Annotated in this window: 46 protein-coding genes, 2 tRNA genes and 3 pseudogenes; 31 read left to right on the plus strand and 20 right to left on the minus strand. The window is 66.8% G+C overall.

Annotated elements, in window-relative coordinates; genetic code table 11:
• Nucleotides 1-2,190 (minus strand): pyruvate dehydrogenase (acetyl-transferring), homodimeric type (gene aceE, locus U5N23_RS13005; RefSeq protein WP_322593235.1); only part of this gene is annotated, 2,190 nt, incomplete at its 3' end.
• 238 nt (nt 2,191-2,428) lie between these two features.
• Between aceE and U5N23_RS13010 the strand changes: the two genes are divergently transcribed.
• The 5 genes from U5N23_RS13010 to U5N23_RS13030 all read left to right on the plus strand — a co-directional run bounded on the left by U5N23_RS13010 (nt 2,429) and on the right by U5N23_RS13030 (nt 9,440).
• The gene (locus U5N23_RS13010; protein WP_322593236.1) at nt 2,429-4,990 is read left to right on the plus strand and encodes a PAS domain S-box protein; all 2,562 of its coding nucleotides are present in this window, start codon (nt 2,429-2,431) and stop codon (nt 4,988-4,990) included.
• Nucleotides 4,987-5,613: a response regulator transcription factor gene (locus tag U5N23_RS13015; protein ID WP_007848524.1), complete on the plus strand. Its 627-nt coding sequence runs from the start codon at nt 4,987-4,989 to the stop codon at nt 5,611-5,613. The genes U5N23_RS13010 and U5N23_RS13015 overlap by 4 nt, the downstream gene beginning before the upstream one ends.
• Before the next feature lie 188 nt (nt 5,614-5,801).
• A complete protein-coding gene (folD, locus tag U5N23_RS13020) occupies nt 5,802-6,656 on the plus strand; it encodes a bifunctional methylenetetrahydrofolate dehydrogenase/methenyltetrahydrofolate cyclohydrolase FolD (RefSeq protein ID WP_322593237.1) in 855 nt (284 codons plus the stop codon).
• A 41-nt stretch (nt 6,657-6,697) separates the two neighbouring features.
• Entirely contained in the window at nt 6,698-8,743 is a 2,046-nt protein-coding gene (locus tag U5N23_RS13025) for a M3 family metallopeptidase (RefSeq protein ID WP_322593238.1), read from the plus strand.
• A 37-nt stretch (nt 8,744-8,780) separates the two neighbouring features.
• Entirely contained in the window at nt 8,781-9,440 is a 660-nt protein-coding gene (locus U5N23_RS13030) for a glutaredoxin family protein (protein WP_322593239.1), read from the plus strand.
• Nucleotides 9,441-9,516: 76 nt separating this feature from the next.
• Here the strand turns inward: U5N23_RS13030 and rpiA are convergent, their stop codons facing one another.
• Nucleotides 9,517-10,206 (minus strand): ribose-5-phosphate isomerase RpiA, encoded by a 690-nt coding sequence (rpiA, locus tag U5N23_RS13035; protein ID WP_322593240.1) that lies wholly within the window; start codon nt 10,204-10,206, stop codon nt 9,517-9,519.
• A 47-nt stretch (nt 10,207-10,253) separates the two neighbouring features.
• Here rpiA and U5N23_RS13040 point away from each other — a divergent pair, with 47 nt between their 5' ends.
• Both U5N23_RS13040 and U5N23_RS13045 read left to right on the plus strand, forming a co-directional pair.
• Nucleotides 10,254-11,309: a quinone-dependent dihydroorotate dehydrogenase gene (locus tag U5N23_RS13040; RefSeq protein WP_322593241.1), complete on the plus strand. Its 1,056-nt coding sequence runs from the start codon at nt 10,254-10,256 to the stop codon at nt 11,307-11,309.
• A gap of 190 nt (nt 11,310-11,499) precedes the next feature.
• Nucleotides 11,500-12,150, plus strand: a complete 651-nt coding sequence (locus tag U5N23_RS13045; protein WP_322593242.1) for a response regulator transcription factor — start codon at nt 11,500-11,502, stop codon at nt 12,148-12,150.
• Between the two features lie 79 nt (nt 12,151-12,229).
• Here the strand turns inward: U5N23_RS13045 and U5N23_RS13050 are convergent, their stop codons facing one another.
• Nucleotides 12,230-14,008, minus strand: coding sequence for a hybrid sensor histidine kinase/response regulator (locus U5N23_RS13050; RefSeq protein WP_322593243.1), 1,779 nt, complete (start codon nt 14,006-14,008; stop codon nt 12,230-12,232).
• 97 nt (nt 14,009-14,105) lie between these two features.
• Between U5N23_RS13050 and U5N23_RS13055 the strand changes: the two genes are divergently transcribed.
• Nucleotides 14,106-19,697, plus strand: coding sequence for an alkaline phosphatase D family protein (locus U5N23_RS13055; protein WP_322593244.1), 5,592 nt, complete (start codon nt 14,106-14,108; stop codon nt 19,695-19,697).
• Between the two features lie 68 nt (nt 19,698-19,765).
• Here the strand turns inward: U5N23_RS13055 and U5N23_RS13060 are convergent, their stop codons facing one another.
• The 6 genes and pseudogenes from U5N23_RS13060 to U5N23_RS13085 all read right to left on the minus strand — a co-directional run bounded on the left by U5N23_RS13060 (nt 19,766) and on the right by U5N23_RS13085 (nt 22,406).
• A complete protein-coding gene (locus U5N23_RS13060; RefSeq protein WP_322593245.1) occupies nt 19,766-20,104 on the minus strand; it encodes a hypothetical protein in 339 nt (112 codons plus the stop codon).
• Nucleotides 20,104-20,499 (minus strand): phage holin family protein, encoded by a 396-nt coding sequence (locus tag U5N23_RS13065; protein WP_322593246.1) that lies wholly within the window; start codon nt 20,497-20,499, stop codon nt 20,104-20,106. The genes U5N23_RS13060 and U5N23_RS13065 overlap by 1 nt, the downstream gene beginning before the upstream one ends.
• A gap of 65 nt (nt 20,500-20,564) precedes the next feature.
• Nucleotides 20,565-20,870, minus strand: coding sequence for a DUF883 family protein (locus U5N23_RS13070; protein ID WP_322593247.1), 306 nt, complete (start codon nt 20,868-20,870; stop codon nt 20,565-20,567).
• A gap of 158 nt (nt 20,871-21,028) precedes the next feature.
• Nucleotides 21,029-21,223 (minus strand): annotated as a pseudogene (locus U5N23_RS13075) (FAD-dependent oxidoreductase); the annotation flags it as partial.
• A gap of 5 nt (nt 21,224-21,228) precedes the next feature.
• Nucleotides 21,229-21,363 (minus strand): annotated as a pseudogene (locus U5N23_RS13080) (FAD-dependent oxidoreductase); the annotation flags it as partial.
• Nucleotides 21,360-22,406, minus strand: a complete 1,047-nt coding sequence (locus tag U5N23_RS13085) for a histone deacetylase family protein (RefSeq protein ID WP_322593249.1) — start codon at nt 22,404-22,406, stop codon at nt 21,360-21,362. The gene U5N23_RS13085 and the pseudogene U5N23_RS13080, both read right to left, overlap by 4 nt.
• A gap of 340 nt (nt 22,407-22,746) precedes the next feature.
• On the opposite strand from U5N23_RS13085, the gene atzF reads away from it, so the two are divergent.
• The 22 genes and pseudogenes from atzF (at nt 22,747) to U5N23_RS13195 (ending at nt 46,555) form a co-directional block, all read left to right on the plus strand.
• Nucleotides 22,747-24,489 (plus strand): allophanate hydrolase, encoded by a 1,743-nt coding sequence (gene atzF / locus U5N23_RS13090; RefSeq protein WP_322593250.1) that lies wholly within the window; start codon nt 22,747-22,749, stop codon nt 24,487-24,489.
• Between the two features lie 51 nt (nt 24,490-24,540).
• Nucleotides 24,541-25,560, plus strand: coding sequence for an ABC transporter substrate-binding protein (locus tag U5N23_RS13095; RefSeq protein ID WP_322593251.1), 1,020 nt, complete (start codon nt 24,541-24,543; stop codon nt 25,558-25,560).
• 11 nt (nt 25,561-25,571) lie between these two features.
• Nucleotides 25,572-26,402 (plus strand): ABC transporter permease, encoded by an 831-nt coding sequence (locus U5N23_RS13100; protein WP_322593252.1) that lies wholly within the window; start codon nt 25,572-25,574, stop codon nt 26,400-26,402.
• Nucleotides 26,399-27,220: an ABC transporter ATP-binding protein gene (locus U5N23_RS13105; protein WP_322593253.1), complete on the plus strand. Its 822-nt coding sequence runs from the start codon at nt 26,399-26,401 to the stop codon at nt 27,218-27,220. The genes U5N23_RS13100 and U5N23_RS13105 overlap by 4 nt, the downstream gene beginning before the upstream one ends.
• The gene (locus U5N23_RS13110) at nt 27,217-27,426 is read left to right on the plus strand and encodes a DUF4089 domain-containing protein (RefSeq protein WP_322593254.1); all 210 of its coding nucleotides are present in this window, start codon (nt 27,217-27,219) and stop codon (nt 27,424-27,426) included. Before U5N23_RS13105 ends, U5N23_RS13110 begins: the two co-directional genes overlap by 4 nt.
• A complete protein-coding gene (locus U5N23_RS13115) occupies nt 27,423-28,841 on the plus strand; it encodes an AtzE family amidohydrolase (protein WP_322593255.1) in 1,419 nt (472 codons plus the stop codon). The genes U5N23_RS13110 and U5N23_RS13115 overlap by 4 nt, the downstream gene beginning before the upstream one ends.
• Before the next feature lie 13 nt (nt 28,842-28,854).
• Nucleotides 28,855-29,235: an oxalurate catabolism protein HpxZ gene (hpxZ, locus tag U5N23_RS13120; protein WP_322593256.1), complete on the plus strand. Its 381-nt coding sequence runs from the start codon at nt 28,855-28,857 to the stop codon at nt 29,233-29,235.
• A gap of 66 nt (nt 29,236-29,301) precedes the next feature.
• On the plus strand, nt 29,302-30,423 hold the full coding sequence (locus U5N23_RS13125) for a BMP family ABC transporter substrate-binding protein (RefSeq protein ID WP_322593257.1): 1,122 nt from the start codon (nt 29,302-29,304) through the stop codon (nt 30,421-30,423).
• Nucleotides 30,424-30,436: 13 nt separating this feature from the next.
• On the plus strand, nt 30,437-31,525 hold the full coding sequence (locus U5N23_RS13130) for an ABC transporter permease (protein ID WP_322593258.1): 1,089 nt from the start codon (nt 30,437-30,439) through the stop codon (nt 31,523-31,525).
• Entirely contained in the window at nt 31,522-32,442 is a 921-nt protein-coding gene (locus tag U5N23_RS13135) for an ABC transporter permease (RefSeq protein WP_322593259.1), read from the plus strand. The genes U5N23_RS13130 and U5N23_RS13135 overlap by 4 nt, the downstream gene beginning before the upstream one ends.
• A 21-nt stretch (nt 32,443-32,463) precedes the next feature.
• A complete protein-coding gene (locus U5N23_RS13140; RefSeq protein ID WP_322593260.1) occupies nt 32,464-33,165 on the plus strand; it encodes an isochorismatase family cysteine hydrolase in 702 nt (233 codons plus the stop codon).
• 17 nt (nt 33,166-33,182) lie between these two features.
• Nucleotides 33,183-34,793 carry an ABC transporter ATP-binding protein gene (locus U5N23_RS13145; protein ID WP_322593261.1) on the plus strand — a complete coding sequence of 537 codons (1,611 nt, stop codon included), beginning with the start codon at nt 33,183-33,185 and terminating at the stop codon, nt 34,791-34,793.
• On the plus strand, nt 34,790-35,476 hold the full coding sequence (locus U5N23_RS13150) for a cysteine hydrolase (protein WP_322593262.1): 687 nt from the start codon (nt 34,790-34,792) through the stop codon (nt 35,474-35,476). The genes U5N23_RS13145 and U5N23_RS13150 overlap by 4 nt, the downstream gene beginning before the upstream one ends.
• A 16-nt stretch (nt 35,477-35,492) precedes the next feature.
• Nucleotides 35,493-36,236: a GntR family transcriptional regulator gene (locus U5N23_RS13155; protein WP_322593263.1), complete on the plus strand. Its 744-nt coding sequence runs from the start codon at nt 35,493-35,495 to the stop codon at nt 36,234-36,236.
• An 8-nt stretch (nt 36,237-36,244) separates the two neighbouring features.
• Nucleotides 36,245-36,409 (plus strand): annotated as a pseudogene (locus U5N23_RS13160) (IS5/IS1182 family transposase); the annotation flags it as partial.
• 182 nt (nt 36,410-36,591) lie between these two features.
• A complete protein-coding gene (locus U5N23_RS13165) occupies nt 36,592-37,797 on the plus strand; it encodes a DKNYY domain-containing protein (protein WP_322593264.1) in 1,206 nt (401 codons plus the stop codon).
• 44 nt (nt 37,798-37,841) lie between these two features.
• Nucleotides 37,842-38,876 carry a hypothetical protein gene (locus U5N23_RS13170; protein WP_322593265.1) on the plus strand — a complete coding sequence of 345 codons (1,035 nt, stop codon included), beginning with the start codon at nt 37,842-37,844 and terminating at the stop codon, nt 38,874-38,876.
• Between the two features lie 36 nt (nt 38,877-38,912).
• Nucleotides 38,913-39,575 carry a hypothetical protein gene (locus U5N23_RS13175; protein WP_322593266.1) on the plus strand — a complete coding sequence of 221 codons (663 nt, stop codon included), beginning with the start codon at nt 38,913-38,915 and terminating at the stop codon, nt 39,573-39,575.
• 4 nt (nt 39,576-39,579) lie between these two features.
• On the plus strand, nt 39,580-40,170 hold the full coding sequence (locus tag U5N23_RS13180; RefSeq protein ID WP_322593267.1) for a hypothetical protein: 591 nt from the start codon (nt 39,580-39,582) through the stop codon (nt 40,168-40,170).
• 66 nt (nt 40,171-40,236) lie between these two features.
• Nucleotides 40,237-42,615 carry a WG repeat-containing protein gene (locus U5N23_RS13185; RefSeq protein WP_322593268.1) on the plus strand — a complete coding sequence of 793 codons (2,379 nt, stop codon included), beginning with the start codon at nt 40,237-40,239 and terminating at the stop codon, nt 42,613-42,615.
• Nucleotides 42,616-42,647: 32 nt separating this feature from the next.
• A complete protein-coding gene (locus U5N23_RS13190) occupies nt 42,648-45,533 on the plus strand; it encodes a WG repeat-containing protein (RefSeq protein ID WP_322593269.1) in 2,886 nt (961 codons plus the stop codon).
• A gap of 113 nt (nt 45,534-45,646) precedes the next feature.
• The gene (locus U5N23_RS13195; protein ID WP_322593270.1) at nt 45,647-46,555 is read left to right on the plus strand and encodes a hypothetical protein; all 909 of its coding nucleotides are present in this window, start codon (nt 45,647-45,649) and stop codon (nt 46,553-46,555) included.
• A 221-nt stretch (nt 46,556-46,776) separates the two neighbouring features.
• Here U5N23_RS13195 and U5N23_RS13200 read toward each other — a convergent pair.
• From U5N23_RS13200 to uvrB, 11 genes are all read right to left on the minus strand, one after another.
• Nucleotides 46,777-46,851, minus strand: a tRNA-Val gene (locus tag U5N23_RS13200).
• A 54-nt stretch (nt 46,852-46,905) separates the two neighbouring features.
• Nucleotides 46,906-46,980 (minus strand) — tRNA-Val (locus tag U5N23_RS13205).
• A gap of 38 nt (nt 46,981-47,018) precedes the next feature.
• Complete coding sequence (dnaQ, locus tag U5N23_RS13210) at nt 47,019-47,732, minus strand: DNA polymerase III subunit epsilon (RefSeq protein WP_322593271.1); 714 nt, start codon at nt 47,730-47,732, stop codon at nt 47,019-47,021.
• A 1-nt stretch (nt 47,733) separates the two neighbouring features.
• Entirely contained in the window at nt 47,734-48,072 is a 339-nt protein-coding gene (gene fdx / locus U5N23_RS13215; RefSeq protein WP_057203111.1) for an ISC system 2Fe-2S type ferredoxin, read from the minus strand.
• A gap of 37 nt (nt 48,073-48,109) precedes the next feature.
• A complete protein-coding gene (gene hscA / locus U5N23_RS13220) occupies nt 48,110-49,978 on the minus strand; it encodes a Fe-S protein assembly chaperone HscA (RefSeq protein ID WP_322593272.1) in 1,869 nt (622 codons plus the stop codon).
• A gap of 82 nt (nt 49,979-50,060) precedes the next feature.
• The gene (gene hscB / locus U5N23_RS13225; protein ID WP_322593273.1) at nt 50,061-50,579 is read right to left on the minus strand and encodes a Fe-S protein assembly co-chaperone HscB; all 519 of its coding nucleotides are present in this window, start codon (nt 50,577-50,579) and stop codon (nt 50,061-50,063) included.
• 97 nt (nt 50,580-50,676) lie between these two features.
• Entirely contained in the window at nt 50,677-51,000 is a 324-nt protein-coding gene (iscA, locus tag U5N23_RS13230) for an iron-sulfur cluster assembly protein IscA (RefSeq protein ID WP_057203114.1), read from the minus strand.
• Between the two features lie 6 nt (nt 51,001-51,006).
• A complete protein-coding gene (gene iscU / locus U5N23_RS13235) occupies nt 51,007-51,405 on the minus strand; it encodes a Fe-S cluster assembly scaffold IscU (RefSeq protein WP_322593274.1) in 399 nt (132 codons plus the stop codon).
• A gap of 41 nt (nt 51,406-51,446) precedes the next feature.
• Complete coding sequence (locus tag U5N23_RS13240; RefSeq protein ID WP_322593275.1) at nt 51,447-52,661, minus strand: IscS subfamily cysteine desulfurase; 1,215 nt, start codon at nt 52,659-52,661, stop codon at nt 51,447-51,449.
• A gap of 116 nt (nt 52,662-52,777) precedes the next feature.
• Nucleotides 52,778-53,314: a Fe-S cluster assembly transcriptional regulator IscR gene (gene iscR / locus U5N23_RS13245; RefSeq protein ID WP_007851285.1), complete on the minus strand. Its 537-nt coding sequence runs from the start codon at nt 53,312-53,314 to the stop codon at nt 52,778-52,780.
• Nucleotides 53,315-53,606: 292 nt separating this feature from the next.
• Nucleotides 53,607-55,697: an excinuclease ABC subunit UvrB gene (uvrB, locus tag U5N23_RS13250; protein ID WP_322593276.1), complete on the minus strand. Its 2,091-nt coding sequence runs from the start codon at nt 55,695-55,697 to the stop codon at nt 53,607-53,609.
• 105 nt (nt 55,698-55,802) lie between these two features.
• Here uvrB and U5N23_RS13255 point away from each other — a divergent pair.
• Nucleotides 55,803-56,977: amino acid aminotransferase (locus U5N23_RS13255; protein ID WP_322593277.1), on the plus strand; the 1,175-nt coding region annotated here is incomplete at its 3' end.

A 56,977-nucleotide genomic window follows, 5' to 3' on the forward strand; every position in this document is an offset into this window, starting at 1 on the left:
CTTGCACAGGTACATGCCCTTGAGGATCTGCTCTTCCGTGCCGGGCTGCAGGCCGGGCATGGGGTAGTTCTCGTTGAGCAGCGTGATGTAGTAGAAGACGTTTTCCTGGCGCTCGACCATGCGCTTCAAGCCGTGGTGCATGATCACGCCGACTTCGTGGGCGAAGGTCGGGTCGTAGCTCACGCAGTTGGGGATGGTGCCGGCCAGGATGTGGCTGTGGCCGTCTTCGTGCTGCAGGCCTTCGCCGTTGAGCGTGGTGCGGCCCGAGGTGCCGCCCAAGAGGAAGCCGCGGGCCTGCATGTCGCCCGCCGCCCAGGCCAGGTCGCCGATGCGCTGGAAGCCGAACATCGAGTAGTACACGTAGAACGGGATCATGATCCGGTTGTTCGTGCTGTAGCTGGTGGCGGCAGCGATCCAGCTGGCCATGCCGCCGGCTTCGTTGATGCCTTCCTGCAGGATCTGGCCGGCCTTGTCTTCGCGGTAGTACATCACCTGGTCGCGGTCGACCGGGGTGTAGAGCTGGCCCTTGGGGTTGTAGATGCCGATCTGGCGGAACAGGCCTTCCATGCCGAAGGTGCGGGCCTCGTCCACCAGGATGGGCACCACACGCGGGCCCAGGGCCTGGTCGCGCAGCAACTGCGTGATGAAGCGCACGTAGGCCTGGGTGGTGGAGATCTCGCGGCCTTCGGCCGTGGGTTCGAGCACCGCCTTGAAGGTGTCGAGCGAGGGCACGGTGAAGCTCTCTTCGGCCTTGGGCAGGCGCTTGGGCAGGTAGCCGCCCAGGGCCTTGCGGCGCTCCTGAAGGTACTGCATTTCCGGCGTGTCGTCGGCCGGCTTGTAGTACGGGATGTCGGCCAGCTGGCTGTCCGGGATCGGGATGCTGAAGCGGTCGCGGATGTACTTGATGTCCTCGTCCGAGAGCTTCTTGGTCTGGTGCACGGTGTTCTTGCCTTCACCGGCCTTGCCCATGCCATAGCCCTTGACGGTCTTGACCAGCAGCACGGTGGGCTGGTTCTTGTGCGCGTTGGCGGCATGGAAGGCGGCGTACACCTTGGCGGGCTCGTGGCCACCGCGGCGCAGCTCGAAGATCTCCTCGTCGGTCATGTGCTCGACGAGCTTGAGCGTCTCGGGGTAGCGGCCGAAGAAGTTCTTGCGCACGAAGGCACCATCGTTGGCCTTCATGGCCTGGTAGTCGCCGTCCAGCGTCTCCATCATCAGCTGCTTGAGCTTGCCGGTCTTGTCGCGCGCCAGCAGGGTGTCCCAGCCATTGCCCCACAAGAGCTTGATGACGTTCCAGCCGCTGCCGCGGAACTCGCTTTCGAGCTCCTGCACGATCTTGCCGTTGCCGCGCACCGGGCCGTCCAGGCGCTGCAGGTTGCAGTTGATCACGAAGACCAGGTTGTCGAGGTTTTCACGCGCAGCCAGGCCGATGGCGCCCAGCGATTCGGGTTCGTCCATCTCACCGTCGCCGCAGAACACCCAGACCTTGCGGTTTTCGGTGTTGGCAATGCCACGGGCGTGCAGGTACTTGAGGAAGCGCGCCTGGTAGATGGCCATCAGCGGGCCCAGACCCATGGACACCGTGGGGAACTGCCAGAACTCGGGCATCAGCTTGGGGTGCGGGTAGCTGGAGAGGCCCTTGCCGTCCACTTCCTGGCGGAAGCTGTCGAGCTGCTCTTCGGTCAGCCGGCCTTCAAGGTAGGCGCGGGCGTAGATGCCGGGCGAGCTGTGGCCCTGGATGTACAGCAGGTCGCCACCGTGGTTTTCGCTGGCGGCATGCCAGAAATGGTTGAAGCCGGCGCCGAACATACTGGCCACCGATGCGAACGAGCCGATGTGGCCGCCCAGGTCGCCGCCGTCGGCGGGGTTCAGGCGGTTGGCGCGCACGACCATGGCCATGGCGTTCCAGCGCATGTAGGCGCGCAGGCGCTTTTCAATGGCGATGTTGCCGGGGCAGTGGGCTTCCTGGTCGGCCTCGATGGTGTTCACGTAGCCGGTGTTGGCCGAGAACGGCATGTCGATGCTGCTCTGGCGCGCGTGCTCCAGAAGCTGCTCCAGCAGGAAATGGGCGCGCTCGGGGCCCTCCTTGTCGATCACGGCGGACAGCGCATCCATCCATTCACGGGTTTCCTGCTGATCGACGTCGGTACCGAGGCCGAAACCGGCCTCTTGATCGGGCTGAGCTGACATGCTTTGTCTCCTGTAGGTGTGGCAGCAATTTAGAACACTGCCCCTAGTTTCGCACAACTTTTCTTGAATTTCAAATGGTGCCCATTGATATCATATTATGAGAATTTGCTGCGAACGCACAAGAACGAGCGTTCGCAAACGGCCACGGCCTGCCTGCAAAACCCGCCGCAAGGGATCGTGGACAGGTTTGTCCCTGCTGTCCGTTACCAGGTGTGCGCCTCCTCTACACTTGAGGGGCATGCACCCCACCGACCCAGCTCCCCCCACCACGGTTTCGCCCATTGCGGCCCCTGCGCGCTGGTGGCGCAAGTGGTGGCGCAGCCTCTCGCCCACCCGGCAGGACCGGTTTGCTGCGCTGGCGCCGTTGGCGGCCGTGCTGATGTTCCTGGCGGCCATCGTGGCGGCCTTCTGGTACCTGCGCGCCGAAGAGGCCGAGCGCGAGCAGGAAGCCCTGCGCCGCGATGTGGAATACGCCCAGCAGCGCGTGCGCCTGCGCCTGCTGGAGCGCCAGGAGCAGCTCATGCGCATTGCGCGCGACCTGTCCAACCAGGAGCTCGAACGCTCCGAGTTCGTGAGCCGGGCCGAGACCCTGATCAGCCAGTACCCCGAGCTGCAGGCCATCACCTGGATCGACGAGCGCCGCCGCATCCGCGCCAGCCACGCCGCGCCCACCCTGGCCAGCAGCGAGCTGCGCATCGCTGGCGAGGTGCTCAAGGCCGGCGACACGGCCGACACCTATGGCCTGGCGCGCGACCTGCAGCAGCCCGTGTACGCCCAGCCGGCCGCCACGGCGGGCGACATCACGCCCCTCTTGCAGCTGCAGGTGCCGCTGAACAACCAGGGCAAGTTCAGTGGCGTGGTGCTGGGCGAATACTCCATCGACAGCCTGCTGCGCTACGGCACGCCCACCGAGGTGCTGGCGCGCTACGCCGTGACCCTGCTCGACAGCAAGAACCAGGTGCTGGCAGGTACGCCCCTGGGCCCGCGCAACCCGGCCACCCAGCTGCTGCCCTGGAGCCCGCGCGCCAACGAGTACGAGGTGCCCGTCTCCCCCGTGGGCAACGGGCTGGTGCTGCGCGCCCAGGCCTACCGCACCTCGCTGGGCGTGGTGGGCAGCGGCCTGTTCTGGCTGGTTGGCACGCTCAGCGCCATGACGGCCTGGATGCTGATCGCCACCTGGCGCCACACGCGCCGGCGCATGCAGGCCCAGCAGGCCCTGGTGGCCGAGACCAATTTCCGCCGGGCGATGGAGAACTCCATCCTCACCGGCATGCGCGCGCTCGACATGGAAGGCCGCATCACCTACGTGAACGCCGCCTTCTGCCAGATGACGGGCTGGAGCGAGGCCGAGCTGGTGGGCCTGAAGGCCCCCTTCCCCTACTGGCCCGACTCGGACCACGAGGCCCTGCACGCCAAGCTGCGCGACGAGCTCAGCGGCAAGACCATCGTCGGCGGCTTCCAGGTGCGCGTGCGGCGCAAGAGCGGCACGCTGTTCGATGCACGCCTGTACGTGTCGCCGCTGATCGATGCCCATGGCCACCAGACCGGCTGGATGACGTCGATGACCGACATCACCGAGCCCAACCGGGTGCGCGAGCAGCTCTCGGCGTCGCACGAGCGCTTCACCATCGTGCTCGAATCGCTCGATGCCTCGGTGTCCGTGGCGCCGCTGGGCAGCGAGGAGTTGCTGTTCGCCAACAAGCTGTACCGCCAGTGGTTCGGCTCGCAGACCGGCGGCCACCTGCAACTGGTGGCCCAGGCCGGCGTGGTGCCCGTGGCGGGCAGCACGCCATCGGGCGTGGACGACGAGGACGGGCTGATGGGCCTGCCCACCGACACCCTGACCAGCGCGCGCACCGAAAACGCCGAGATCTTCCTGCCCGACCTGGGCAAGTGGCTGGAGGTGCGCTCGCGCTACCTGAACTGGGTGGACGGGCGCCTGGCGCAGATGGTGATCGCCACCGACATCACGCCGCGCCGCCAGGCCGAGGAACAGGCCTCGCGCCAGGCCGAGCGCGCCCAGTCCGTGAGCCGCCTGATCACCATGGGCGAGATGGCATCCAGCGTGGCGCACGAGCTGAACCAGCCGCTCACGGCCATCAACAACTATTGCAGCGGCATGGTCTCGCGCATCCAGAGCGGCCAGCTCACCGAGGAAGCCCTGCTCACGGCCCTGCAGAAGACCGCCCACCAGGCGCAGCGCGCCGGGCAGATCATCCAGCGCATCCGCTCCTTCGTGAAGAAGAGCGAGCCCAACCGCGCCCTGGCCGATGTGCATTCGATGGTGACCGAGGCCGTGGAGCTGGCCGACATCGAGCTGCGCCGCCACCATGTGCGCCTGACGCTGTACATCGCCGCGCGCCTGCCGCCCGTGATGGCCGACACCATCCTGATCGAGCAGGTGCTGGTGAACCTGATGAAGAACGGCGCCGAGGCCATCCAGCAGGCCAACCGCCCCACGGCCGGCCGCAGCGTGGAACTGCGCGTGGTGCCCAAGACCATCGAGGACCGCGGCGTGGTCGAGTTTTCGGTGCTGGACACGGGCAAGGGCCTGGCGCCCGAAGTGCTCGAACGCCTGTTCGAAGCCTTCTTCTCCACCAAGCAGGAAGGCATGGGCATGGGCCTCAATCTGTGCCGCAGCATCGTCGAGTCGCACCAGGGCCGGATGCATGCAGAGAACATCTACAATGGTTCCGAGGTCACGGGCTGCAGGTTCTCCTTCTGGTTGCCGCTTGCCAAGCCTGCCGATGACACTACAAATTCTGTAGCAAACGCACATACTCCAAGGACAATTGCATGAGCTTGATTCCGAAAAAAGGCACCGTATACGTCGTGGATGATGACGAAGCGGTCCGAGACTCCCTGCAGTGGCTGCTGGAAGGCAAGGACTACCGGGTGCGCTGCTTTGATTCGGCCGAGACCTTTCTGTCGCGCTACGACCCGCGCGAAGTGGCCTGCCTGATCGTGGACATCCGCATGGGCGGCATGACCGGCCTGGAGCTGCAGGACCGCCTGATCGAGCGCAAATCGCCGCTGCCCATCGTGTTCATCACCGGCCACGGCGACGTGCCCATGGCCGTGAACACCATGAAGAAGGGTGCGCTCGATTTCATCCAGAAGCCCTTCGACGAGGAAGAGCTGGTCGGCCTGGTCGAGCGCATGCTGGACCATGCCCGCGAGGCGTTTGCCGGCTACCAGCAGGCCGCCAGCCGCGATGCCCTGCTCTCCAAGCTCACCAGCCGCGAGGCGCAGGTGCTCGAGCGCATCGTCGCCGGCCGCCTGAACAAGCAGATCGCCGACGACCTGGGCATCAGCATCAAGACGGTGGAGGCACACCGCGCCAACATCATGGAAAAGCTCAACGCCAATACCGTGGCCGACCTGCTCAAGATCGCCCTCGGCCAAAATGCCCCCAAGGGCTGACACGGATTTGCCTGCAAGCGGCTAACGTCGTTGGTGAGCCTTGCCGTGCCATAGCACTGTCTGCGGCTCCCCGCCTAGTTATCCGCTTGCATGCAAATCCGTAGAAGACATTGTTCCAACAGGCCAACAGAGCCTGGCACTTAGACCCCATCAGAGCGCCTGTTGCTCTTTTTGACCGTATTCCAGCCATGACAGCCCACATCATCGACGGCACCGCCCTCTCCCGCCAACTGCGCAGCGAAGTCGCCCAGCGCGCCGCTGCCCTCACCGCGCGCGGCCACCAGCCCGGCCTGGCCGTGATCCTGGTGGGCGAAGACCCGGCCTCGGCCGTCTATGTGCGCAACAAGGTCAAGGCCTGCGAGGACAGCGGCGTGCGCTCGGTCTTCGAGAAGTACGAGGCCACGCTGAGCGAGGCCGAGCTGATGGCGCGCATCGCCGCGCTGAATGCCGACCCAAGCGTTCACGGCATCCTGGTGCAAATGCCCCTGCCCAAGCACATCGACCCGCACAAGGTGATCGAGGCGATTTCCACCGCCAAGGATGTGGATGGCTATTCGGTGCTGTCGGCCGGCGAGCTGATGGCGGGGCTGGAGGGCTTTCGCCCCTGCACGCCCTACGGCAGCATGAAGCTGATCGAATCCACCGGCCAGTCGCTCAAGGGCAAGCATGCCGTGGTGATCGGGCGCAGCAACACCGTGGGCAAGCCCATGGCCCTGCTGCTGCTGCAGGCCAACGCCACCGTGACCGTGACGCACAGCGGCACGCCCGACCTGGGTTACCACACGCGCCAGGCCGATGTGGTGGTGGCGGCCGTGGGCCGCGCCAACACGCTCACGGCCGACATGGTCAAGCCGGGTGCCATCGTGATCGACGTGGGCATCAACCGCAACGCCGAAGGCAAGCTCTGCGGCGACGTGGACTTCGAGGGTGTCAAGGAAGTGGCTGGCTGGATCACCCCCGTGCCTGGCGGGGTTGGCCCGATGACCATTACCATGCTGCTGGTGAACACCATCGAGGCAGCCGAGCGCACGGCTGCCCGTTGACAAACCCTTGAACCTACGCCCCGAGGCGCCATCTACACCGCATGAGCAACGCCCTTCTCGAATTCTCCGGCCTTCCCCAGTTTGACCGCATCACGCCCGAGGACGTCGCGCCTGCGGTCGACGTGCTGCTCGAGCGTGCCAACGTGGCGCTGGAGACGGTGACCGCCCCCGACTTTCCCGCCCGCTGGGACGCCATCGCCCAGGTGCTGGACGTGGCCACCGAGCAACTGGGCACGGCCTGGGGCGCGGTGAGCCACCTCAACAGCGTGGCCGACACGCCCGAGCTGCGTGCCGCCTACAACGCCGCCCTGCCCCGCGTGACCGAATTCTGGACCCGCCTGGGTGCCGACGAGCGCCTTTACGCCAAGTACAAGGCCATCGACCCCGCCACGCTGAGCGCCGAGCAGCGCCAGGCGCACAAGAATGCCGTGCGCAACTTCGTGTTGAGCGGCGCGGAACTGGTCGGCACCGCCAAGGAGCGCTTTGCCCAGATCCAGGAGCGCCAGGCCGAGCTGAGCCAGAAGTTCAGCGAGAACGCGCTGGACGCGACCGACGCCTTTGCCTATTACGCCACCGACGCCGAGGTCGATGGCATCCCTGCCGACGTGCTGCAGGCCGCGCGCGATGCCGCCCAGGCCGAGGGCAAGGACGGCTACAAGCTCACGCTCAAGATGCCGTGCTACCTGCCGGTGATGCAGTTCGCCCACCAGAGCGCCCTGCGCGAGAAGATCTACCGCGCCTATGTGACCCGTGCCTCCGACCAGGCCGAAGGCGATGCCCGCAAGTACGACAACACCGCGCTGATCAGCGAGATCCTGGCACTGCGCAAGGAAGAAGCGCAACTGCTGGGCTACGCCAACTTCGGCGAAGTCTCGGTGGTGGCCAAGATGGCCGATTCGCCTGCCGAAGTGGTCGCCTTCCTGCGCGACCTGGCGCACCGCGCCCGGCCTTATGCCGAGAAGGACGTGGCCGACCTGCGTGCCTTTGCCTCGACCAGCCTCGGGCTGACCGCACCCCAGGCCTGGGACTGGCCCTACGTGGCCGAGAAGCTCAAGGAAGCGCGCTACGCCTTCAGCGAGCAGGAGGTCAAGCAATACTTCACGGCGCCCAAGGTGCTGGCCGGCCTGTTCAAGATCATCGAAACGCTGTTCGAGGTGGCGATCCGCCGCGACAGCGCGCCGGTGTGGCACCCGGCCGTGGAGTTCTACCGCATCGAGCGCGGCGACACGCTGGTTGGCCAGTTCTACCTGGACCAGCCGGCGCGCACCGGCAAGCGCGGCGGCGCCTGGATGGACGACGTGCGCACCCGCTGGCTGCGCCCCGACACCGGCGTGCTGCAGACCCCGGTGGCGCACCTGGTGTGCAATTTCGCCAGCGGCGTGGACGGCAAGCCGCCCCTGCTCACGCACGACGACGTGATCACCCTGTTCCACGAGTTCGGCCACGGCCTGCACCACATGCTGACCCAGGTGAACGAGCGCGACGTCTCGGGCATCGGCGGCGTGGAGTGGGATGCGGTGGAGCTGCCCAGCCAGTTCATGGAGAACTTCTGCTGGGAGTGGGACGTGCTCAAGCACATGACGGCCCATGTGGACACGGGCGAGCCGCTGCCGCGCGCGCTGTTCGACAAGATGATCGCCGCGAAGAATTTCCAGAGCGGCATGCAGACGCTGCGCCAGATCGAGTTCTCGCTGTTCGACATGCTGCTGCACACCGAGCACGACCCGGCCCGGGACATCATGCCCCTGCTGGACCAGGTGCGTGCCGAAGTGGCCGTGCTGCAGCCGCCGGCGTTCAGCCGCACCGCGCACACCTTCAGCCACATCTTCGCGGGCGGTTATGCTGCGGGCTACTACAGCTACAAGTGGGCCGAGGTGCTGAGCGCCGACGCCTATGCCGCTTTTGAAGAAACGGTGGGCAGCGATGGCGAGCCGAGCGCCGAGACCGGCCGCCGCTACCGCGAGGCCATTCTGGAGGCCGGCGGCAGCCGCCCGGCGATGGAGTCGTTCAAGGCCTTTCGGGGCCGCGAGCCACGCCTGGACGCCTTGATGCGCCACCAGGGCATGGCCGAGCCGGCCACGGCCTGAGTTTCCCCACAACACACGGATTCCGAGGAGTAAGACGATGCGCAAGAACCTGCTGTCCCTGCCGATGCTGGCCCCGGTGCTGGTCCTGCTTGCCTGCGCGGGAGCCCAGGCGCAAACGGTGTACCGCATCGTCGGGCCCGATGGCAAGGTCACCTTCTCGGACCGCGCACCCGACAATGCGAGCAAGGCCACGGCCACCACCACCAACCCCGCGACGGGTGCCGTGGGGAGCACGAGCGGCCTGCCGCTGGAACTGTCGCGGATCGCCCAGCGTTTTCCCGTGACGCTGTACACCGGCAGCGATTGCGCGCCCTGCCTCAGTGCACGCAGCCTGCTGGTGAACCGCGGTGTGCCCTTCACCGAGCGCACCGTGAGCACCAACGAGGACCTTGAGGCACTGCGCAAGCTCAGCGGAGACACCTCGCTGCCCTACGGCACCATCGGTGGCCAGCGCATGGTCGGCTTCCAGGACACCGAATGGACGCAGTACCTGGATGTCGCCGGCTATCCCAAGACATCGCAATTGTCGGCCAGCTACCGACGCCCTGCACCCACGCCACTGACGGCCGCCGCCCCTGCGGCAGCCCCTGCAGCCGCCGCCTCGGAGTCGCCTGCTGCTACGGCATCGCCACGCGCACGCCCGGCGCCGTCCACCGAGGGTCCGTCGCCCACCAACCCCCAAGGCATCCGGTTCTGAGCAGCCACACTCCGATATGACAATGGGCCGCAACTGCGGCCCATTTTGTATGCGGCGCCCACAGCGCCGCACTTGCTCAATAACTCAGCGTCTTCACACCCTGCGCAGTGCCCAGCAGGCACACCGACGCCTTCTGGTGCGCGAACACGCCCACCGTGACCACGCCAGGCCACTGGTTGACGTCGGACTCGAAAGCCAGCGGGTCGGTGATGGTCAGACCGGTGACGTCCAGGATGTGCTGGCCGTTGTCGGTCACCAGGGGCTGGCCGTCCTTTTGGCGGACAGAGGCCGTGCCACCCAGTGCGGCAAAGCGGCGTGCAATGTTCTGCGCCGCCATCGGGATCACCTCCACCGGCAGCGGGAAATTGCCCAGTGCAGGCACCAGCTTGGATTCGTCGGCAATGCAGACGAAACGCCCGGCCAGTGCGGCCACGATCTTCTCGCGCGTGAGCGCTGCGCCGCCGCCCTTGACCATGTGGCCCTGGCCGTCGATCTCGTCGGCACCGTCGATGTAGACCGACAGGGCCTCGACCTCGTTGGCATCGAACACGGGAATGCCCAGCGCCTTCAGGCGTTCGGTGCTGGCCACCGAGCTCGACACGGCGCCCTTGATGCGGTCCTTCATGCTGGCCAGCGCGTCGATGAACTTGTTGACGGTGGAGCCCGTGCCCACCCCCACTATCTCGCCAGGCACCACGTATTGCAGGGCAGCCTGGCCTACGAGGGCCTTGAGTTCGTCTTGGGTCAGGGGGGTGGAGGTCGTCATGGGGGAAAATCGGAGGTTGTTGCGCAATTATCCCCTGTCATCCCCCCATGTCCCTGATCCCCTACGCCCTTACCCGCCCTTTCCTCTTCGGCCTGGATGCCGAAGCCGCCCATGAACTCACCATGGACATGCTGGCCCGCGGGCAACGCACGCCGTTGCAGTGGGCCTGGTGCAACACCCGGGTGGACGATTCCATCGAGCTGGCAGGGCTCACCTTTCCCAACCGCGTGGGCATGGCCGCCGGGCTGGACAAGAACGCCCGCGTGATCGACGCGCTGGGCGCCATGGGCTTCGGCTTCGTGGAGGTGGGCACCGTGACGCCCAAGGGCCAGCCCGGCAACCCCAAGCCGCGCATGTTCCGCCTGCCCGAGAAGCGCGCCCTCATCAACCGCCTGGGCTTCAACAACGAGGGGCTGGACGCCTTTTTGCGCAACGTGCAGCAATCGCGCTTTCGCGAGCACAAAGGCCGCGGCCCGCGCATGCTGCTGGGCCTGAACATCGGCAAGAACGCCAGCACCCCCATCGAGAATGCGACCAGCGACTATCTCGCCTGCCTGGATGGCGTGTACCCCCACGCCGACTACGTGACGGTGAACATCAGCTCGCCCAATACCCAGAACCTGCGCGCGCTGCAAAGCGACGAGGCGCTGGACGGGCTGCTGGGTGCGATCGCCGAACGCCGCGAAGCACTCGCCAGGCAGACCGGCAAGCGCACGCCCATCTTCGTGAAGATCGCACCCGACCTGAGCGAAGAGCAGGTATCCGTGATCGCCGCCACGCTGCAGCGCCATGGCATGGACGGCGTGATCGCCACCAACACCACCATTGCCCGTGATGCCGTCAAGGGCCTGCGCCATGCCGAAGAGACAGGCGGCCTGAGCGGCGCACCGGTGCTAGAAGCCAGCAACGCCGTGATCCGCCAGTTGCGCGCCGCACTGGGCAGCCAGTTCCCCATCATCGGCGTGGGCGGCGTGATGAGCGCCGACGATGCGGTGAGCAAGATCCGCGCGGGCGCGGACGTGGTGCAGATCTACACCGGGCTGATCTACGAGGGCCCGGCGCTCGTCACCCGGGCGGCGCAGGCCATCAAGGCCATGCGCTGAGGCGCCGGGGCAGGCTCTGAGGCAGGCAATTCCACCAAATGGTAAAAAATCGGGGGCATCCCAAAGCAGGTACGCCAAGACCATGGCATAGTCGGCGTGATACCAAATGTGTCATCCGATGGCCATCCAATCCATTTCGACCGTGCATGTGGCCTTTGTGGCATGACGGTGATGCCCCGCATTTCCATCCATGAATGTTCTTGTCATTGACGATCACTCCCTGTTTCGAGAGGGACTTCGCCTGCTGCTCGCCGAGCTCGGTTTCGGCATCGACACCCAGATCGCTGGCAGCTGCGAAGAGGGGCTCGAAAAACTGCGGGCGCGGCCCGCAGACATCGTGCTGCTGGACTGGCACATGGAAGGCCTCTCCGGAGCCGATGCCATGGTGGCCATCCGTGAACTGGTGCCCCAGGCACGCCAGATCGTGCTGTCGGGTGAAAAGAGTGCGACCCTGGTGCGCACGGCCATCGACAATGGCGCGGTGGGCTTCATCGCCAAGGACTCCGAGCCGGAAACGCTGATGCTCGCCCTGAACACCATCGCCTCGGGCGGGATCTACCTGCCCGCCACCCTGCTCTCCGGCCCCGGGAGGACGCTGGCGGCCTCGGACAAGCACCTGCCCAGCGACCTCACCCAGGCGTTTCCCGAGCTGACCCAGCGCCAGGGGGATGTGCTGGCGGCCATCCTGCGCGGCCTGCCCAACAAGGTGATTGCGCGCGAGCTCAATATCAGCGACCAGACGGTGAAATCGCACCTGAGCGTCATCTTTCGCCAGCTCAACGTCCAGAGCCGCACCGAAGCGGTCTACGTCTGCGCACGGCAGGGCGTACGCATCGCGTGAAATAAGCTGCCCAACACAATGGGCAGCTGAAACGGCACCGCGCCTGCTGCGCGGGGCATGGGCCCATGCCGGACCGGTGTCACGAAAGGCCGATGGTCCCGGACCTGTCGGCAACAGGGTCCAAGGCTGGCACATGGCGGTCGGTGGCGGGCTCGCCGAGCTCCGCCAGCCAGTTGACCAGCAGCGAGGGCAACACCGGCTTTTGCCACATCGCGATGTTGCCCAGGCGGGCGACCTCGTGGAGGTCGATGCCGGGGTCTCCCGTGATGATCGCCACCGGCAGCGCGGGCCAGCGCGAGCGCAGGCGCTGCGCCACGTCCAGGCCCGTGGCATCGCCAGAGAGCCGGTAGTCGGCGACCAGCGCATGCGGCGGCGCGGCGGCCGCGTCGATCGCGGAATCGGGGGGCATGCCCTCCCATTGCGTGACCTTGCATCCCCATGACTCGAGCGCCTGGGTAGTCGCCATCCGGACCAGGGCATGGTCTTCGACGAGCCAGACATCCACGGCCCTGGTCAACACCGGCTGGGCCGGTGCAGCGAGGGCCCCCACGCCCGTGCCCTCGAAAATCGGCGCCTGCGGCAGGGTGAGCGTGAAGGTGGTTCCCTGGCCCGGGTTCGAATGCATGCCCATTTCCAGCCCGAGCAGGGTCGCCAGGCGGCGCACGATGGCCAGACCCAGGCCACTGCCCTGCCCCGGGTCGCGCGAGGGATTGCCGACCTGAAAATACTCCTCGAAGACGCGGGCCTGCGCTTCATGGGCAATGCCGATACCGGTATCGCGCACCCGCAGTTCCACCACGCTTTCCTGCGCGAGCACGGAAACCACGACGCCGCCGTCGTTGGTGTATTTCACCGCGTTGTCCACCAGGTTGCGCAGGATGCGCTCCAAAAGGAAGGCATCGCTCAGCACCCACGCCTCATCGTCGCCTTCGGTCTCGATGAACACCCCTTTGGCTGCGCACCGGGGCTGGAACTCGCGCGCAAGGTCCTTCACCATGGCAGCGATGTTCAGGGCCTGCATCTGCGGCACGATGCTGCCAGTTTCGAGCTTGGAGAGATCGAGCAGCCCCGAGAACAGCTTGTCCAGCGAGCCTGCGGCATCACGGATGTGGGCGATCAGCTGCGCAGTCTGGGGCGTTTCATGGCGATGCAGCAGGGATGAAAAGACCAGCAGGGCGTGCAGGGGCTGGCGCAGATCATGGCTTGCGGCGGCAAGAAAGCGCGACTTGGCGGCATTCGCCTCCTCCGCCACCTGCTTTCCCTCTCCCAACTGGCGCAGAAGATCCGCGTTCTCGAAGCGGATCTGCAGCGAATCGCGGAATGCCTGCGCCGTCTGGCGCGACGAGACCGCGACCACCAGTCCCACGCCGAACAGGGCCAGGGCCAACGGCAGGCCGTTCGTGCCGCCCTGGGTCAGCCAGAACACCGCAGCGAAGGCGAGGTTGATCCACGCCCCGGCGATGAAGGTCGCCGGATGCGTCGATGCATTCACCAGCGCGCCGCCCAGGTAGATGAGTTGCAGCACGGTGGCAAACGTCGCGATGCCCCCCGTGGTGCCATAGCCGATCCACCAGACGGTCGTCCCCATCAGGGCCTGGTTGGCCACGGTGATCCACCAGTGATCGGTCTGTTGCCGGGCCAGCGCGGCTGCGTCGGCGGTATCGAGCACTGCCAGCGCTCGGGCACTGAGCACGGCATTGATCTGGGCCATGAGCAGCACGGGAAACATCCAGGCCAGCACACGCCAGGCCGGCGTGGAGAAGCCAAAGCAGATCGCCGCCACGATGGCTGCCACCACGACCATGGTGCGCGCGCTGACCGACTGCTGCGCACGCAGCCGCAGGGACTCGCGCGCCATCGCTACATCCAATGGGTGATTGGCATCAACGGGAAAGGGCGGTAGAAAATGCATGTAAACAATTGTTACTCAAAACCGAGCTCCACGGAAAGGCACCATGGCGATCCATTCTCGCTGGTCAGAGTCGATCGAGGCGATGCTGCAGGCCCATCCCGCCCCCCACTGCGACGTTCTTGTTGTGGGTTCAGGCTATGGAGGCAGTTTCGCAGCGCGCGAACTGGCCGGCCCGGGCGTGCAAACCTGGGTCGTCGAGCGCGGCAGGGAATATGCCCTGGGCGAGTTTCCCGAGGACATCGGCCATCTGCCCGGCCACCTGCGGGTGCAGCGCGGGGCCAGTGGAAAGGCCCTGGGCAACGCCCAGGCGCTCCTCAACGTGCAGAACTTCGACGAAGTAGCGGTGCTCACCGGCAGCGGCCTGGGCGGTGGCTCACTGATCAACGCCGGCGTGGCCTTCAAACCAGCGGCCAGCACGTTCGACCAGGAACACTGGCCCAGCGTGTACCGGCACGGCGGTGCACGGCACACCGCCCTGGTGCATGCGCTCGACGAAGTCGTTGCGGCGCTCGAGGCCGCCCCCCTGGAGCGCGCGGCGGAGCTGCCCAAGTTCCAGGCGCTTTCGCGCCTTGCGGGTGCGCTGCAGGCCGGTCGCGCCCAGCCGGTCGATTTGACCATCTCCAGCACCAAAAAGACCAACGCCCACGGGGTGGAGATGGAGGCCTGCGTGCGCTGCGGGAACTGCTTCACCGGCTGCAACATCGGCGCCAAGGGCTCGCTGGCCACCAACCTCATTCCGGCTGCGCACAGCCGGGGCGCGCGCTTCTTCGTGGGCGCAACTGCCTTGCGGGTGGAGCCTCTCGCGGCGTCCGCACTGAGCGCGAACGGGCGCAGCCTGCGCTGGCGCGTGCACATGCGGTGCACTGCGGGGGGGCGCAACACATCGCCCACCGAGTTCACCATCGACGCGCACACCGTCATCCTCAGCGCGGGCAGCCTGGGCAGCACCGAACTGCTGCTGCGCTCCTTTGCGTTGCCGCGCTCGGGAACCCTCGGCTGCGCCTTTTCCACCAATGGCGACGTGGTGGCCATGGGCTGGCGCCAGGACCAGGTGGTCAATGCCGTCTCGGCCCCGCAAGCCGGCAGCACGGCCCCCAGCCGTGACGTCGGCCCGACGATCTGCGCCACGCTGCGCGTGCCACTGGAGGTGGATGGTGTGCAGCAGGAGATCCTGGTCCAGGATGGCGCCATCCCCTCCGCGCTCGCCCAGGCCACCAGCACCCTGGGCCACACGCTGGCGACCCTGCACCGCTATGTGCGCGACGTGGATGCGCGGTTTCCCGGCACCGCCGACCCCCTGGCACTTCCCCCCGGTGCGGCGCGGCACGCGCAATTGCTGCTGGCCATGGGCCAGGATGCATCGAACGGAAGGATCTCGCTGCGCCCAAGCTCCGACGCCAGCCCCGGGGCCCCGGACACCCTGGAACTCGATGTGCGCTGGCCCAGCACTGGCAAGACCGCGACCGCAGGTCGCGCCGCGTACTACCAGGCCGTGCACCGCGCCCTTCACCGGGCACATGCGGCCGGCGGTTTCGATGGGGGCGATTACCTGCCCAATCCCTTGTGGCACCCGGCGCCCGATGGCTTTTCGGACATCATCGCGGGCGGCCAGCCGGAAAAATCGGTCACCGTGCACCCGCTGGGCGGCTGCCCCATGGGCGACGACGGAGCGCAGGGGGTGGTCGACTGGCGCGGCGCGGTGTTCAAGGGCCCGGGGCGCGAGGTGCATGCGGGCCTGCACGTGCTGGACGGAGCCATCGTGCCACGCGCGCTGGGCGTCAATCCCTTCGTCACGATTTCCGCCCTGTCACTACTAGCCGCCCGGGACATCGCCAGCGAACTGGCACGGCCGGACCTGGGCAGCACGGCACCTGGGGCACTTGCGGCACCTCGCCCCGCGCCGCAAGCACAGCCCCGCGTGGCGGATGCCGCGCCGACCGGCGCCGACGGCGCAGTGCGGTTTCGCATCCACGAGCACCTGCTCGGCGGCACCGAGCCAGGCCACCTGCCCGACTGGGTTCGGCCGCTCCTGTCCCGGCACGACCCCGCGCTGACTCCCGCAGCGGCCATGCAGCCGCGCGCGTTCATCGCGGCCGTCGAGGTCGCGGTGGACCTGCAGCAATGGCTGGCCGACCCGTCGACCCGGTGGGATGCCACGTTGGCGATCTACGCCAACCCCCTTCCCGGCTGGCCATCGATCCACTCCGACGCCTTGAAGGGCGAACCCCTGCTGCGCGGCTCGGGACAGGTGTCCTTGCTGGCGCTCGATCGCGCCAGCCGGCTGCGCAGGATCTGGCGCTGGGTGCTCGCAGTCGCCGCATACCGCAAGCGCAGGCCTGGCGGAATCATGCAGAACTTCACCTCCGGCTGGCGCAAGAAGGCGCTGGCGTTCATCCGCGCGGGCTGGCTGCATACCGACTACCGCACGCTCGATTACCGCTTCACCCTGGCGCAACCGGGCCATGCGCCGGGCGAAGCCCTGGAGATCATCGCCCAGGGCCGCAAGCTGCTGGCCTACCGCGATGGCGCGCGCACCCTGTGGGAAGCGCTCACGCTGCTGGACCTCGAACTGCGGCACAAGGACAGCGCCCCCTGGAAGATCGCGCTGCGCGTCGATCTTGCGGACCTGGTGAGCCGGTTGCGGCTGCAGATCCGCGAGGCATCGAGCACGCCGGCCTCCATCGTCGCGCTGGCATCGTTCGCCTCGGTGTGGCTGCGCGCGGTGATGCAGACGCACTTCTGGTCGCTGCGCGGCCTGGACTACGGCAAGTACACGCGCCCCGCCCTGCCAGCGCATCCGCCCTTGGAAACCGCGGAGGGCATCGCAGTCTGGCCAGAGACCGAGGTGCTCAAAGCGCCACGCCGCCATGGAGCACCGGAACAGATCGACCTGCAGCTGACGGTCTACCGCCCAGCCCGCAGCGCGCGCCATGTCCTCTTCATCCATGGGCTGGCCCACGGCAGCGGCGTGTACGCGACGGACACCGTGGACACCAACATGGCCGGCCACTTCCTGCGCGAGGGCTATACCGTCTGGCTGCTGGACAACCGCATGTCCAACCGCCTGGGCCATGCGCGCGATGCGCACACCATGGACGACATTGCGCACAACGACATTCCCGCCGCCATCGACCGCGTCTATGCGCAGGCGGGTAGCCAGGCCATCGACGTCTTTGCGCACTGCGTGGGCGCGGGCGCCTTCGCCATGGCGGCGCTGCAGGCGCGCTTTGACACTGCCAAGGTGCGCGCGGCCATCATCCATGCCGTGCACCCCTGGGTGGTGCCGTCCGTGTCCAACCGGTTCTCGGGGGCGCTGGCCGCGCTCTACCGCAACCTGCTGACGGGCCGCGAGCTGATCGACCCCCTCCTTCCGGCCAACCCCGGCCCGGCCGACGAACTGCTGGACCGCTTCGCGGCGACCCTGGCCTGGTCGGACGAGGAACGCAGCCTGCACGAAGCGCACCGCGAATCGCCGGGCGCAGGCTGCGCCATCTGCAACCGCATGACCGCCTTCTACGGGCGCGAATGGGTGCATGCCAACCTGGACCCGCGCACGCACGCGCGGTTGGGCGAGCTCGTGGGCGTGGCCGGCGTCGAGGTGTTCCGCCAGCTGTACTTCATCGTGCTGCGCGAGCGGCTGACCAACCGCGAGGGCGAGAACTGCTACCTGCTGGAAGGCAACTTCCTCAGGAACTGGCACTTTCCCACGCTGTTCGTGCATGGCCTCGACAACCAGGTGTTCGATCCGCGCGGAGCGGCGCGCAGTTGGAACCGGCTGCGCCGGGTCTTCGCGCACCAGCGTGGGCGGGTGGTGCGCACCTTCATCCGCCAAGGCTACGGGCACATGGATTTCCTGTTCGGAAAGAACGCCCACCAGGACATCTATCCCCACCTCACCCGCTTTCTCGGCAATCCCGCCGCGTTCGAGGACATCGCCGACGGCTGCCACATCGACCCCGACCTGCCGCGCCCGGACAGCCAGTCCAGCGACACCGACCTGGCCGACCGGGACTTCATCGCGCCCATCCGGCCACTGACTGGCCCCATGCTGCAGACCGAGTGGCACGGGCAAGGGGCAACACGCCGGCGCCGGCTGGTGATCTGGGTGGAACAGTACTTCGACACCACCAGCACGCCGATGCCGCCCGAGGTCCGCATCGGCGGCGCGCTGTGCGCTGCGGTCGAGGTGACGGCATTCCCCGGCGTGCTGGCGCCCGAAGCCCCGTCGGCCCAGACCAGCCCCCCACCCACCGGCCAGGGCTACTACTGGACCTGCGTACTCGAGGAAAGCCAGACGCTGCGTTTTGCCGATCTGCCGCCGATCAGCCTGATACTGCGCTGCCGTCCCCAGGAGTCGGGCACGGCCCGGCCGATGGAGGCTGATGGCCCGCTGCCGGGCCCGGCACCCAACGCATCGCTGCCCGTCGTTCTCGACCTGGCGGTGCTGCCCTGGTGGCAGCAATGGACCGCCGACGAGCAGGCGCGCCCCAGCGTGAGCTTCCTCGCCAGCTCCTGCCGCTGGCCCGGCATGGCCTTCGAGCGCCGCGCGATCGATGCGCTGGCCGGCGACATGGAGCAGCACATCGACCATGCCACCGCCCCCGTGCAGGCCCTGCTGCTGCTGGGCGACCAGATCTATGCCGATGCCACGGCCAATATCGCCGAGACCACGGAACGCGATGAACGCGGCGCCCAGCGCTACCGCGAGAGCTGGGGCAGCGCCGCAACGCGCCAGCTGTTTTCACGCCTGCCCGTCTGGCTGGTGGTGGACGACCATGAGTTCGACGACAACCTCGATGGGGCGGCCCATGCCACGGCAGACTCCCTGCACGGGCAGCGTTTCTTCAGCGGCTTCCTGGCGGCTGCGGCCTACCAGTCGCGCTTTCACCGCAGGCAGGAGCAGCCCAGGCTGTCCATGACCCCGCAGGGATGGAAGGTGGAGCACGGCCTGTGGCACACCTTCGAGGTGGGAGGGATCCCCGCATTCGCCGCCGATACGCGCACCGAGCGCACACCGCGCACGCTGCGCAACTGGAGGGAAGTGCCCATCATGGACGAAGCACAGATGCAGGCCATCGAAGCCTGGCTGCTGGCCCACCCCAAGGGGCCCAAGCTGCTGTGCAGCGGCAGCGTGTTCGCACTGCCGGAAAACCGCTTCGTTGCCGAGCCGGCGACCTGCATCGCGGCGGACAACTGGCTGGGCTACCCGGCCAGCTGGCGCAGGCTGGTGCGGTTCATTGTCGACAACGACATCGAGGGGCTCATCTTTGTGGCCGGGGACTACCACCTGAGCGCCTTGGTCGAGCTTGAACTCAGCAGCCAGGGCAAATCAGCGAAGGCGCTCAATCTCGTGTGCTCGGCATGGAACGCCAGCCTGCCCTTCGCCAACGCCCAACCGTCCGATTTCACCTTCGACGAACCGGTGCGCGCACCAGGCAGCGATGCAGATGCAGCCGTGGCGTCGACTGCGCGCTTCGCGTCTGCCGCCCTGCGGCAGTTCTCCAAGATCACGGTCACCCAGGACCCTGGGGATCGCGCTGCGGCAACGGTTGCCATGGATATCTACGAAGCCGGCAATGTCCTCACCAAGGAACTGCGGACACGGCTCCAGTTCGCACACGCGCCCCAGGCTTAGTGCGGCCAAGCGCCGCACGTGGGCCGCACGTACAACCCGCCCCCTTCCAGGCCAGGGGCTGGGGCCCCTCAGGTCCGTCGCGCGAGGAAGGGACGCAACCGGGTAATGAGCGGCATGGCCAGCCCCACCCAACGGACCAGGCGGCGCGGCCCAGCCACCAGGGCCACGCCCGCCAGGGCAGCCACCGCCACCGGGTGCTGTTTGGCAAACGCCGCAGCGCGCACTGCAAACGGCTCGTCCGGCGATGCCTGCTGGGCCGACTGGGCCAGCGCCAGCGACTGGGCCCGGGCAAGGCGCCGCGCACGGATGCGCTCGCGTTGCTTGGCAATGCGATCGAGCACGCGCTGTTGCTCGGCCGTGGCCTCGGGAACAAATGCGGGGGTCGATGCTTGGTTGTCGGCAGCCATCACAGGCGCTCCTTGATGTCGCGCCAATCCTGGGCCAGTTCCTTGCGGGTCAGTGCAAAGCCGTTGCCGGCCCGCTTGGCCACGGAAACGAGGCTGAGCAGCGTGCCACCCCAGCCCAGCAACCAGGCACCCGCCACGAGCCAGCCCACCAGCACGCGGTGTTCGGTATCCCAGAAATGCACCAGCACCGCCATGGACAGCATGATGAGCGCCACCACCGTGAGCCCGCCGAGCAGGATGGTCAGCACCAGCAGTTGCTGCAGGCGCTGCTTCTGGTCCCGCCATTCCAGGCGGGCCAGGTCCATCCGGTCTTCGGCTGCAATGGCCCCTTCTATGACATTCGCGCGCCAGCGCGCCAGCAGCGCATCCAGGCCCAGAAGAGCAAGCCAGTTCATCAGTGTCCTTGGGTTCTACGGAATAAAAGCAAGCGGTGCGGTCAGCGATTCAGGGCACAGGCCCTTCAGCGGCGGGCCAGCAGAAAGCCGACCAGTGCGCCGACGGCCAGCGCTGCGCTGGCCACGCGCCAGGGTTCGTCATGCGCATAGCGGTCGGCGGCCAGGGCAGCGTCCTTGGCCTGGCGGGCGGCGTCCTGGGCAGCGCGCACCGCAGCTTCGCGGGCAGTGTGCAGGCCGTCATCCAGCTTCTGGCGCAGGAGCTTGATGTCAGGCACGGAATCGAGGTCCTTGCTGGCCAGCAGGCCACGCAGGTCGGTCACGAGTTTTTCCAGGTCGGCCTGGGTCGTGGAGAGGGATTCGGAAACGCTCATACAGCAAACCTTTCTGCTTAGACATTGAAAAACACACCCCATGGGTTGCCTGTGGCTCCCACTCATGCAGCGCTCATTGTCATCTTAGCGGACACACCGCCAAAAACCTTGTAGGACTTGGACGCAATGGCTTACGACTGGCATGGAGTTGACACGCATCACAGCGCTGCCACCTGCGCGCCGATGGCCAGGGCGCTGGTCAACCCCGGTGACTCGATGCCGAACAGGTTCACCAGACCCGGCACACCATGCACCGCCGGCCCCTGCACCACGAAGTCGGCCGCAGGCCCGCCCGGCGCGCTGATCTTGGGGCGCATGCCGGCATAGCCCGGATCCAGCGCACCATCCTTCAGGCGCAGGCGCTGGTGCCGGTGCCGATGGCATCGGCCGCCTCCAGCACCATCACCTCGCGCCCCTGCAAGGCCAGCGCACGGGCCACCGCCAGGCCCACCACGCCGGCGCCCACCACCACGCAGTCAACCGCTTCACTCACCGCGCAGCCGCCTGGTCGAAGCCGTCGAGCACGTTCACGGCGTTGTTGCCCAGCTCCGCCGCCGCATAGCCGCCTTCCAGCACGAACACCGTGGGCAGCCCCAGCGCGGCCAGGCGCTCGCCCAGGCGCGTGAAGTCCGAGGTCTTGAGCGCGAACTTCGAAATCGGGTCGTCCTCGAAAGCATCGAGCCCGAGCGAGACCACCAGCGTGTCCGCCCGGTACTGCGCGATGCGCACGCAGGCCTGCTCCAGTGCGGCGAACCACCCATCCGCCGTGGTGCCTGCGGGCAGCGGCAGGTTGAGGTTGAAGCCTGTGCCCTCGCCTGCGCCGGTTTCGTCGGCATGGCCCAGGTAGAACGGGTACTCGGTGCGTGGATCGCCATGCAGGCTGATGAACAGCACATCGGCCCGGTTATAGAAGATGCTCTGCGTGCCATTGCCGTGGTGGTAGTCCACGTCCAGCAGCGCCACGCGCCCAGACCCGTGGTTGCGCAGCCACTGGGCCGCCACGGCGGCGTTGTTGACAAAGCAGTAGCCGCCCATGAAGTCGGGCCCTGCATGGTGGCCCGGCGGGCGCGTGCAGCAGAACGCGGCCCGTGCGCCCTGGGCCACGCGGGCTGCGGCGCTGGCCACCGCGTCGGCCCCGGCCTTCACGGCCTCCCAGGTGCCCTCGGCCATGGGCGTGCCGTTGTCCATGGAGTACAGCCCCAGTTTCGCCACGAAGTTGTCCGGCTCCACATCGCTGCGCAGGCTGCGCACCGGCCACACCGAGGGAAAGGGCTGCACTGCGGCGTTGGCCGGATCGAGCGCCAGCCACTGCTGCCAGGCCGTCTGCAGAAAGGCCAGGTAGCGCGGCGCATGGACCTGGGCCAGCACCGGCGTGCTGTCCACGTCGGGCACCAGCAGCCCATGGCCGCGCTCGATCAGCGCGTCTTCAACGTACTGGGCGCGCACCGGTTTTTCAAAGCACGGCACGCGCTCGCCACGGTAGAACTCATGGACCGGCGCGTGCCGGTGGTGCAAGGGGTTGTGGAAGGCAATCATGCGGCGTGGACGGGGGAGGCGGGGAAATGGTTCACGCCGGCTTTCATCGGTGCATCGCACCCGGGCCGGCAGGGCTCACCACTTTAGCGCGTCCCGCACCGCGCCACGGGCAGTTCCTGCACCAGACAGCGGCAGGAACAGGAGCGGCAGGCAGGCCCCGCCGCCCACCCGCAGGACCGGCGAAGCAGCCCGCCACAGGACGCGCAACCCGTTGCCACTGCGGGCAAAGGCCCATCCGTCCTCCGCCCACGCATGGCAGGACTCCATGCGTTCGGGCTCACCCACCGCTCCTGGCACAGCACTTGCATCTCACCTTGTATCCAAGATTGAATTCTTCAAAATGGTGCAAGCAACAAACTCCCTGGTGGCCGACTTCCTCCCTGTAGCGGACAGTTCGCCGCCCCCCGCCCTGGCCGAGCAGGCCTGGCTGGTGCGCTGCGAGCCCGCCATTGCAGGCCAGCCTGGCGGCCCGCTCAGCGGCCTGCGCTTTGCCGTCAAGGACAACATCGACGTGGCGGGCCACCCCACCTCGGCCGCCTGCCCTGCCTTTGCCTACACGGCCACGGCCCATGCCGCCGTGGTGCAAAGGCTGCTCGATGCCGGTGCGACTCTGGTGGGCAAGACCAACCTGGACCAGTTCGCCTGCGGGCTCAACGGCACGCGCTCGCCGCACGGCGCCGTTCCCAATGCGCTGGACCCGGCCTATGTGTCGGGCGGCTCCAGCTCGGGCTCGGCCTATGTGGTGGCCACCGGGCAGGTGGATTTCGCGCTGGGCACCGACACCGCCGGCTCGGGCCGCGTGCCGGCCGGGCTGAACAACATCGTGGGCATCAAGCCAACCAAGGGCCTGGTGAGCGCCCGCGGCGTGGTGCCGGCGGCGCAAAGCGCCGACTGTGTCTCCATCTTCGCGCGCACGGTGGACATCGCGGCCCGGGTGCTGCAGGCGGCACAGGGCCATGACGCGCACGACCCCTATGGGCGGCAGCTCACCCTGGCCGCCGAGCCCTTGCCCGCGAGCTTCCGTTTCGGCGTGCCCGATGTGCTCGCGTTCTTTGGCGATGCAGCGGCCGAGGCCGCATTCGCCGAGGCGGTGTCCCGGCTGAAGACACTGGGCGGCACGCCGGTGGCCATCCCCTACGCGCCACTGGCCCAGGCTGCGGCCCTGCTTTACGAAAGCGCCCTGGTCGCCGAGCGCTATGCCGCCGTGCGCGGCTTCTTCGACGCACATGAAGACCAGGTGGTGGAGCCGGTGCGCAGCATCCTGGCCAGTGGGCGCAGCTACAGCGCGGCCGACCTGTGCGATGCACAGACAAGGCTGCGCGCCCTGGGCCAGCAGGTGGCCCCCATGTGGCAGGGCCCCGAGGCCATCGACGTGCTGCTGGTGCCCACGGCCCCCACGCACTACACCATTGCCGCCATGCAGGCCGACCCGGTGGTGCTCAACCGCAACCTGGGGGCCTACACCAACTTCGTCAACCTGTTGGACTATGCCGCCATCTCGGTGCCCAGCAGCCTGCGCGCCGATGGCCTGCCCTTCGGCATCACCCTCATCGGCCCCTGTGGCAGCGACTGGCAGTTGGCCGACCTGGGCCAACGCTACCACCACGCCACCGGCCTGCCCCAGGCCGCCGGCAGCACGCCCTTGCCCGCGCCCCAACCCATCGCCGGGCTGAAGGCGCCCGCCACAGTCAGGGTCGCGGTGGTCGGTGCCCACCTGAGCGGCATGCCGCTCAACGGCCAGCTCACCGAGCGCGGCGCCACGCTGGAGCTGGCGACCGAGACGGCCCCCGACTACCAGCTCTACGCCCTGCCCGGCACCGTGCCGCCCAAACCCGGCCTGCTGCGCGTGGCGCCGGGCCAGGGCACGCGCATCGCCGTCGAGGTGTGGCGCATGCCCGCCGCGCACTACGGCAGCTTCGTCGCGCTGATCCCGCAGCCGCTGGGCATCGGCACGCTCACCCTGGCCGACGGCAGCAGCGTGCAGGGCTTCATCTGCGAGCCGCTGGCGCTGGCCGGTGCGCGCGACATCAGCAGCTTTGGCGGCTGGCGGGCGTACATCGCATCCCTCCGGGCCGACAACTGACCCATGCCCATTCCATCCCCTCACCTTTCAACCTTGCTGCAGGAGCCTGCCATGACATCCCACAGTTCCACCCCTTCCACCGGCACCTCCGCCGGTACGTCGCGCCGCCGCGTCCTCACGGCTTCGGCCGCCACGCTGGGCATGCTCGCAGCCCCTGCCTTGGTGCGCGCCCAGGCCGGCCCCAAGATCCGCATCGGCTTCTGGCCCGTGGCGGCCGGGCTGCCCTTCTTCGCGGCGGTGGAGAAAGGCTACTTCAAGGAAGCCGGGCTGGAGGTGGAGCCGCTCAAGTTCGCCGGCGCCCAGCAGGTGATGGAGGCCATGCTGTCGGGGCGCTCCGACGGCAGCTCCAACGGCACCGGCTCGGCCAACCTGGCCATCGGCGAGATCGCCCAGCCCGGCCTGTTCAAGATCTTCGCGACGAACCCGAGCAACGCCAAGTTCGTGCTCGACCAGTTCATCACCGGCAAGGACAGCGCCATCAAGACCATGGCCGACCTCAAGGGCAAGAAGATCGCCTCGGGCCCCGGCATCCAGAACATGACCTTGTGCAAGACCATGCTCGAGCGTGCCGGTGCCACCGGCGCCACCGTGACCGAGCTGCCCATCGGCCAGCACATCGCCTCCATCGTCGCCGGCCAGGTGGACGCCTGCTACACACTGGAGCCCACGGGCACCATCGGCCGCATGAACGGCACCACGCGCATCATCGAATCGGGCGTGGTCGCCAAATACATCCTGGGCGACGCGATGGCGCCCTGGCATGGCGGCGCGGCCAGCCTGACCAGCGAATTCATCAAGAAGAACCCCGAGGTGGCGAAGAAATTCATCGCCGCCTACGCCCGCGGCATCGAGCTGGTGCGCACCAAGCCCGAGGAGGCCCGGCAGTTCATGAAGGGCTACACCGCCATCGAAGGCGCGCTCACGGCCGAGGTGCCACTGGCCTCGTACATGCTGCACAACGAGTTCAAGCCCAGCGACCTGGCGTACTTCCAGAAGTTCTACGACCTGTTCACCGAAAAAGGCATCTTCGAGAAGAAGGTCGTGGTCGACAGCCTGATCTACAAGGCCTGAGGGGGCGCGCCATGGCCGAAACCACCTCCACCACCGCCGGCGCCTGGTCGCCGCCCGCGGGCAAGCCGGCATCCGCCGCGCCCAGGAAACCCGCCTGGGACAAGCTGCTGCCCTTCGTCGGCCCCCTGGCCTTGTTCATCCTCTGGGACCTGGTGGTGCGGCTGGGCTTCATCAAGCCCATCCTGCTGCCGCCGCCCGGAGCCACCGTGCTCACCCTGGTCACCGGCCTGGCCGGCGGACCGCTGCTGCTCGACTTTGCCGTGACCGTCTGGCGCACGGTGCAGGCCTTTTTGATCGCGGCCGTGATCGGCGTGCCGCTCGGTGTGCTGCTGGGCAGCAACGAGCGCGCCTACCGCAGCGTGGAGTTTCTGATCGACTTCTTCCGCTCCACGCCTTCGTCGGCATTGATCCCGCTGTTCCTGTTGATCTTCGGCGTGTCGGACGTGAACAAGGTGGCCATCGCCGCGTTCGGCGCCTTCCTGATCGTGATCTTCAACAGCGCCTACGGCGTGATCAATGCCCGCAAGCAGCGCGTGATGGCGGCGCGGGTCATGGGGGCGTCGCGCTGGCAGATCTTCAAGGACGTGCTGATCTGGGAGAGCCTGCAGCCCACCTTCGTCGGCCTGCGCTCGGCCGTGTCGATGGCGCTGGTCATCGTGATCGTGGCCGAGATGTTCATCGGCTCCGACAACGGGCTGGGCCACCGCATCATCGACGCGCAGCAGGTGCTCAACGTCAAGAGCATGTACGCCGCCATCCTGGCTGCAGGCGCCCTGGGCTATGCCCTCAACATCCTGTTCCTCGTCGCCGAACGCAGGATCGTTCACTGGAGCGGCCGATGAACACCGTCGTCAATGGCGCCGTGTATGCCGATGTACCCCAGCGTGTCTTCACGCCCGGCCCGGCAGGCACGCACATCACCATCCGCGGCCTGACCAAGTACTTCGCTGGCTGGCCGCTGTACGAGGACTTCGACCTCGATATCCCCAAGCACAAGATCGTCTCGGTGTTCGGCCCCAACGGCTGCGGCAAGAGCACGCTGATCAACATGATCGCCGGCCTCGTGCCCATCGACAGCGGCGAGATCCTGTTCGACGGCAAGAGCCTCAAGGACACCAAGATCGGCTACGTCTTCCAGAACTACCGCGAAGCGATGTTCCCGTGGATGCGCACCATCGACAACATCGCCTACCCGCTCAAGCTCGAAGGCAAGAGCAAGGCCGAGGTGGACCGCCGCATGGCCGAGCTGGTGGCCTCGTTCGACGTGAAGTTCGATCTGAACCGCTACCCCTACGAGCTCTCGGGCGGGCAGCAGCAGACCGCCTCCATCATGCGCGCGCTGGCACCCAACCCGGAGGTGCTGTTCCTCGACGAGCCGTTCTCGGCGCTCGACTTCGAGATGACGCTGTTCATCCGCGAGAAGCTGCAGGAGGTGTTCATGCAGACCGGCACCACCATGCTGCTGGTCTCGCACGACCTCGAAGAAGCCGTCTACCTGGCCGACGAGGTGCTGCTGCTGACCAAGCGCCCCACCCGCGTGGCCGAAATCCTGCACTACGCGGACGCGCGCCCGCGCACGCTGGCCACGCTCAGCGAGCCGAGCTTCGTGGCGATGAAGAAGCTCAGCCTGGAGATCTTCCAGCGCGAGGTGCGCCGATGAACGCCGCCGAACTCGAGCGCTACACGGACGCCGCTGCCCAGGCCGTCGGCCTGCCCATCGCGGCCGAGCACCGAGCGGCCGTGCTCGGCTACCTGGCGCTGGCCAGCGGCTTTGCCGACACCGTCAACGCCGTGCCGCTGGACGCGACGGACGAGCCCGCCATGGCCTTCGTTCCGGTGCTGCCGGCCGGGGGAGGCCGCCCATGACGGCGCCCTGGTGGCAACAGGATGCAGCCGGCATGGCACAGGCCGTGGCGGCGCGCGACGTGGCGGCCACGGCACTGGTGACGGCCTGCCTGGACCGCATCGAGCACACCGATGCCCGCGTCAACGCCTTCACCGCGGTACTGCGGGCACGGGCCCTGGCGCGTGCCGCCCGCATCGATGCCGGGCTGGCTGCGGGGACGCAGGTCGCCCTGCCCCTGCTGGGCGTGCCCTTTGCCGTGAAGAACCTGTTCGACGTGGCGGGCCTCACCACGCTGGCCGGCTCGAAGCTCGAGCGTGAGCGCCCTCCCCCCCGGGCCGATGCCCTGCTGGTGCAGCGCCTGGAGGCTGCGGGCGCCATTCTGGTGGGTGCGCTCAACATGGACGAGTACGCCTACGGTTTCACCACCGAGAACAGCCACGAAGGCGCCTGCCACAACCCGCACGACCTGGCCCGCATCGCCGGCGGCTCTTCGGGCGGCTCCGGTGCGGCCGTGGCTGCGGGCCAGGTGCCCATCACGCTCGGGTCGGACACCAATGGCTCGATCCGCGTGCCGTCTTCGCTGTGCGGCGTGTTCGGCCTCAAGCCCACCTTCGGGCGGCTGCCGCGCACGGGCAGTTTCCCCTTCATCTCCAGCCTGGACCACCTGGGCCCCATGGCGCGCAGCGTGCGCGACCTGGCGCTGGCCTATGACGCCATGCAGGGCCCCGAGGCTGCAACTGCGCACACCGATGCCGGCTGCGCGCAGCGGCCTGCCGAGCCGGTGGCCCGCGACCTGGGCCAGGGCGTCGCCGGCCTGCGCATCGGCGTGCTGGGCGGATACTTTGCCGACAACGCCCTGCCTGAGGCGCGCGCCGCCGTGGCCCGGGTGGCACAGGCGCTGGGCGCCGAAGTTGAGCCGGTGGAGTTGCCGCTGGTGGAGGCGGGGCGCGCAGCGGCCTTCCTCATCACCAATGCGGAGGCCGGAGCCCTGCACCTCGACAACCTGCGCACGCGCGCAGCCGACTTCGAGCCCCTGTCGCGCGACCGCTTCCTGGCCGGCGCGCTGATCCCTGCCGCCTGGGTGGCACGCGCCCAGCGCGTGCGCAGCCGATATGCCCATGCCGCCGCCCAGGTGCTTTCGCGCTACGACCTGCTGCTGGCCCCCGCCACGCCCTGCGCGGCCACACCCATCGGCACCGAACGCCTCGACCTGAACGGGCGCGACCTGCCGCTGCGCCCCAACATGGGCCTGCTGACCCAGCCCCTCTCGTGCATCGGCCTGCCCGTGTGCTCCGTGCCGGTCTGGGGCGCCCACCCGACCTTGCCCATCGGCGTGCAGCTCATCGCCGCGCCCTGGCGCGAAGACCGCGTGCTGCGCGCCGCCGCCGTGCTGGAGGCTGCAGGCATCTGCCAGGCCCCTGTCGCCTCCCTGTGAAAACCACCTGCCCATGGCCTACACCATCAACCAGCCCGACGTGCTTGCCGAAGTGCAGGCCGTATTCGCCCGCTACGAGGACGCACTGGTGAACAACCACGTCGAGGTGCTCGACGAGCTGTTCTGGGACAGCCCCCACACCCTGCGCTACGGCGCCACCGAAAACCTGTACGGCTACGCGCAGATCCAGGCGTTTCGCGCCGGGCGCCCCGCACAGGGCCTGCAGCGGCGCCTGCTCAAGACGGTGATCACCACCTATGGCCGCGACTTCGCCACCGCCAACGTCGAGTTCCAGCGCGAGGGCAGCAGCCGCACCGGCCGCCAGAGCCAGACCTGGCTGCGCACCGAAACCGGCTGGCGCGTGGTGGCAGCCCACGTAAGCCTGCTGGATTGACCCCAGCTCTGTTCTCTCTTGAAACCCACCCCTGCCGAAAGGACCGCCATGAAACACGAGAAACCCATGTCCCGCCTTGCCCACCTGAACCGCCGCGAATCCCTCCAAGCCCTTGCGGCGCTGGGCGCTGCCGGCAGCCTGGGAGGCTGGGCAATACAAGCCAACGCGCAGGCCCCGCTCACCGTGGGCGTGATCTACGTCGGTCCGCGCGACGACTATGGCTACAACCAGGCCCATGCCCAGGCTGCGGCCGAACTCAAGAAGATGCCCGGCGTGAAAGTGGTGGAAGAGGAGAACGTGCCCGAGACCGCCGCCGTGCAGAAGACCATGACCGGCATGATCGCGCAGGACGGCGCCAAGCTGCTCTTCCCCACCTCGTTCGGCTACTTCGACCCGCACCTGCTGGCGCTGGCCGCCAAGTACCCCGACGTGCGCTTTTCGCACTGCGGCGGCATGTGGACGGAGGGCAAGCACCCCAAGAATGCGGGCAGCTTCTTCGGCTACATCGACGAGTGCCAGTTCCTCAACGGCGTGGTGGCCGGCCACATGAGCAAGAGCGGCAAGATCGCCTTCATTGCCGCCAAGCCGATTCCGCAGGTGCTGCGCAACATCAATGCCTTCACGCTGGGCGCGCGCTCGGTCAAGCCGGGCATCACCTGCAGCGTGATCTTCACGGGCGAGTGGTCCATGGCCGTCAAGGAGGCCGAGGCCACCAACAGCCTGGCCGACCAGGGCTGCGACGTGTTCACCATGCACGTGGACGGGCCCAAGGTCATCGTCGAGACCGCTGCCAAGCGCGGCAAGATGGTCTGCGGCTACCACGCCAGCCAGGCCAAGCTGGCGCCCCAGGCCTACCTGACGGGGGCCGAGTGGAACTGGCTCACGGCCTATACCACCATCATCGAGGCGGCCCGCACCGGCAAGCCGCACCCCAACTTCCTGCGCGGGGGCTTGAAGGAAGGCTTCGTGAAGATGTCCGCCTACGGTCCGGCTGTGAGCGATGCGGCCAAAAAACAGGCAGACGACACCAAGGCCAAGATGATCGCGGGCGGCTTCGACATCTTCAAGGGCCCGCTCAAGAACAACAAGGGCAAGGAGGTCATCGCCAGCGGCAAGTCGTTCAAGCAGACCGACCTGGAACTGGAAAAGATGGACTACCTGGTCGAAGGCGTCCTCGGCTCTTTCTAGGCAAGGGACTGCCATGCACTCGGCCGCCAAGGACGTTCTCTTGCCCGTCGCCGCCATCGCGCTGGCGCTGCTGCTGTTCGGCGGCTTTGTCGCCTTCGCGGGGGTGAACCCACTGGACATGTGGCTCACGCTGTTCAAGGGGGCGTTCGGCGACTGGTTCTCGTGGCAGAACACCCTGCAGCGCTCTGCGCCGCTGATGCTCACGGCCCTGTGCGTCGCCCTGCCCGCGCGGGCGGGGCTGACCATCATCGGCGGCGAGGGCGCGCTGGTGCTCGGCGGCCTGGCCGCTGCGGCGCTGCCCATGGCCGTGGCCCTGCCCGGCAATGCGGCGGGCACGGTGCTGGCCTGTGCCGCAGGCGCCATCGCCGGTGCCCTGTGGATCGTGCTCGCGGGCTGGCTGCGCCAATACCGCGGCATCAACGAGACCATCAGCAGTTTGCTGCTGTCGTACGTGGCGATCGGCCTGTTCAAGCATTTCGTCGAGGGGGCTCTGCGCGACCCGGCCAGCCTGAACAAGCCGGCCACGCCCAGCCTCGACCCGGGCCTGCTGATCGGCGGCATCGCCGGCTCGGACGTGCACTGGGGCCTGGTGCTGGGTGTGCTGGCCTGCGTGGCGCTGGGCCTGTGGCTGCACTTCACGGCCTCGGGCTTTTCGATCCGCGTGGTGGGCGGCAACCCGCGCGCCGCGCAGCTCGTGGGCCTGCCGGCCACCAGGCTGATCCTGGTGGCCTGCGCCCTCGGCGGCGCGGCGGCGGGCCTGGCCGGTGCCGTGGAGGTGGCGGCCGTGCACACCAACGCCAATGGCGCGTTGATCGCGGGCTACGGCTACGCGGGCATCCTCGTGGCCTTCATCGCGCGGCACAACCCGATCGCCATCATCCCGGTGGCCATCCTGTTCGGCGGCTTTGGCGCGGCCGGCAGCCTGCTGCAGCGCCGCCTGGGCCTGCCCGATGCCTCGGTGATGGTGCTGCAGGGCATTGCCTTCGTGCTGATCCTGGCCAGCGAGGCGCTGCGCGACGTGGACTGGCGGGCCCTGTGGGCCCAGCGGCGCAGCCGGCCCGCCGAGGCGACGACTCCAACCGCCCACGTGGAGCCCATATGACAATAGACCAATGGATTGCCCTGGTGGCCGGTATCGTGGGCGGGGCCCTGCGCGTGGGTGTGCCCTTCCTGTTCGTGAGTCTGGGCGAATGCCTGACCGAAAAGTCGGGCCGCATCAACCTCGGGCTGGAGGGCGTGCTGGTGCTCTCGGCCATGACCGCCTTCGGCGGCGCCTACCTCACCGGCTCACCGTGGCTGGGTGTGCTGGCCGGTGCCAGCGCAGGCGCCTTGCTGGCCACACTGCACGGCGTGCTGTGCTCGCTGCCGCGCGTGAACGACGTGGCCACCGGCATCGCGTTGATGCTGCTGGGCACGGGCCTGGCCTTCTACCTGGGCAAGCCGCTGATCCAGCCACAGGCCCCGCAGATTCCGGCGCTGGCGCTGGGCGGCTGGAGCGACTCGCCGGTGGTGCAGTCGGCCCTGCAGGTCAACGCCCTGCTGCCGCTGGGCATCGTGCTGGCCGTGGTCCTCTGGTGGGCCTTTGCGCGCACGCGCTGGGGCCTGCTGGTGCGGCTGGCCGGCGACTCGGCCAACGCCACGCGCGCGCTCGGCTATTCGGTGTCCGGCATCCGCATCGCGGCCACGGCGGCGGGCGGCTTCATCGCCGGGCTGGGCGGCGCCTCGCTCACCCTGTTCTACCCGGGCAGCTGGAACGAGGGCATCTCCAGCGGCCAGGGCCTGATCGCCGTGGCGCTGGTGATCTTCGCACGCTGGAACCCGCTGCGTTGCATGGTCGCCGCCATGCTCTTCGGCGGTGCCGGCGCCATCGGCCCGGCGCTGCAGTCGGTGGGCGTGGGCTGGGGCTACCACCTGTTCAACACCGTGCCCTATGTGCTGACCCTGCTGATCCTGGTTGTGACCTGCAAGCCCGGCAGCGTGGCCGCTGGCAGCCCGGGCGAACTCTCTTCCAGCAAATAACCCTCCGAAGGAACCGCCCGCGTGACCACCCCCACCACCCGCCATGTCCAGGCCAACCCCTATGCCTGGCCTTACAACGGCGACCTGCGCCCGGACAACACCGCGCTGGTCGTGATCGACATGCAGACCGACTTCTGCGGCATCGGCGGCTATGTGGACGTGATGGGCTACGACATCGGCCTTACACGCGCGCCCATCGCCCCCCTGCAGAGGCTGCTTCCGGCCCTGCGCGCGCAGGGCTTTCGCGTCATCCACACGCGCGAAGGGCACCGGCCTGATCTCGCCGACCTGCCGGCGAACAAGCGCTGGCGCTCGCGCCAGATTGGCAAGGACGGTCTGGGCATCGGCGACTTCGGGCCGTGCGGGCGCATCCTGGTGCGCGGCGAGCCGGGCTGGGAGCTGATCCCGGAACTCGCGCCACTGCCTGGCGAGGTGGTGATCGACAAGCCCGGCAAGGGCTCGTTCTACGCCACCGACCTGGACATGGTGCTCGGCCTCGGTGGCGTGCAGAACCTCATCCTCGCGGGCATCACCACCGATGTCTGCGTACACACCACCATGCGCGAGGCCAATGACCGCGGCTACGAATGCCTGCTGCTGTCCGACTGCACGGCCGCCACCGACCCGGCCAACCACCAGGCCGCATTGAACATGGTGACCATGCAGGGCGGCGTGTTCGGCGCACATGCCCCATCCGAAGCACTGCTGGCGGCCCTGCATTGACCTGGAGAAGAACCGCCATGTCCGACCCGCAACCCGACCACCCCATCGGTGCCTTGCCCCCCGGCACTGGCGCCCTCGCGCTGGAGACCTGGAACCTGACCAAGCGCTTTGGCAGCTTCACCGCCATGGACCGCGTGAACATGCGCGTGGAGCCCGGCAGCGTACACGCGCTGCTGGGCGAGAACGGCGCCGGCAAGAGCACGCTGGTCAAATGCGTGGCGGGTTTCCAGAGGGCCGAGGAAGGCGCCATCCTGCTGGACGGGCGCGAGCAGTCCATCGCCAACCCCATCGTCGCGCGCAGCCTGGGCATCGGCATGGTCTACCAGCACTTCACGCTGGCGCCGGGCATGACGGTGGCCGAGAACCTGCTGCTGGCCGGCGGCCAGACCCCGGCCCTGATCGACTGGCGCGCCCAGCGCGCCGAACTGCATGCCTTTCTGGCCACCACGCCGTTCCAGCTGGACCTGGATGCACGGCCGTCGGAGCTGGCCGCCGGTGAAAAGCAGAAGCTCGAATTGCTCAAGCAGCTGTACCTGCGCCCGCGCCTGTTGATCCTGGACGAACCCACCTCGGTGCTGACCCCGCAGGAGGCCGACGAGGTGCTGGGCCATGTGCGCGCCATTGCGCGCAGCGGCCAGTGCAGCGTGGTCATCATCACCCACAAGTTCCGCGAGGTGATGGCCTATGCCGATGCGGTGACGGTGCTGCGCCGCGGCCAGGCCGTGCACCACGGCCGCGTGACCGACACCGGCCCGCAGGCGCTGGCCCAGGCCATGATGGGAGACAGCGCCGCGCCACAGGACGCTCCCGTGCCAAGGGCGGCGTCGGCAGCGAATGAACCCGTGCCGCCCGGCGAGGTGGCGCTGCAGGTGGAAGGCCTGCAGGCCCCGGGTGACCGTGGCACGCTGGCACTGCACGGGTTGAGCCTGGCCGTGCGCAAGGGCGAGGTGCTGGGCGTGGCCGGCGTTTCGGGCAACGGCCAGCGCGAGCTGGTCGAGGCGCTGGTGGGCCAGCGCCAGCGCCTGGCGGGCCGGGTGCAGGTGATGGGCCGGGAGTACACGGCCACCCGCGCGCAGAACCGGGAGCTCAAGGTGCGCAGCCTGCCCGAAGAGCCGCTGCGCAATGCCTGCGTGGGCGACCTCTCGGTGGCCGAGAACATGGCCCTGCGCGACTTCGACCAGCCGCCGCTGTCCACGGGCGGCATGCTGCGCTTTTCGACCTGGCGCAGCCGGGCGCGCGAGTGGATCGCCGGCTACGGCGTCAAGACCCAGGGTGAAGGCGCGCCCATCCGCAGCCTGTCGGGCGGCAACGTGCAGCGCGCGGTGCTGGCGCGCGAGCTGGCGGGCGAGATCAACGTGCTGATCGCGGCCAACCCGGTGTTCGGCCTGGATTTTGCCGCCGTGGCCGAGATCCACAGCCGCATCCTCGGTGTGCGCGAGCGCGGCGGTGCCGTGCTGCTGATCAGCGAAGACCTGGACGAGCTGCTGGAGCTGGCAGACCGCATCGTCGTCATGAGCGAAGGCCGCATCGTCCACGAAACACCGGCCGCCATCGCCGAGCGCCATGTGCTGGGCGCCTACATGGGCGGCGGGCACGATCACACCGCACACGAGGGGGCCACCGCATGAGCCTGACAACCATCCACGCGAACCCTTTCGACTACTCCTTCGCGCTGGCACACACCGCGCTGGTCATCATCGACATGCAGCGCGACTTCATCGAGCCCGGCGGCTTCGGCGAGACCCTGGGCAACGACGTGTCCCTGCTCGAAGCCATCGTGCCGGCCTGCCAGGCCGTGCTGAGCGCCTGGCGCGCCGCCGGCGGCCTGGTGGTGCACACGCGCGAATCGCACCGACCGGACCTGTCCGACTGCCCGCCCGCCAAGCGCCTGCGCGGCAATCCGCAGCTGCGCATCGGTGACGCGGGGCCCATGGGCCGCATCCTGGTCGCGGGCGAGCCGGGCAACCAGATCATTCCAGCCCTTGCGCCGGTGGACGGCGAGATCGTGGTCGACAAGCCCGGCAAGGGCATGTTCTACGCCACCGGGCTGCACGAAACCCTGCAGGCGCGCGGCATCACCCACCTGGTCTTCATGGGCGTGACCACCGAGGTCTGCGTGCAGACCAGCATGCGCGAGGCCAATGACCGCGGCTATGATGGCCTGCTGCTCGAAGACTGCACCGAGAGTTACTTCCCCCATTTCAAGGCGGCCGCCATCGAGATGCTGCGCGCCCAGGGCGCCATCGTCGGCTGGACCGCCCCATCGGCCGCGCTGCTGTCGGCATTGGCCGACGCGTTGCTGACCCCGTAATTGCTAAAGTCGCCTTGTGCAGACACCCCGCCCCGCCTCCCCTCCTTCCAAGACGAAACCGGTGCGCAGCTCGCGCGCCGACGATGTGTACGCCCAGCTCAAGCGCGACGTGGGCGAGTTCAAGCTGGTGCCGGGTGACCGCTTCACCGAGAACGAGATCTGCGAACGCCTGGGCGTCTCGCGCACGCCCGTGCGCCAGGCCCTGGTGCGCCTGCAGCAAGAGGGCTATGTCGAGGTGCTGTTTCGCAGCGGCTGGCGCGTGCTGCCCTTCGACTTCGACCAGTTCGAACAGCTCTACGACCTGCGCATGGTGCTGGAGACGACCGCCGTGCACCGCCTGTGCGACGAAGGCACGGGGGCGCTCAAGTCCATCCAGGTCGACCACCGGTTGCTCGACGAACTCAACAACGTCTGGCTCGTGCCGCCGGACCAGCGCAGCACCGATACCCTGCAGGTGGCGGCCTGGGACGAGGCCTTCCACTGCGCTTTGGTGCGCGCCGCCGGCAATGCCGAGATGACGCGCGTGCACCGCGACGTGACCGAGCGCATCCGCATCATCCGCCGGCTCGACTTCACGCAGCAGGCGCGCATCGATGCCACCTACGACGAGCACGCCACCATCCTCAAGGCCATCCGCGCGCACCGCGGCGACCAAGCCGCCATGCTGCTGCGCGCCCACATCCAGACCAGCCAGGCCGAGGTACGCAAGATCACCCTGCACCAGGTCCACATGGCACGGCTGGGGCCAAACGCCGGGTAAGTGACCCCATCCATGGGCTTGGGGGGACCAAGAAGACGCGCAAGCAGGGGTTGCGGTCCCAGATGAATCGAGTGGTTCCCTGGGCTGCATTGATCGATCTCATTGCCCTGTACTACCCAAAGGGCAAGAATGGCCGACGGCCCTTTGCCCTGGTGATCACGCTGCGCATGCACTGATTGCAGCCATGGTTCAGCTTGTCGGATCTGCCCCATCCCCAAACCACCGCTCGGGTCAATCTGGGCTTCACGCCTGTCTGCTACAGGACTCCGCTGATCGGCCTGTATTGGGCCAAAGGTTCAACATCGCGCCCAACAACGCTACATTGATCTGATCGCTGTTGCAAGGATCAGGGAAGATGAAGCACCACTTCAGTGGCCGTACGGGGGCCCGGTTCGCCTGCCACTGGCTGGGTCGTGCCATGGCAGGCTTGTGGCTCACGCTGGCCAACGCGCTGCCGGCTTTCGCCTCGCCAGTGGACCCTGCCGTCAGCCAGAGCTACCTCAGCGGCTGGATGGGTGGCATCCACTATTGCAGAGCGGGCCTGTGCGTCAAACTGGGCCGGCGCGACATGCCACAGGCCGACCGCGCCAGCTTCCGCCCGCTGTCCGAAAGCTATGCCGTCGACCGCCAACGTGTGTATTACGAAGGGCGTGAAATCCAGGGATCCGACCCCGCCACGCTGCGGGTGATGGGCCCAGATCATGCGGCGGACCTGCAGTCGCTCTACATCAAGGGCTTTCGCGTGCGGGAAGCCGATGCCGCCACAGCGCGCTATCTGCCCCGCCACTATGTGCTGGACCAGCACAAGGTCTGGTATGGCGAGTTCGAGTCTGGTCAGCCGAACTATGTGCTCAGGGAACTGAAGGGCACCGACCCTAAGCGCTTCCAGTTACCCGACCCTGGCAATGACACGCTGGCCACCGACGGCCAGCGGCTGTTTCGGGGTGCGCAGGCGCTGCCGTTGACACTTGGCCCGGATTTCCGCCTGCTGGAGAGCCAAAGTCTGCTGGCCTTCGTCTCGGATGCCCAACTGCATGTGTTGGCCTACGGGCTGCAGTGGCCCGACGCAAGCGCCATCCGCGAGGCAGGCACCGCTCAGCGCAGCGCCTGGCTGAGCCTGCCTGGGCCACCCTCGCTGCAGGGAGGTGGTGCTTGGCGCCTGCTCAACGGGCGTTGGCTGATCGCCGAGCAGGATCGGCGCTGGCGCCTGTTGCGCGAGGGCGTGAAGCGCCTCACCACCTTCGATGAGAGCCGCTGGTACGCGGTGGCCGATGGAGTGCTCTGGTACGCACCTCCACGCTGGGAAGTGCCTGCGTTTGAGGTCGGCCCGGCGGCAGCCGACCTGCGTTTGCTTAGCCCCTACTACGTGGTCAACAACGGCCTCGTTATCTATCATGGACGTCCTGTCCAGGGCGCTGACCCAGCCAGCTTTGAGATCGCCCCCAAAGGCATGTTCCGCTTCAGCGTCGATGCCGTGGACAGCCAGTGGCTGTACGGCATGGGCGAGCGGGTGGATACGAACGACGAGGCCGGGCGCCAACGGCATCGCATGCCCCGGTGACGCCTTAGCGACATCACACGAAACCACCAAGTGGACCTTTCCTGATGAAAAAAAGCGAGGGAGTGATGCAAGGCAGCGAATCTGTACACACGGACATCAAGACCCTGTATCAGGACTTCAAGAAGCGCCGCCTGATTCCGCCGTTTCGCAACGCCGGGTTCCGCATCGAGACACCGGGCCGGTATGTGAGAGACGTGGGCGATGTGCACCAGGCGGTGTACCTCAACGCACAGGGCAACCACCGAAACGATCCCAACAGGAAATTCACGTTCGACATCGCCATCGGCGACACGCTCATCCACGACGACGGCCCCTACACCGGGTTCACCTGCCGATTCGGTTACCTCAAATGCGCCAGCGATGCGTGGTTTTACCTTTATCCCCACAATGAGCAGTCCCTGGGCGATCTGGTTGCGCTGGAGCTGGAGCGCTACGCCATCCCCTTGCTCGACTGGGCCACGAACCAGCAGCGCGTCGAACACCTCAAGGCGCTTACAGCCCAGGGCCACAGCCAGCTGACGCCCCAACTGCGAGCACTCGTGCCTGGCTTTGGCAGGGACTTCGCAGCAGAATTCCAGACGCTCTGGACAGGGCACGTCGTTCCCCTCCTTTGCGCGGTCGACTTTACCGAACAAGACGGCGTTCTTGTCAGAAGCCTGGGCAGCGGCATTACACAGGCGTTCTCCTGGCGCTACATGACAAACGACACCCAGAGCTTTCTGGATCTCGAAGGCATCCTGGCCGTCCATGTGCCCACGCCTGAGCATCCCGAACCGATCGCGCCCATGCGGCCTCCCGTGTGGTGGCTGGTATCGAGCACCTATGTGGTCAGCGGACACTCCAGCCACTTCCGGCGTTACCAGTTGGCCGAGCACACCCCTGGTCAGATGGGCGCCTTGCTCCGAAGCGACCTGGAGCAGCATCTGCAGCCCTGGTTCGATCGCCACATCACGGCCAGCGACATCAGCCTCACCCGACGGGATGTCGATGCCTACCTGCAACAACGCACAAGCCCCGTCCAAATACCGCCAACGAATCTGGGCAAGCTGAGACTTCAAGCCGTTGCGCCCCCCGTTTGACTTGCCCCTCTCCTACCAATCATTCCGCCATACATCGTGACGCATCACATCATGCTTCAGAAAAAGGAGCCCGGCTGTCCGCTTGGAGTGTTCGACGCCATACTTCTCGACCGGTTTCGCGAGAACGGAAAAGACACCAACTACGGCTACCTGCCCTGGTACAGCAGCCCTGGCAGCCAGCCATTTCCAGACGGGCTTTGCCTGATCACCACATTCAAACGGTTCAGCTTCGATATCCGCTCGGACAGCTCGTTCTTTTATGTCGTCAGCAGCCGCTTCGTTGAAGCCTTCACCGAAGCGGGCGGTGTCTTCGAGGATTGCAAGCAGGTCGAGGTGCGCTCGCAGCGTGGCGCCCTGCTTGCCTTGCAGTACCACGTTTGCAGATTCACGTCCCATGATGTCGACGAGGTGTCTCGGCCTGACTTGATGGAATGCTCGCAAGATGAATTCCTCCCGCATCCCAAGCGCCTGGAGATCCGCGACGATTTCAAAGCCCCGGTGTTCAAGGTCAAGAAGCTGAGCGCGCGGGTCAACCTCCCTTTCTGCAGCGAAGCATTTCGCAAGATCGCCCAACGCATGCAATTGCGCGGCATCCAGTTTGAAAACGCCCACGGATTCAACTGGCCGGCGGCCATGCCGTTTGCACAAGAGTTTCTGGCGGTTGCCAGCGGCAAGTTACCGATCCGACTGCCTTTGTAGGCGGGTGACGCAGATCCGCCACCGCATGAAGCAGCGATTTCAACAACAGCAGACGGACGGCCAGTCAAATGACGGGATGCCAGAGAGCCAGCAGCGCGTGCATCGCCGGCGCACCACCCGACTGGAGCGGGCGGGATGGTGGGTGCTCGCCTTGTATGGCCTGACCCTCGTGCTGCACATCGTGCCTTGGTATCACCCCGGCTTTCGACCGCCTGTGCAACTGGCCAACGGAGCGCTGCTGGTCGCGGGTGCGCTGGCCATCGTGCTGGTGCTGGTCCCGGCCTATGCGCGCCGCCAACAATGGGGGTGGCTGCTGGCCAGCCTGTCTGCCGGGCTCGCGCTTTTCATGGGCACCGGCCAGGCACACGCTTGGCGCCTGGCATGGACCGACCACTTGCTCCAGACCCGCCACTGCAATGACTCCACGCAGGCCAGCGGCACCCGCGTGCTCGGCGGCCTGGTGCGCACGGGCGGCCTGGGCGCCGGGGGTGGCGCCGAGTACGTCAACAGCACGCATTGCCTCTTCGTGGTCTGCCGGGAAGAATTTTTTCCATGCCTTCGACCATCACCAGCACAGGACGTGCGCCATCCTTAGCGCCCACACGCCTACGCCCGACCTGCATCGCCTATTTCGTGTCAACCCTGCCGTTAAACAGCCAATATGGACACGCTTTCAGAAACGCCCGTCGATCAATTCGTCCCGCCTCGCCAACTGCCGATCTGCCTGGCAGACCGCCGCTCCTGGATCTTCCTGCTGCTCGATCCACAAGGGCACCAGGTCGGCCCAGCGGAGGGCTTTCTGAGCGTGCGAGGCTTCCATGCGCCGCCCGTGAACGGCGTGCGGACCAGTGCAGCACAGGCACTGGATGGCCGCTGGGGATTCATTGATGAAGCCGGGGCCTGGCGGGTGCCGCCCCTGTTCGAAGACACCCGCAATGCTGCCAGCAACGGCGTGGCACGCTTTCGCCAGAACGGCCTCTGGGGCTACATGCTCCCCACCGGCAAGGTGCTCACAGAACCCCATTTCGAGCAATGCAGGCCCTACCACAACGGCGTGGCGGCGGTCAAACCGGTCGAGGGCGGTTGGCGCTTCATCGACGAGGCGGGAGCGTTCACCGGCGACGAGGAACACGACGACCTGCGTGATCTGGGCGAAGCCGGCCTGGCCTGGGCCGCGCGGTACGAGTTCCGATCCAAAGAGGGTCGACGGCTGATCGGCTTCGTGGACCGGCAAGGTCGCTGGGTGATCGAGCCCACGTTCGGCTATGCGGAATCTTTCGGGCCTCATGGAGTGGCGCCAGCCCAGCGCAGCCGCAATGCCTATGGCCTCATCGACACCAAGGGCCATTGGGTGCTGGAGCCCGAATACAACCGGGACATGGATCCTTTTGACGAGGACGGCCTGGCCAGCTTTCAGATCACCGGGGGCGACTATGAGCGTGGCTTCATGAACACCCGAGGCGAGATCTGCATCGCGCCCGGGCGCTACATGGAGCGCCACCGCAGCGGCGGCTTCGCGCGGTCGAACTACCAGTACTACCGTGCAGACGGTTCCCGGCTCAAATACAACGCCCAGTTGTGCATGGGCGATGATTTCCGCCCGCTGGGCGGCTTTGCCGTGGTGCGATTGGACCGCATGAAAGCCCATGGCGACCAGCCTGGCCAGGAAAGGAACTGGGCGCTGCTGCATGCCGATGGCCAGGTGGTGCCCATGCCATCGTCATTGCGTGAACCCCTTACCGGGGCCGACGGCTGGCTGCTGCCCGAATGCCTGAACACCCCATGGGTGCCCTTCATCGACCAGCAGGGCCATGTTGTCTGGGTGGACGGCATGTTTTGCGAACAGGCCCGCCTGGCCACGGCATCTGGCGGTGCCAGCCTGCACACGGCGGCGGGCGAGGTCTGGTCCGGCCACCATGAAGCGCTGGGTCCGGTGAAACCGTTCTTCTCGCCCTACGCCGAACAGGTGCTCGTGGACGTGGCGAGCATGGCGGATCTGCTGCCGCTGGTGGAGCAGCTGTGCACGAAAGTAGAAGAGCGCCTGCACCGCACGGCCGCCAGCGAGGCGCTGGAGCCTGTGCGTGACCACCCGGACGCCGACGAGATGGATGAAGACGATGATGACGACTGGGACGACAACGGTGACGAAAGTGGTGACGACGAAGACGCTGCCCTGGTCGGCCTTGACTGGCGCACCACCCGTACTGAGGCGCGACAGACGGCCCGCCTGCTACGGGCCGAGCGCCGCTTGAGCCGCCACTACCTGGACGAAAGCCATGGCGGCCACTATCACTTCCTCTACGGCGAATGGGGTGACCTCAGCCACGCGTTGTACGAGCAGTTCCTGCAGATCCTGACCGAACGCTTCGGGCCACCCAACGTGCTGCCTGAATGGGCTGGCTGGCAGGAAAGCCACAAGCCCTGGCTGGGCTGGGCCATTCCTCTCCAACAGCCCTTGCCGGGCGACGACGGTCGCTGGCCTGAGTACCGGCAACTCTGGATCTGCCTGCAACAGAGCAGCGACACGGGCGACGGCGACGGCTGGGACGAAAACTGGCTGCTCGTGGCTCCGAGCGTCGATGCGCTCGCGCTGGCCTTGCGTGCCCGCGCTGGACCGCCCGGCGCGCCGACGGCACCTGATGAAGCTGCGGCCGTCCGCCTTGTGTCCAACCATCCCCATGCCCTGCAGGCGCTGCCCAGGGAACACCTGAGCGAAGCGGTGATTGACGCGGCGCTGGACGCCAACATCGAAGTCATCAAACAGGTGCCCAAACATCTGATGAACAGCGAACGCTATGCGCGTGCCGTGCGCGAGCACCAGTTGGAGATCAGGCAGGTACCGCTGGAGATGCTCGACGAAGCCATCTGCATGGCCAATCTGAGCTACAGAAGCATGAGCCTGGGCGAAATTCCAGAGCCCTGGCGCACAGAGGCTGTGTGCCTGGAGGCGCTTCGACAGACGCCCTACGCCATCGAACACGTCCCCGAATCCATCCGGCGGGCTCTCCAGGGCCGTGGCATGGACCTTCAGAAGCCCTGAAAAATGACCCGCCAGCAGAAAGGCCATTGCGCATGAATGACGCCCCCACCCGAGACTGGCCCTGGCAGGCCGCCCTGTGCACCCCCGGCCGAAAGCGCCACACGGTGTTGCTGTTCGATGCTCAAGGTCGCACCGTTGGCCCGAAGCAAGGCCTGATCGCGGCGCGGGCCTACTCCACCAGCGGCGCAGGCGGTCCTGCGCTGTTGCCGGCGCGGGCGTTGGAAGGCGGCTGGGGCTTCATCGACACCGATGGCGAATGGGCCGTGCCGCCCCACTTCGAGGACACACGCAATGCCGCACCCAATGGGCTTGCACGCTTCAAGCAGGGCGGCCTCTGGGGCTACATGCGCTTGACGGGCGAGGTGCTGATCGCCCCCCGCTTCGAAGACTGCCGCCCGTTCCGCAACGGGGTGGCTGCGGTCAAATTGTCGGCCAAGGAATGGCGCTTCATCGACGAACAGGGCCGTTTCACCAGCGAGCGCGGCCACCACGAGCTGGGTGACCTGGGCGAAGCTGGCCTGGCACGCGCCATGCGCTGGAACATCACCGGCAATACCCGCAAAGTGGGATTCGTGGACCGCGAAGGCGAATGGCTCATCAAGCCCGAGTTCGGCTTTGCGCAAGCCTTTGACCGCCATGGTGTCACCGCAGCCACACCCGACCACGACAAGGGGTACGGGTTGATCGACACCAGCGGTCAATGGGTATTGCCGCCTGATAGGAACCGGCATATCGAGTCCTTCGACGAAGAGGGCTTTGCCAGCTTCCAGATCACCAAGGGGAACTTCGAACGCGGTTTTCTGGGCCTGCAGGGCCAGGTGCTGATCGAGGCTAAGCACAACCTGGAGCCGTCTCGCGTCTGCGGGCTGGCCCGGCAAGGCAATACCTTCTGGCAGGCCGACGGTACAAAGCTGGCCACGCAGGGCCTGCGCATGGCCACCGACTTCCGCCCCATCGGACGCGTTGCGTTGGTGAGGCAGAGGCACGAGCCGGCTCAGGACGGCGCACCGGCACAGGCGGGCAACTGGGCTTTGCTGCACACCGACGGACGCGTGGTGCCCATGCCCGATCACCTGCGCGAACCCCTCACCGACCCCGGCGGCTGGCTGCCGGCAGAACGCGGCGACACGCCTTGGGTGCCCTTCATCGACCGCAACGGTGGGCTGGTTTGGGTGGACGGCGAGTTCCACGAAATGGCCCGGGCGTCACTGACCCCGGGGCGCGGCAGCTTGCACACATCAGCAGGCGAAGTGTGGTCGGCCACAGACGCCGCTCTGGGCCCCGTGCAGCCCTTCTTCGATCCGCCCACGCAAGCCGTGCTGCAGGGCCTGGAAGACACCTCCGCCGTGTGGCCTTTGCTGGAGCACCTGCGGCGCGAAGTGGAAGAGCGCCTGCACCAGGTGGCCCAGGGACTGACTCCCGAGCGCTCTGCCAGCAACACCGAAGACGACGACGATGACTGGGATGAAGAGGACGAAGACAGCGACGAGGATGACGACGCAGACGAGAACGGTGGCCGTCGGGATTCGCAGCGAACGCTGGCTGCGCAGCGCGCTGAGGCCCGCCGACTTTCCAGACTGGTGCGCGTGGAGCAGCGGCTGGCCCGCCACTACATCAGCGAAGGACACAACGGCCCCTATGAATTCCTGTGCGATGAATGGAGCAAGGCGAGCAAGGCCTTGCGCGAAGTCCTGCGGCGCCACCTGGGCGATCGACTGGGGGTGGCCGACCCCAGGCCTGAATGGGCCGGCGCAGCGGATAGCCACTTCCACTCGCCCGGCTGGGCCATTCCCTTGAACCAACCATTGCCCGGCGACGACGGCAGCCTGCCCGAAAACCGCCAGCTGTGGGCCTGCCTGTGCGACCTGGATGATGCCGGCGACGGTGACGCCTGGTGGGAAACCTGGCTGGTGGTCGCCCCCAGCGTGGACGCCCTGGCCCTCGCACTGCGGGCGCGGCGCGGCGAACCCGCCGTGCCATCCATGCGCGACGAAGCCGCCACGCTGGCGTTGCTGGCCAGCGACCCCTATGAGCTGCAGCACATTCCCCGCGAGCGCCTGACCGACGCCATGATCGACACGGCCCTGCAGGCCAATGCCAACACCGTTGCATACGTGCCCCGGCGCCTCATGACGCCCGACCGGTACACGCTGGCGGTGCGCGAAGACAAGCTGGACCCCTCCGAAGTGCCGCCCGACATGCTCACCGAAGCCTGCTGCCTGGCCTATGTGAGCCACAGCGGCTGGGGGCTGCCCCGCGTGCCAGAGGCCTTTCGCACCACGGCTGTCTACCTGCAGGCCATCCAGAGAACCCCTGCCGTCCAGCGGGAGGCGCCCCCTGCCGTGCTGGATGAACTGCGGGCAGCCGGGCACGAGATCCCGGACCCCGACGAACAGTGGCGCAAGCTCAGAAAGAGTATCGACGCAACATTGGAAAACATGAACACCCGCATGGCCGACCCCTTCATGCAGATGCTGCTGGAAAAACCGCAGACGCCATGGCAGCGGGTGCGCCACAGCCTGCGCATGGGAGGCTGGGTGCTGCGCACTTCCATGAAGGCGCGCACCGATGAACCCGCCACGCACAAGGGCCTGACCGGCTGGCTGGAAAGCCGACCGGTGCTGACCGTGATGGGCAATGCCGTGCTGGGCATTCTGGCGCTGGGTGGCCACATCTGGGTCACGGTCAAAGCCATTGAACTCGAAGGCTGGATTGCGGGCGTGGCCACCGCCTTGCTGATGGGCCTGTCCGAGGCCTACTGGGCCTGGCGCTTCTTCTTTGTTGAGCCCACCCAAGCGGGCCTGGGTCTGGTCGCCCTCGCCGTGATCGCCTACGGCCTCATCTGGGTGCCCACCTACCGGCGCATTGGCCAAGTCTATGCACGCCAAATTGAGAGCAAAAAGGAGGATCAGACATGAATTCACGACGCCAACCAACCCGGTTCAGCACCCGTGCCTGGGCTCAGCGCACCGCCATCGCAGGCATGGCATGTGCCAGTCTGCTGTGGGGCACATCGGCACTGGCCCAACCCGTGCCACACGCACCCACAGCACCACTTGCCCAGCCAGCCAATCCGGCAGATATCGCTGCCTTGGTGCGGCGCGAGAACTGGCCCACGCGCCTGGCCATGCTGCGCCGTGCTACCGAGCAGCAACTGGAGATCGCAATGAGCAGCCCGGCCTGGGCCGACATGGGTGAGCAGAGGACGGCGCTTCTGGCCGATATTCAGGCCTACATGGCCGAGCGCTTCGCCTGGCCAGGCGAACTGCAAGACTTGATTCTCAAGGCTTACCAGGAAGACGCCAGCCAGAACGACGTGCGAGCGCTGCTGGACTTTTACGGGTCGCCCGATGGGCAATGGCTGGTTCGGCGCTTTCAGAATGCACTGGACAAGGTCGAGCAGAAGCTTCAGCTGGACGCGCGCACCCTCATCACCCATTGGATCGACGGCCTCTCGACCGCACCCGCCGCGGCCCCTTACGAGCCCAAGCCTGCCACCATTTGGCGACCAGAGAGCACCCACGCCACCCAGTGCGCCCACGCACTGAACACGCTGGTCAAGCCGGACTGGTCGAGGCAACTAGACGGCATCAAGATCGCGGCCATCGGGCGTATTTCCAGGTTGATCAACTCGTTGCCCGACGGTGAGGCGCGGCGCACTGCCTTCCTGAGCCGCCTGAAACACGAAATCACCTACGAGGCCTTTGAACCTACCTTGGTAGCGGCCCTGTGCGCCGAACTCAGCGAGCCTGAGCTCGTCCGTGGGCTGGCGATTGAGCAGTCCCCAGCCCGACAAGCACTCAAGCCCATTGAATCCCGATTGGCCCAGTCCTTCGGCCCGCGCATACTGGCCTGGCAAGAGAAAACCCTGATGCCAGGCATCGGCAAGCGCATGCAGGACGCCCGCCGGGCTGCGGTGGGGCAGTCACCCGCACGCTGAGCAATCCGTAGCGCCGCATCCCTGGCACCTGTATGGCCCGGCGGTCCCATCGGTTTCGAAGCTGGGGTCAACCTGTACACCTACCTGTGCGGCGGCGGCATCTGTGGCGCTACACCGATCCCACCGGTGAGTCCAATCCCTGATTGCTGATCAACTAGGGCCTGTTCACGCGCCGCAACGAAAAAACCCTTGCAAGCCATAAGCCTGCAAGGGTTTCGAATTGGTGGGAGATGCAAGTTTCGAACTTGCGACCCCTGCAGTGTGAATGCAGTGCTCTACCCCTGAGCTAATCTCCCGCAGCGCCATCCTTCGTGCGAAGGACTTTGCCGTGGCCTGTCTGCGAGCGTGGGTGGTGGGAGATGCAAGTTTCGAACTTGCGACCCCTGCAGTGTGAATGCAGTGCTCTACCCCTGAGCTAATCTCCCGTTGTCGCTGCGACAGCCTTCGATTATGGCACAACTTTTCAGGCGTTTTCGAATTTTCGCCAGATTGTCTTGCCGCCGCTCGCCTTGTCGATCTGCGTGAGCACCTCGGCGTGCGACGCCACCTCCTGCTCGCTGGCGGGCAGCACGGGCAGCACCAGGCCGCGCAGGTCGATCGCGGCCACGCTGATGCCGCCGGCGCTGTCGTCCGTGTCGTCGATCACCAGCAGCGCATCCTGCCCGCGCGTCATGTTGATGTAGACGTCGGCCAGCAACTCGGCATCGAGCAAGGCGCCGTGCAGCGTGCGGCCCGAGTTGTCCACCTCCAGCCGGTCGCACAGGGCGTCGAGCGAGTTGCGCTTGCCGGGGAACATTTCCTTGGCCATGGCCAGGGTGTCGGTCACGCTTCCGACGTAGGTCTTGAGCGGCGGACGGCCCGTGAGCTCAAGCTCCTTGTTCAGGAAGCCCACGTCGAAGGCCGCGTTGTGGATGATGACTTCGGCGTCCTTGAGGTACTCGAGGATGTCCGGCGCCAGCTCGGCGAACTTGGGCTTGTCGCGCAGGAACTCGTTGCTGATGCCGTGGACCTTGAGCGCGTCCTCATGGCTGTCGCGCCCCGGGTTGAAGTAGAAATGCAGGTTGTTGCCGGTGAGCTTGCGGTTGAGCAGCTCCACGCAACCGAGTTCGATGATGCGGTCGCCACCTTCGGCCGAGAGGCCGGTGGTTTCGGTATCGAGAACGATCTGCCGTGTCATGTCAGTGATTCTCTTTCGCGTGGTTGATCGTGTACTTGGGGATTTCCACGGTCACATCGGTTTGCGCCAGGATGGCCTGGCAGGACAGGCGCGATTGGGGCTCCAGGCCCCAGGCGCGGTCCAGCAGGTCTTCCTCTTCCTCTTCGGCATCGTTGAGCGAGGACAGGCCCTGGCGCACGATGACGTGGCAGGTGGTGCAGGCGCAGCTCATGTCGCAGGCGTGCTCGATGTCGATGTGGTTGTCCAGCATGGCCTCGCAGATCGAGGTGCCGGCGGGCGCGGTGATTTCGGCGCCAGCGGGACAGTATTCCGGGTGGGGCAGGATTCGGATGACGGGCATGGGGGCGTCTTGTTCTTGTGGGGTGAAAAAGGGGCGGTCAGAAGGACTGCACGTTGCGGCCGGCCAGGGCCTGCTGGATGCCGCGGTTCATGCGCTGCGCGGCAAAGGCCTCGGTGCCCTTGGCCAGAGCCTCGGTAGCGGCCTCGATCACGGCGGCATCCTCGGCTTCGCGCTGGCCGCGCAGGGCCTGCATCAAGGCGTCGATCTCGGCGCGCTCTGCCGCCGAGAGCACATCGCCGTCGGCGTCGAGTGCGCTCTGGGTGGCCAGCAGCATGCGGTCGGCGTCCACACGGGCCTCGACCACGGCACGGGCACGCATGTCCTGCGCGGCGGTGGCAAAGCCGTCCTGCAGCATGCGGGCGATCTCGTCGTCCGACAGGCCGTAGGAGGGCTTCACGTCGATGCGCGCCTCCACCCCGCTGCCCTGCTCCTTGGCGCTCACGCTCAAGAGGCCGTCGGCATCGACGGTGAAGGTCACGCGGATGCGCGCGGCGCCGGCCGCCATGGGTGGAATGCCGCGCAGCTCGAAGCGCGCGAGGCTGCGGCAGTCCTGCACCAGGTCGCGCTCACCCTGCAGCACGTGGATGGCCAGGGCGGTCTGGCCGTCCTTGTAGGTGGTGAAATCCTGCGCCTTGGCGGTGGGAATCGTCTCGTTGCGCGCCACGATGCGCTCGACCAGGCCGCCCATGGTCTCGATGCCCAGCGACAGCGGGATCACGTCGAGCAGCAGCAGGTCGCCCGACGTGTTGTTGCCGGCCAGCTGGTTGGCCTGGATGGAGGCACCCAGGGCCACCACCTCGTCGGGGTTCAGGTTGGTCAGCGGCGTGGTGCCGAAGAAGTCGGCCACGGCCTGCTGCACCTGCGGCATGCGGGTGGAGCCGCCGACCATGACCACGCCCTGCACGTCCTCGCGCGTGAGCTGCGCATCGCGCAGCGCACGGCGCACGGCCACCATGGAGCGCGCCGTGAGCGGCGCCGTGGCGGCCTCGAAGTCCGCGCGCGACACGGCGTGCTGCACGCCCTGGCCCGCCAACTGCGCGGTGAAGGTGGCGCTGTCGGCGGCGCTCAGCGCCTCCTTGCAGGCGCGGGCCGCCATGCGGGCCGCGACCTTGTCGCCGGGCGAGTCGACGGTGCGGCCCAGTTGCTGCAGCACCCAGTCTGCCAGGGCGGCGTCGTAGTCGTCCCCGCCCAGGGCGGAATCACCGCCGGTGGCAATGACCTCGAACACGCCCTGCGTGAGGCGCAGGATGGAGATGTCGAAGGTGCCGCCCCCCAGGTCGTACACGGCGTAGACGCCCTCGCTGGCATTGTCCAGCCCATAGGCGATGGCGGCGGCCGTGGGCTCGTTGATCAGGCGCAGCAGGTGGATGCCGGCCAGTTGGGCCGCGTCCTTGGTGGCCTGGCGCTGGGCGTCGTCGAAGTACGCGGGCACGGTGATCACGGCACCGTACAGGTCGTCGTTGAAGGTGTCTTCGGCGCGGTAGCGCAGCGTGGCCAGGATCTCGGCGCTCACCTCCACGGGCGACTTAACGCCCCCCACGGTGGCCAGGCTCACCATGCCCAGGGCGCTGTCGGCCGGGGGCACGAAGTCGTAGGGCAGCTTGGCGGCATCGGCCACGTCGGCCAGGCCCCGGCCCATGAAGCGCTTGACCGAGGCAATGGTGTTGCGCGGGTCCTCCACCTGCGCGGCCACGGCGTCGTGCCCGATCTGGCGGCCACCCGCCTCCAGGTAGCGCACCACCGAGGGCAGCAGCACCCGGCCCTGGTCGTCGGGCAGGCATTCGGCCACACCGTTGCGCACGGCAGCCACCAGGGAATGCGTGGTCCCGAGGTCGATGCCCACGGCAATGCGCCGCTGGTGCGGGTCGGGAGACTGGCCGGGTTCGGAGATCTGCAAAAGCGCCATGGAGTGATTCTTGTCGTCGTGTTCTACGTTGTCTGCAAGCCCGCCGCGCGGCCCGCAGGAAAGGGGCAAGCCCCGCTAGCCTCTATTGTCCCAGTTGATCCCGGCGGCGCTCGATGTCGTCGCCAAATCGCGCAATGAACATGAGGGCTCTGACCTCGCGCGCCGCAGCGGCGGCATCGCCCTGCTCGTCCAGCAACTGGCCGCAGCGGGCCAGCGCCGCGCGCCGCGCCTGCTGCACCTCGTCGTCCAGCGCATCGATGGCGGCCTCGCCCTGAGCGTCTTCGAGCGCCTCGCGCCACTCCATCTGCTGCATCAGAAAGGCCGCCGGCATGGCCGTGTTGTCCTCGGCGCGGATCGGCGCATCGCGCAATTCGCAGAGGTAGGCGGCGCGGCGCAGCGGGTCTTTGAGGCGCTGGTAGGCCTCGTTGATGCGCACCGACCACTGCATGGCCACGCGCTGGGCCGCAGCGCCCTGGGCGGCGAACTTGTCGGGGTGGGCTTCGCGCTGCAGCTCCTTCCAGCGCGCATCGATGGCGCTGCGCTCCTGCGCAAAGCGCTGCGCCAGGCCGAACAGCTCGAAATCGTCGGATTGCAGGTTCATGGAGGGGAAAGGATCAAGAAAAAACCGCCAGCACAGAGGTGCGATGGCGGTTTGGCTGGGCAGTCGGCGCCGGCACCAGGGCCGGCACAGCAAGCGACTAGACGCGGAAGCTCTCGCCGCAACCGCAGCGGTCGCGCTCGTTGGGGTTGTTGAACTTGAAGCCTTCGTTCAGGCCCTCGCGCACGAAGTCGAGCTCGGTGCCGTCGATGTAGGCCAGGCTCTTGGGGTCGATCAGCAGCTTCACGCCATGGTTTTCGAACACCACGTCTTCAGGCGCGCTGTCGTCCACGTACTCAAGCTGGTAGGCCAGGCCCGAACAGCCCGTGGTCTTGACGCCCAAGCGCACGCCCAGCCCCTTGCCCCGGCGGGACAGGTAGCGGGTCACGTGCCGCGCAGCGGCTTCGGTCAGCGTGATGGCCATGGTCGATCAGGCGGTCGCAGCCGCGGCGTGCTTGGTCTTGTAGTCGAGCACGGCGGCCTTGATGGCGTCTTCCGCGAGGATGGAGCAGTGGATCTTGACGGGCGGCAGGGCCAGCTCTTCGGCGATCACGCTGTTCTTCAGGGCCGCTGCTTCGTCCAGCGTCTTGCCCTTGACCCATTCGGTCACGAGCGAGGACGAGGCGATGGCCGAGCCGCAGCCATAGGTCTTGAAGCGTGCGTCTTCGATCACGCCGGTTTCGGGGTTCACCTTGATCTGCAGCTTCATCACGTCGCCGCAGGCGGGTGCGCCCACCATGCCGGTGCCCACCGAATCGTCACCCTTGTCGAACGAACCCACGTTGCGGGGGTTCTCGTAATGGTCAACCACTTTGTCTGAATAAGCCATGATGTCTACCTCTTCAATTCGTCAAAATGCCATGAATCCGGTCAGTGCGCAGCCCACTGGATGGTGCTGATGTCGACGCCATCCTGGTACATCTCCCACAGCGGGCTGAGCTCGCGCAGGCGGGCGACGTTCTCGCGGATGGTGGAGATCGCGTAGTCGATCTCTTCCTCGGTCGTGAAGCGGCCGATGGTCATGCGCAGGCTGCTGTGGGCCAGCTCGTCGCTGCGGCCCAGGGCGCGCAGCACGTAGCTGGGCTCCAGGCTGGCCGAGGTGCAGGCCGACCCGGAGGACACGGCCAGGCCCTTGATGCCCATGATGAGCGACTCGCCTTCGACGTAGTTGAAGCTCATGTTCAGGTTCTGCGGCACACGGCGCTCCATGCTGCCGTTGATGAACACCTGCTCGATGTCCTTCAAGCCATTGAGCAGGCGCTGCTGCAGTGCATGGGCCTTGGCGTTGGATTCGGCCATTTCTTCCTTGGCGATGCGAAACGCCTCGCCCATGCCCACGATCTGGTGCGTGGGCAAGGTGCCCGAGCGCATGCCGCGCTCATGGCCACCACCGTGCATCTGCGCCTCCAGGCGCACGCGGGGCTTGCGGCGCACGTACAGGGCGCCCACGCCCTTGGGGCCGTAGGTCTTGTGCGCGGTCATGCTCATCAGGTCGATGGGCAGGGTGTTCATGTCGATCTCGACGCGGCCCGTGGCCTGCGCGGCATCGACGTGCAGCAGCACGCCCTTTTCTCGGCACAGTGCACCGATGGCCGGAATGTCCTGGATCACGCCGATCTCGTTGTTCACGAACAGGATGCTCACGAGCACCGTGTCAGGGCGGATGGCGGCCTTCAGGGCCTCCAGGTCCACCAGGCCGTCTTCCTGGACGTCGAGGTAGGTGGCTTCAAAGCCCTGGCGTTCGAGCTCGCGCACCGTGTCCAGCACAGCCTTGTGCTCGGTCTTGAGCGTGATCAGGTGCTTGCCCTTGCCCTTGTAGAACTGGGCCGCGCCCTTCAGGGCCAGGTTGATCGATTCCGTGGCGCCGCTGGTCCAGACGATCTCGCGCGGGTCGGCGTTGATCAGCTCGGCCACCTGCACACGCGCCTTCTCGACCGCCTCTTCCGCTTCCCAGCCCCAGGCATGGCTGCGCGATGCCGGGTTGCCGAAGTGCTCGCGCAACCAGGGGATCATGGCGTCCACGACGCGGGGGTCCACCGGGGTGGTTGCGCCGTAGTCGAGGTAGATGGGGAAGTGTGGAGTCATGGCGTGGCTGGCTCAGGAGGAATGCTGGCTTGCAAACAACGAAGCGCTGTTAGTTACAAAGACAAGAAACGTTCAGGGCGGTGCCGACCCCAGGGCCGGCATGGTCGATCTGGAGGTCAGGACTTGGCGAACACGTTGCCCAGCGCGAACACCGAATTCGGGGCGTTCACACGGATCGGCTTGACCACGGGGGTCGTCGAGATGGCGCGGCGCACGACCGGCTTGTCCTCGATCTGCACGCCCTTGGCCAGTTGCTCTTCCACCAGCTTTTGCAGCGTGACGGAATCGAGGAACTCGACCATGCGCTGGTTCAGCGAGGCCCACAGCTCGTGCGTCATGCAGCGGCCGGCTTCGCCCAGGCAGTTTTCCTTGCCGCCGCACTGGGTGGCGTCAATGGGTTCGTCCACGGATACGATGATGTCGGCCACCGTGATGTCGCCCGCCTTGCGGGCCAGGGTGTAGCCGCCGCCGGGGCCACGGGTGGATTCCACCAGTTCGTGGCGGCGCAGCTTGCCGAACAGCTGTTCCAGGTAGGACAGCGAAATCTGCTGGCGCTGGCTGATGGCAGCCAGGGTGACGGGTCCGTTGTTCTGGCGCAGGGCCAGGTCAATCATGGCGGTGACCGCAAAACGGCCTTTGGTAGTGAGACGCATCGCAAGCTCCTTGTGCTAAGGCTTGTTCGTTATAGAAACTGCCGACTGCAGGCTGTTGGCCTGCAACGACACCGTCTCCGCCCCTTACTCCACCCGGGTTTTCCCGGTGCAGAGCCCTTCATCTTGTGGGCTTTTGTTCTTGAGTAGTTTGTAGGAGTATAGCACAAATCCCTATCGAATCAGTCGGGATAAGAAACTGCCGGGTCACTATTTCCCCATACGCGTTTTTACTGACCGCCCAATTCGCCAGGAGTGCACTTCCCCGCCTTCATGTCGGGGTGCAAACTCCTTTTCACAAGGCCACGGAATCATTGCCATGCGCACCGAAGGCCTGGTCTTTGAGGCGCGTGAGCTGGTCGCGCACGCGGGCCGCCTGCTCGAACTCGAGGTTGCGCGCGTGCTCCAGCATGAGCTTTTCGAGCCGCTTGATCTCGCGCGCCACGTCCTTCTCGGACATGTCTTCCACCTTGGCGCGCTGCATCGTTTCCTGCTCCAGGCGCTCGGCGTCCTTGCCCGCTTTCTCGCTGTACACCCCGTCAATCAGGTCTCTTACCCTCTTGACAATGCTGCGCGGCGTGATTCCGTGGGCCTCGTTGTGTGCGATCTGTTTGATGCGCCGGCGTTCCGTCTCGCCCATGGCTTTTTTCATGGAGTCGGTGATGCGGTCCGCGTAGAGGATGGCGTGGCCATTCAGGTTGCGCGCCGCGCGGCCGATGGTCTGGATCAGGCTGCGCTCGGCCCGCAGGAAACCCTCCTTGTCGGCATCGAGGATGGCCACCAGCGATACCTCGGGGATGTCGAGCCCCTCGCGCAGCAGGTTGATGCCCACCAGCACGTCGAAGGCGCCCAGACGCAGGTCGCGGATGATCTCGACCCGCTCCACCGTGTCCACGTCGCTGTGCAGGTAGCGCACCTTGACGCCGTTGTCCGTGAGGTAGTCGGTCAGCTGCTCGGCCATGCGCTTGGTCAGCGTGGTGATGAGCACGCGCTCGTTCTTCTCGGCGCGGATGCGGATCTCCTGCAGCACATCATCCACCTGATGGGTGGCGGGGCGCACCTCCACGACCGGGTCCACCAGGCCTGTGGGGCGCACCACCTGGTCCACCACCTGCCCTGCGTGGGTCTTTTCGTAGTCGGCCGGGGTGGCCGAGACGAACACCACCTGGCGCATGCGCTGCTCGAACTCCTCGAACTTCAGCGGCCGGTTGTCCAGCGCCGAGGGCAGGCGAAAGCCATACTCCACCAGCGTGGTCTTGCGCGAGCGGTCGCCGCTGTACATGGCGTTGAGCTGGCCGATCATCTGGTGGCTCTCGTCCAGGAACATCAGCGCGTTCTTGGGCATGTAGTCGGTCAGCGTGCTCGGCGGGTCGCCCGGCGCCGCGCCCGACAGGTGGCGCGTGTAGTTCTCGATGCCCTTGCAGTGCCCTACCTCGCTGAGCATCTCCAGATCGAAGCGGGTGCGCTGCTCCAGGCGCTGGGCCTCCACCAGCTTGCCGTCGGCAAGCAGTTGCTTCAAGCGCTCGGCCAGCTCGATCTTGATGGTCTCGACGGCCGCCAGCACCTTGTCGCGCGGCGTCACATAGTGGCTGCTGGGGTAGACCGTGAAGCGCGGGATCTTCTGCTTGACGCGGCCGGTGAGCGGGTCGAACAGCTGCAGGCTCTCGATCTCGTCGTCGAACAGCTCGATGCGGATGGCCAGCTCCGAGTGCTCGGCAGGAAAGACGTCGATGGTGTCGCCGCGCACGCGGAACTTGCCGCGCGAGAAATCGGCCTCGTTGCGCTGGTACTGCATGCGGATGAGCTGGGCGATCACGTCGCGCTGGCCCAGCTTGTCGCCGGTGCGCAAGGTCATCACCATGCGGTGGTAGCTCTCGGGCTCGCCGATGCCGTAGATGGCCGAGACGGTGGCCACGATGACCACGTCGGTGCGCTCCATCAGGCTCTTGGTGCACGACAGGCGCATCTGCTCGATGTGCTCGTTGATCGCGCTGTCCTTTTCGATGAACAGGTCGCGCTGGGGCACATAGGCCTCGGGCTGGTAGTAGTCGTAGTAGCTCACGAAGTACTCCACGGCGTTCTTCGGAAAGAACTCGCGGAACTCGCTGTACAGCTGCGCGGCCAGGGTCTTGTTGGGCGCGAACACGATGGCCGGGCGGCCCATGCGGGCGATCACGTTGGCCATGGTGAAGGTCTTGCCCGAGCCCGTCACCCCGAGCAGGGTCTGAAAGGCCTCGCCATCGTTGAGCCCCTCGACGAGCTTGGCGATGGCCTCGGGCTGGTCGCCCGCAGGGGGATACGGTTGGAACAGCTCGAACGGCGAATCGGGGAAGCGCACGAACTCGCCGTCTTGCTGATCCGGTATGACTTCTGATATTTCCAGCATGGGGTGCGTCAACGGTTGGGGTGGTCAGGCCGTTAAAATCGGCGGAACCTGGCACGTTACACCACGCCCGGATTCTTCGCTACTGACAACCTTTCAAGGATTTTCATGTCTCTGTTCACCGCCGTCGAAATGGCACCCCGCGACCCGATCCTGGGCCTCAACGAGCAATTTGCTGCCGACACCAACCCCAACAAGGTCAACCTGGGTGTGGGCGTGTATTTCGACGACAACGGCAAGCTGCCCCTGCTGCAATGCGTGCAGGCCGCTGAAAAGACCATGATGTCGACCCCCACGGCGCGCGGCTACCTGCCCATCGACGGCATCGTGGCCTATGACAATGCCGTCAAGGGCCTGGTCTTCGGCGCGGACAGCGAGCCCGTGACCTCCGGCCGCGTGGCCACCGTGCAGGCCATCGGCGGCACCGGCGGCCTGAAGATCGGCGCTGACTTCCTGAAGAAGGTCAGCCCGAACGCCAAGGTGCTGATCTCCGACCCGAGCTGGGAAAACCACCGTGCGCTGTTCACCAACGCCGGCTTCGAGGTCGACAGCTACGCCTACTACGATGCCGAAAAGCGCGGCGTGAACTTCGAAGGCTTCCTGGCCAGCCTGAACGCCGCCGTGGCCGGCACCATCGTCGTGCTGCACGCCTGCTGCCACAACCCCACCGGCTACGACATCACCGCCGAGCAGTGGGACCAGGTCATCGCCGTCGTCAAGGCGAAGAACCTCACCCCCTTCCTGGACATGGCCTACCAGGGCTTTGGCCATGGCATCGCCGAAGACGGCGCCGTGATCGGCAAGTTCGTGGCCGCCGGCCTGAACTTCTTCGTCTCCACCTCGTTCAGCAAGAGCTTCAGCCTGTACGGCGAGCGCGTGGGCGGCCTGTCGGTGCTCTGCGCCAACAAGGAAGAAGCCAGCCGCGTGCTGAGCCAGCTCAAGATCGTGATCCGCACGAACTACTCCAACCCACCCATCCACGGCGGCGCCGTGGTGGCCGCCGTGCTGGGCAGCCCTGAACTGCGCGCCCTGTGGGAGCAGGAGCTGGCCGAAATGCGCGTGCGCATCAAGGCCATGCGCCAGAAGCTGGTCGACGGCCTGAAGGCCGCCGGCGTGAAGCAGGACATGTCCTTCATCACCACCCAGATCGGCATGTTCAGCTACTCGGGCCTCTCCAAGGACCAGATGGTGCGCCTGCGCACCGAGTTCGGCGTGTACGGCACCGACACCGGCCGCATGTGCGTTGCTGCCCTGAACAGCAAGAACATCGACTACGTCTGCCA

Origin of the sequence: Acidovorax sp. (assembly GCF_034519795.1) — a bacterium.
Lineage (GTDB): Bacteria > Pseudomonadota > Gammaproteobacteria > Burkholderiales > Burkholderiaceae_C > Acidovorax.

Coding starts and splice junctions, on each gene's coding strand:
- U5N23_RS13010 (WP_322593236.1), top strand. CDS start 2,429: ATGCACCCCACCGACCCAGCTCCCCCCACCACGGTTTCGCCCATTGCG.
- U5N23_RS13015 (WP_007848524.1), top strand. CDS start 4,987: ATGAGCTTGATTCCGAAAAAAGGCACCGTATACGTCGTGGATGATGAC.
- folD (WP_322593237.1), top strand. CDS start 5,802: ATGACAGCCCACATCATCGACGGCACCGCCCTCTCCCGCCAACTGCGC.
- U5N23_RS13025 (WP_322593238.1), top strand. CDS start 6,698: ATGAGCAACGCCCTTCTCGAATTCTCCGGCCTTCCCCAGTTTGACCGC.
- U5N23_RS13030 (WP_322593239.1), top strand. CDS start 8,781: ATGCGCAAGAACCTGCTGTCCCTGCCGATGCTGGCCCCGGTGCTGGTC.
- rpiA (WP_322593240.1), bottom strand. CDS start 10,206: ATGACGACCTCCACCCCCCTGACCCAAGACGAACTCAAGGCCCTCGTA.
- U5N23_RS13040 (WP_322593241.1), top strand. CDS start 10,254: ATGTCCCTGATCCCCTACGCCCTTACCCGCCCTTTCCTCTTCGGCCTG.
- U5N23_RS13045 (WP_322593242.1), top strand. CDS start 11,500: ATGAATGTTCTTGTCATTGACGATCACTCCCTGTTTCGAGAGGGACTT.
- U5N23_RS13050 (WP_322593243.1), bottom strand. CDS start 14,008: ATGGCGCGCGAGTCCCTGCGGCTGCGTGCGCAGCAGTCGGTCAGCGCG.
- U5N23_RS13055 (WP_322593244.1), top strand. CDS start 14,106: ATGGCGATCCATTCTCGCTGGTCAGAGTCGATCGAGGCGATGCTGCAG.
- U5N23_RS13060 (WP_322593245.1), bottom strand. CDS start 20,104: ATGGCTGCCGACAACCAAGCATCGACCCCCGCATTTGTTCCCGAGGCC.
- U5N23_RS13065 (WP_322593246.1), bottom strand. CDS start 20,499: ATGAACTGGCTTGCTCTTCTGGGCCTGGATGCGCTGCTGGCGCGCTGG.
- U5N23_RS13070 (WP_322593247.1), bottom strand. CDS start 20,870: ATGAGCGTTTCCGAATCCCTCTCCACGACCCAGGCCGACCTGGAAAAA.
- U5N23_RS13085 (WP_322593249.1), bottom strand. CDS start 22,406: ATGATTGCCTTCCACAACCCCTTGCACCACCGGCACGCGCCGGTCCAT.
- atzF (WP_322593250.1), top strand. CDS start 22,747: ATGGTGCAAGCAACAAACTCCCTGGTGGCCGACTTCCTCCCTGTAGCG.
- U5N23_RS13095 (WP_322593251.1), top strand. CDS start 24,541: ATGACATCCCACAGTTCCACCCCTTCCACCGGCACCTCCGCCGGTACG.
- U5N23_RS13100 (WP_322593252.1), top strand. CDS start 25,572: ATGGCCGAAACCACCTCCACCACCGCCGGCGCCTGGTCGCCGCCCGCG.
- U5N23_RS13105 (WP_322593253.1), top strand. CDS start 26,399: ATGAACACCGTCGTCAATGGCGCCGTGTATGCCGATGTACCCCAGCGT.
- U5N23_RS13110 (WP_322593254.1), top strand. CDS start 27,217: ATGAACGCCGCCGAACTCGAGCGCTACACGGACGCCGCTGCCCAGGCC.
- U5N23_RS13115 (WP_322593255.1), top strand. CDS start 27,423: ATGACGGCGCCCTGGTGGCAACAGGATGCAGCCGGCATGGCACAGGCC.
- hpxZ (WP_322593256.1), top strand. CDS start 28,855: ATGGCCTACACCATCAACCAGCCCGACGTGCTTGCCGAAGTGCAGGCC.
- U5N23_RS13125 (WP_322593257.1), top strand. CDS start 29,302: ATGTCCCGCCTTGCCCACCTGAACCGCCGCGAATCCCTCCAAGCCCTT.
- U5N23_RS13130 (WP_322593258.1), top strand. CDS start 30,437: ATGCACTCGGCCGCCAAGGACGTTCTCTTGCCCGTCGCCGCCATCGCG.
- U5N23_RS13135 (WP_322593259.1), top strand. CDS start 31,522: ATGACAATAGACCAATGGATTGCCCTGGTGGCCGGTATCGTGGGCGGG.
- U5N23_RS13145 (WP_322593261.1), top strand. CDS start 33,183: ATGTCCGACCCGCAACCCGACCACCCCATCGGTGCCTTGCCCCCCGGC.
- U5N23_RS13150 (WP_322593262.1), top strand. CDS start 34,790: ATGAGCCTGACAACCATCCACGCGAACCCTTTCGACTACTCCTTCGCG.
- U5N23_RS13165 (WP_322593264.1), top strand. CDS start 36,592: ATGAAGCACCACTTCAGTGGCCGTACGGGGGCCCGGTTCGCCTGCCAC.
- U5N23_RS13170 (WP_322593265.1), top strand. CDS start 37,842: ATGAAAAAAAGCGAGGGAGTGATGCAAGGCAGCGAATCTGTACACACG.
- U5N23_RS13185 (WP_322593268.1), top strand. CDS start 40,237: ATGGACACGCTTTCAGAAACGCCCGTCGATCAATTCGTCCCGCCTCGC.
- U5N23_RS13190 (WP_322593269.1), top strand. CDS start 42,648: ATGAATGACGCCCCCACCCGAGACTGGCCCTGGCAGGCCGCCCTGTGC.
- dnaQ (WP_322593271.1), bottom strand. CDS start 47,732: ATGACACGGCAGATCGTTCTCGATACCGAAACCACCGGCCTCTCGGCC.
- fdx (WP_057203111.1), bottom strand. CDS start 48,072: ATGCCCGTCATCCGAATCCTGCCCCACCCGGAATACTGTCCCGCTGGC.
- hscA (WP_322593272.1), bottom strand. CDS start 49,978: ATGGCGCTTTTGCAGATCTCCGAACCCGGCCAGTCTCCCGACCCGCAC.
- hscB (WP_322593273.1), bottom strand. CDS start 50,579: ATGAACCTGCAATCCGACGATTTCGAGCTGTTCGGCCTGGCGCAGCGC.
- iscA (WP_057203114.1), bottom strand. CDS start 51,000: ATGGCCATCACGCTGACCGAAGCCGCTGCGCGGCACGTGACCCGCTAC.
- iscU (WP_322593274.1), bottom strand. CDS start 51,405: ATGGCTTATTCAGACAAAGTGGTTGACCATTACGAGAACCCCCGCAAC.
- U5N23_RS13240 (WP_322593275.1), bottom strand. CDS start 52,661: ATGACTCCACACTTCCCCATCTACCTCGACTACGGCGCAACCACCCCG.
- iscR (WP_007851285.1), bottom strand. CDS start 53,314: ATGCGTCTCACTACCAAAGGCCGTTTTGCGGTCACCGCCATGATTGAC.
- uvrB (WP_322593276.1), bottom strand. CDS start 55,697: ATGCTGGAAATATCAGAAGTCATACCGGATCAGCAAGACGGCGAGTTC.